This window comes from Enterococcus sp. DIV0174 (assembly GCF_050529065.1).
In the GTDB taxonomy this organism is placed as follows: Bacteria; Bacillota; Bacilli; order Lactobacillales; family Enterococcaceae; genus Enterococcus_B; species Enterococcus_B thailandicus.
In genome coordinates this window covers 2,363,674-2,421,344 of sequence record NZ_CP172881.1, presented here as the reverse complement: position 1 = coordinate 2,421,344, position 57,671 = coordinate 2,363,674, and the positions used below count along the sequence as shown (strand labels likewise).

The following is a 57,671-nucleotide window of genomic DNA, read 5'->3' as shown; positions in this document are numbered from 1 at the left end:
GTGAACAAACAGGAAGTGAAGTACTCCTAGGACAGCTGATTTCACCATTGACTAGAGAATTATTTCAGCAAGTTTTCACTTTTCAACAAGAACAGTTATCAGAATTGGATCATCTTAGAGAAAAAGAACTACATGATATGCTGATTTCACTAGGTATTACTGGAAGTTCACAAGTTTTTCAAAAGCGACAAGAGTATTATAATCAAGCTCAAAATTTATATAAGAAAAAAGGTCAAAAATTACTTATTAATCAAAAATTAAATAGTTGGAAAAGTTTACAAGAAAAAATTTATCAGAAACAAGCACAAGAAGATTTTTTTAGCCAACTTGTAATGCAAGAGCAGGCTGCAAAAAAAAAGCAAGATAAGTTGAGACAAGAATTATCAAAGAACAATGAAAAATTATTGCAACTAAATCAGCAAAAAATCAATTTTTCACTTTATGAAGAATGGCAAGAATTACAAGAAAATACACTTAATGAATTACCAAGTGAACAGTTGCTGACAGATTTGCAAGAGTTTTCTAGCAGGTATCAACAAATGAGTGAACGTTTGGAAGAACTAGAATCAACGTTAGAAAAACATAGCGGCATGGATCAGCAATCAGCACGATACTATTTTTTCTTAGAACAAGAAACAGAATTAAAAGCTCTTTTAAAGGAACAGACTCAAGTTGAGCAGTTAGTCAATGAATGGCAAAGACTTCAGGTAGAAACACGAGAAACAGAAGCAGAGTTAAAGATTTTAGAACAGCGCTGGGGTTGGCAAAGACAAAATCAGCCAGTAGAATTTCAGCAAAGCCCCGAATGGAAGACACTGTTTTCACAAAATAGACAATTTAAAGAAGAAGACCAACAATTGACAATTCGACTACAAATTGCAAAAGAACAACAGGAATTGATTGATGCAGAAATTAGCCAGTTAGAAGCGCGGTACCCTTTTCTTTTACAGAACCAGCAGATGGAGAAAAAAAAGCGGAATAGTATTCCTTATATGGTTGCTGGTGGAGTTTTCATCGTCCTAGGCTTGTTATTGCCTTTCCCTTGGAAAATAATCTCATTACTTGGTGGAGCAGGGCTTGTAGGAAGCTACTTTCTTAACAAAGAAAAAGATAGCAAAAGTAATTCATTAGAAGTCAAAGGAATGTGGCAAGAAAAACTGGGGCAATTGGATGTCGCTTCTGCACAAATCGCAGAAGTTGAAGAAAATAGGAAACAAAATCAACGAATGCAACAACAGCTTGATCAACAAGTACAGTATTTGGCTACTCAATGGTCCCTAAAGCAATTGAATACAGTGGAGCTGATGAAGGAGTATGGTCAAGAAGTTACGGATTATCAACGTCTTTGTGCTATTTATGAACGAAAGCAAAAAAGAGAAAGAGAGATTCAAGAGAAGTTACTATTCCTAGAGCAAAAATTTGATGTTGTTCAAGAATGGCTACCAGTTCAAGATAAACTCATTTCTGAAAAAATGGACCTACTGGCACAATTTGTTCAAGAAATGGAACAAATGAAATTTGCTCGTAGCTACCAGCAAAATACCTTACTCACGCAAGAAATTAATCAATTGAAGAAGAAACAAAAAGCGTGGCTACAAGAGTATACGCAACAACTTAATGAGGCACAGCTTGCTTATCCATCTGAGGTGCCACTATTTCTGCAAAAAGCCCACGAAACGATTCAAAAAAAAGAAAGACTTGCTGAGTTAAGTAAAATAGTAACACCATTATTTCCTGAAAAAATGACACGCGTATTTTTAGAACAAGAAATCATTCGTTTAGACCAATTGCAACGACAACGACAACTAGAAGAAAAAGCTGCAAGTGAACAACAACAACGCTTGAGCATTCAAGTTGAGGAATTACAAAAAGATGGTACACTTGATGAACTGTATCAAGAAGAAAGCCGTCAAAAGGCAGAATTAGAACACTTGATGGTGCAGTGGGGAGCATATGAAGTTGCCGGCACTTTTTTAGGCGATCTATCGACTGAAATGAGTGAGCGACAATTGCCACAGTTGTTAAAAGAGGCTACTTATTATTTTGGATTACTAACTGACGGCAAGTATCAAAGGATTTTATTAAAAGAAGACTTGCTGACGCTCACAGATGGAAAGACAGAGTTTCCTATTTATGAACTGTCTACAGGTACCAAAGATCAATTAATCATGGCAATGCGGTTTGCTTATCTTTCTTTGGAAGCAAATCGAGCACTTTGTCCAGTAATTATTGACGATGGATGGCTACATTATGATTCGCACAGAAAGTATTACTTAGCAAAACTTTTAGCAGAGTTTGGTAAAAAGTATCAGATAATTTGTTTTTCTTCTGACAAAGAAATGTTAAGCTATTATCAAGAGTTACAACAATCCGTGAAAAGGTTAGAAGGAGCATAAGATGAAAAAAATTCGTGAATTAGTCATTGATGAACAGTTTGAATTGTTCGTCTTAATAAAAAATGCTGATGTAAGAATGGCAAAAAACGGTAAAAAATTTATTGCGTTTACTTTCCAAGATACTTCTGGAACGATTGATGGAAAATATTGGGATGCTTCTGAGGAAGAAATCAGCAAATTTACTGCGGGAACTGTGGTATTTTTGAGTGGTAAAAGAGAAATGTATCAAGGAAATCCTCAAGTGAAAATTATCCATATGCGTTTAACAAAAATTGATGAACCTAGTGACCCTAGTCTTTATATGGAACGGGCGCCAATAAAAAAAGAAGTAATGGAAGAAGAAATCAATCAATTATTGTTTGAAATTACGAATGCACACTGGAATCGTATCGTACGGTATTTATTAAATAAATATCAAAAACAATTTTTTGAGTTTCCAGCAGCAAAAAGAAATCATCATGCGTTTGCTAGTGGTCTAGCTTATCATACATTAACGATGCTTCACTTAGGAAAAGCAATTGCAGATGAATATCCAGAAATCAATCGCGCATTACTATATGCTGGGATTATTTTACATGACTTGGGTAAAGTCATTGAGTTATCTGGTCCAATGTCAACAGAATACACGTTAGCTGGTAATTTGGTAGGGCATTTAGTCCTTGTAGATGAAGAAATTACTAAAGCTTGTATTGCATTGAAAATCAGTGAAGAAGATGAAGATGTTTTAGTGCTAAGACACATGGTGCTAGCACATCATGGGTTATTGGAATATGGTTCACCTGTGCGACCAAGAATCATGGAAGCTGAAATTTTACATCAAATTGATAATATTGATGCGTCAATGCAAATGATGTTGACTTCTATTCGTCAAACGGAACCTGGAAAATATACAGATCGAATTTTTGGTATGGATAACCGCAGTTTCTATGTACCAAAAGAGATTTAACTAGTTTGTTTAAACAATAAAAAAAGAAGTAAAGCGACTCAATTTCACGAGTCTGCTTTACTTCTTTTTTAATTACAAAATTTATTTTGAAGAGTCTGTAGTTACTGTTTCTGAGCTATCAGTTGCTTCAGTTGATTTTTCTGTAGATGAAGAGTCTGTTGATTTTTCAGAATCAGATGTTGCTTCTGAACCTGAAGAAGATGTTGTGAATGCGCTCAAGACACTTTCGAAAGCATCGTCTTTGATTTTCACATTAGCTTCTTTTAATACTTCACCGATAACTTTTGTTGTAAATGCGCTATCGTTCAATTTTGTTTGAGTGGCGATTTCTTTTAATTCATCTTTGTATTTATCCATGTCGTCGCCTTTAGAAGAAGTTTTAACCATTTTTACAACGTAGTAATCAGTTGCATAAGTGGAAGCATTTGTTGCAGAAATCACGTCAGAAATTTCTCCATCTTTTAATTTAAAAGCAGCTTCTTTCACTTCGTTAGGGACAGTTGTTGTTTCAGAATCAAATTTGATTTTGCCACCGTCATCTTTAGTTGTTGTATCAGTTGAGTTTTCTTTTGCTAATTTAGTGAAATCATCACCTTTGTCAGCTTTTTCTTTGACACTTTTTGCATCATCTTCACTTGAAAGTTTGATGATTTGTGCTTCAACTTCTGGATGGAAAGATTCCCAAGCAGTTTTTAAGTCATCTTTAGTGATATCAACATGTGCTTTCAGGCCAGCTTCAAGAGCTAGGTTGTTACGGATATAATCTTTGTAAGAATCTTCTGTGTAACCAGCAGCTTTCAATTGAGATTCAAAACCATCACCTAATGATTCTGCTTGTTTTTTGTATTCAGCATCAACTTTTTTATCAGTTACTTTGTCGCCATATTTGTTATTGAATACTTTGTAAATAATCATTCGTTGAACTAAAGTTTGGTTAGATGATTCCAATTTTGCTTCGTCATAAAAGTCAGAAACAGTGATTGTTCCACCTTTCATTGTAGCGATATCTTTGTTTGTACCATCAGAACAAGCAGCTAGCGTTAGGACAGCTAAGGCACTAGTCGCTGCTAAAATTATTTTTTTTCTTTTCATTTTAGTTTTGCACTCCTGTTTTTTTATATTTAGTTGTTCACATCTACAACTATACCATATTCTAATTCCTAAAAAAAAGCTTCTAGTGAATAGTTTCAAAGAAAATTCATGTTTTAATCACATTCATTACGAGAGTATAACAAAAAAACAGTTTAGAATGCATAATCGTTGTATTTTGACTCAATTAATGAAGATTTTCTTCAGGAAGTTCAGGTAAGTTTGCAGAAATTTTTTCTACTTGTTCTTGGATTTGAGCAATTCTTGGTTCTGCTTGAAATTTAAATTCCAGTACATCTTTTTGAATAGAGTCTTGAAACTCTGGAATAAGGGTAGATGCCGTTTCTTTTGTTTCAATCAATGCCTCTTTAAAGTGGCTGAGACTATTATTTAAATCCATCGTTAAATCAGCAGCTTCATCTAACTCGTCAATTAATTTTTGGCGGGTATCATTGCCACTTCTTGGGGCAAAAAGAAGTCCACCTACAGCACCTACAGCTGAACCAAATACGAGACCTTTAAGAAAGTTTTTAATCAATGTCGTTCACCTGCGCTTCAATGATTTCCTGAATAGCTGTCAATTCACTTGCTGAGTAATCTGCTTGATGATTACCAAAATGAATTGAAAAATCATCTGTTTTTGCGTAGCGTGGTACCAGATGGATATGCGAGTGAAATACTGACTGGTATGCCAACTCGCGATTGTTATTCAAAATATTTAAACCTTTCATATCAGGAAATGCCTTTTCTAGACCACGAGCAATTTTCGGCACACGTGAAAAGACAGCACCAGCTAGTTCTTGGTCGTAATCAAAAATATCAGAAACGTGGCGTTTGGGTACGACTAAGGTGTGGCCCTTTGTAGCTTGTGATAAGTCCAAAAACGCATACACTTTGTCATCCTCATAAATTTTATAGCTAGGAATTTCTTGGTTGATAATTTTGCAAAAAATACAGTTTTCCATTCGAGACATCCTTTCTGCTAAGAATATTTTGGCTAAGTTAACTTTACCATAAGTTCCGATGGTTGTAAGGAAAAAAACAAATTGTCGCCATTTTCTTCATGGTATAATAAAAGAGCGAGTAAACAAGATCATTGGAGGAAAAGAAATGAGTTTAACGATTGAACATGTGACGGGGGGATATGGACATCTTCCTGTTTTAAAAGATATAAGTTTTGAAGTACATTCAGGTGAAATGGTTGGCTTGATTGGCTTAAATGGTGCTGGTAAAAGTACCACGATCAAACATATCATTGGGTTGTTAGAAGCAACTAAAGGAAAAATTGAAATTGATGATCTAACATTAAAAAGTGATAGTGAAAATTATCGGAAACAAATTGGCTATATTCCAGAAACACCTTCATTATATGAAGAATTAACTTTACGTGAACATATTGAAGTGACTGCTATTGCTTATGATATTCCACTGGAAGTAGCGCTGAAACGAGCAGAAAAATTATTAGAGACGTTTCGCTTGGAAAAACGTTTAGACTGGTTTCCTGCTAATTTTTCAAAAGGAATGAAGCAAAAAGTCATGATTTTATGTGCTTTTTTGATTGAACCATCGCTATATATCATTGATGAACCTTTTTTAGGACTTGATCCTTTAGCAATCAATGCGTTGTTAGAATTGATGGTTGAAATGAAACAAAGTGGTTCTGCGATTTTGATGTCAACGCATATTTTGGCAACTGCTGAAAAATACTGTGATCGCTTTATTGTTTTACATAATGGTGAAGTTCGAGCACAAGGGACACTACAAGAGCTAAGGGAAGCATTCAATCTTCCGGATTCATCACTGGATGAGATTTATGTCGCATTAACGAAGGAGCAAGAAGCATGAATGATTTTTTTCGAAAACGTTTAGCTAGACACCAAAAAAAAATGCTAAAGTATATGCGCTATGTTTTCAATGATCATTTTGTGTTAGTTTGTCTTTTTTTGGTGGGAGGAATTGGCTTTTATTATTCCAGTTGGCTAAAGAATTTAACACCTTCTTTTGTATTTGGTGGACTGATTGTTTCAATTTTTTGGCTGCTTAGCTTAGCGGTAGGAAAAATTGCTACTTTTGCAGAGGCAGCAGATATTGTTTTTTTATTGCCGAAAGAAAAAGCAATGCGAGCGTACTTAAGTGAAGCGTTTCGCTATTCTTGTGTATTTCCATCAGTTGTTTTATTTTTAGCTAGTGGATTTGCAATGCCGTTAATAGTAGTGAGTACCGGTCAGCCATTTTCAATGTACCTAATCTATTTGGTCTTACTTATCAGCCTAAAAACGGGTCATCTACAAGTGAAACGGGCAGAACTTTTTCGATTTTCTAGTCAAGTGTTACGTTGGTTTAAAATGGGATGGTATGTTTCAGCTTTTGCCATTTTATTACTTACTTTTTATGCATCCATTTGGTTAGGTTTAGCTGGTTCCTTGATACAAGCAGGTATTTATTATTGGTATTTATGGCGAAAAAATGAAGTACAGCTTGATTGGGAAAAAATGATTCAAATGGAAGAAAGCCGCCTTCATCAAATTTATCAATTTATCAATTTATTTACCGATGTACCAGAAATTTCAGCAAAGGTAAAACGACGTCGTTACCTAGATCCGCTATTGAAGAAAATTAAAGGGGATCAAAGTAAAACATATCTTTACTTGTATGCTAGACGATTTGCCCGTGGTTCAGATTTTAGTGGACTATATTTGAGATTACTATTGATTGGCAGTTTACTGATCGTAGGGGTAACAGATTTAACATTTAGTCTGATTATTGGCGCATTATTCTTGTACTTGATTGGTTTCCAATTGCTACCATTGTATAGTCAATTTCGCTATATGGTGTTAGTTCAATTGTATCCTGTAAAAGAGGCGCAGAAAAAAACAGCTATTCAGCAATTATTGTTGGGAATATTAGTTTTAGCAGCTCTTATTTTTGGAGTAATTGCAGCGTTTGTTTTGTCTGGAATAGAACGCTGGATTCCTATTTTGGTTTATCTGATCTTTGTTTTTCTGTTCGTAAAAATGTACGTTCCTACACGTCTGAAAAAACTGGCAGAGTAAGAACTGTCCAAGACGAAATGAGACTGAGACAAAACTAAAAATCCAGTCATTTTTAACGCATCTTTTAATTTAAAAAACGCCTAAAATCAACGTTTTCAAAAACGAATTTTAGGCGTTTTTTCTATTTAAGCTAATTTTGTCTTAGCCCCTATTTTTCTTTTTTAGAAAAGTTGGTTTTTTGAATGAAAAAATGCTGAAAAAGAACGTATATGTGCTTGACGTTATGTGTCTGGGCGACTAGAATAATAATTACTGCAAATGAAAGAGTTTAAGAGGATGGGAGAAAGCATGATGGAGTTTCAGTTAGACCAAGAGTGGCGGTTACGGCCCATCAAAGGTGATACAGGAAAAACATACATAGGCATGCGTGATGAGGATAAGGTCTTCATCAAGCGTAATACGACCCCCATGCTTGCTGCGTTATCTCGAGAAGGAATTACTCCAAAACTTGTTTGGACTAAAAGAACAGGGAACGGAGATACATTAACAGCTCAAGAGTGGTTAGATGGTCGCTTATTGACTACCGCAGAAATTGGGCAAAGAAACGATGTTATTGATGTTTTATACCATTTACATCATTCTGAATCATTAAAAACAATGTTGAATCGAATAGGTGGTCGCGTTGTCACACCTGAGACGATGTTGAAGAAATACAACCAAGAACTCCCAGAAATACTAAAAAAAAATCAGTTTATCCAACTTGTGCATCAATTTTTGAGTCAACAGGTTCCTCATACAGATAAAAAAGATTTTGCTGTTGTTCATGGAGATGTGAACCATCGTAATTGGCTAGTCTGTAAAAATTATTTATATTTAGTTGATTGGGATTCAATCATGTTCGCTGACCCAGCAGTTGATATTGGAACGATTTTAGGAAATTATGTTCCACTTTCAAATTGGAATCAATGGTTGATTAGTTATGGTATTCGCCCAACGAATGAAGTTCTCGAGAAACTTCACTGGTACGCGGTGATGAATTTATTACAAGAAATTACTCGGTATTGCCTTCGAGGAGATGACCGACGAATGAATGAAGAAATTTTACAATTAAAACGAATTTTTAGTGGCTGAGGTTGAGCCCAAACTCTTTGGAGATTTGGCCAACCTTTTTTATTTGAGAAAGGAATTATGAATTATGCGTGTTAGAAATCGTCCTGGTGCAACAGAATTATTAGCGGCACACCCAGAGTTTGTTATTAGTGATCCAACTGAATGGAAAGGTCAATGGGCTGAACTCTTTGGTAACAATCATCCAATTCATATCGAAATTGGAATGGGAAAAGGTCAATTCATCAATGGAATGGCAAAGGCACATCCAGAAATCAATTACATTGGCGTGGAAATGCAAGTCAGTGTTATTTCTCTGGCATTAGATAAATTGATTGAAGAGCCGCTACCTAATTTGAAATTACTTCATGTTGATGGCTCAGCACTGACAGAGTATTTTGCGGACAGTGAAGTCGATCAGATTTATTTGAACTTTTCTGATCCATGGCCAAAAAAGCGTCATGAAAAACGTCGTTTGACTTTTAAAACCTTTTTAGCGGTGGATGAACAAATTTTACGACCAGCTGGTGAAATCCATTTCAAAACAGATAATCAAGGATTGTTTGAGTATTCCTTAGCAAGTTTTTCACAGTATGGTATGATTATCAAACAAGTCTGGCTTGATTTACATGAGAGTACATTTGAAGGAAATATTATGACAGAGTATGAAGAAAAATTTTCTTCTCGTGGCCAACGGATTTATCGAGTGGAAGCGCAATTTAAAGATAAAACAAAATAATTAAAAGGAGGTGTGACAAAAGTCTTGTCACACCTCCTTTTTTCGAATAAGGGATATTCCTAAATCAACTCTTCAAAATCATTCACAACAATCTAAAAATATGGAACGCTATTTTTGTCAGCTATGAGTGATTTTTCGGGGTTAAGTGCGTTGTGCCATAATATTCAGTTGTAATGTTCAAGAAGTAATTTCTTCCAAGTAAACTTAAATTACGCAAAAATTTGAGAAACAAGTTCTGGTATTTTTTTTTATTTACTAAGCGGATTATTTCTGCTACAGACATTTTTTGTTAGCATGGCGGAATAAGTTGGAATTTTGAAAAGGAAAAAAGTCCCATATCTGTGATTTTTAACTCAGGAATAACAGATAATGTTAAAAATGATAAGGTCAAAAAGGGATCGAAGAGCTGACTAGCACCAATTTGATGGGCAGCATTTGTTAAGCTAGTTAATTCTTGATTCACTTCTAAAAAAGGTTTTTGAGACATCAATCCGCCAATCTTAAGTGGTAAGCTTGCCAATTCCTGTTGATGATTGACAGCAATCATGCCACCACCTTTTTTGATTAGCTGTTCTATAGCAAAAAGCATATCTTCATCGTTTGTTCCGACGACAACAATATTATGAGAATCATGCGAAATCGTAGTTGCTAAGGCGCCCTCTTTTAGTTCGAAACCTTTGACGATACCCAGACCAATATTTCCAGTTTCTTTGTGTCGTTCAATAACAGCAATTTTCAGGTAATCTTTTTCAATAGAAGGAACAAAGACCCCAGATTGAACAGTGACTTCTGCAAGTAAATCATTGGTAATCAAGCTGTTAGGAATAATCTCGATGATATGGGCTTCATTTGAATTTAAAGGCAGGTTTAAAGAAGCTTTTGTTAGAGGTGCAACTGCCATGCTTGGTAAGTGCTCAATCAGAGAATTTTTTGGTTGTTCACTTGTTTCACTGATAAAGTTTCCATTGGTCACAAGTTGTTCACCATTATGAAATACTTCTCGAATTGGCAATGTTTCAAGGTTATCTGTTAAGAAAAAGTCGGCTTGATAACCTGGCGCAACAGCGCCAATCGTGGATAAACCGAAACATTCCGCTGCATTTAGTGTTGCCATTTGGATTGCTTGCAATGGGTCCATCCCTAATTCAATCACCTTTCGGACGATATAATCAATCGATCCTTCACTCACTAAATCATTAATTAACTTATCATCAGTAACAAAAAAGCAACGTCGAGAATTTTCTGGGGTAATGGCTGGAAAGAGAGCAGCTAAATCTTTTGCAACAGTCCCTTCACGAATCATCAAGTACATCCCTAAATCAAGTCTTTCTCTCGCTTCTTCAGCAGTCGTGGCTTCGTGGTCAGTCCGAATACCAGCAACAGGATAAACATTCAACGCATCACCAGTAATTCCAGCTGCGTGGCCATCAATTTTTTTGTGATGATCAAGCATTAATTGAAGTTTGTCTAAAATTTCTGTTTCAGCATTTGCGACTGCTTGATAGTTCATTACTTCAGCAAGGCCAAGAACTTCAGGCATTTCTAAGAAGGTCGCCAAGGTTTCGGCATCTAGGACAGCGCCATTTGTTTCAAAAGGTGTAACGGGAACACAAGAAGGGAGCATGAAAAAAATATTCATCGGTGCTTTTTTAGCATCTTCCAGCATGAATTTCAAGCCGGTACTGCCAGCAACGTTTCCAATCTCATGAGGATCTGTTACAACAGTTGTCACACCATGCAACACAGAAATTTTAGCAAATTCTTGTGGACAAAGCAGAGAGCTTTCAATATGAACATGCCCATCAATAAAACCTGGAACTAAGTACTGATGATTTGCATCGTAAGTTTGTTTCCCTTCATATTCGCCAATTCCAATGATTTTCCCGTCACTGATAGCAAGAGTACCTGACATAATTTTTCTGGTAAAGACATTGACGATTTTGGCATTCTTGATAACTAAATCTGCTGGTTGTTGTTTGCTCGCAACTAAAAGATGTTTTTTTAGCAATGATTCCAAGGTGGCGCCTCCTAAGATAAATTTTTAATAGTATAACACAAATTCGGATTTAGCCAACATTTTTTATGAAATTATCAAAATCTACGATAAAAAATTGATAAAAGCGTATGTTTTTATTGGAGGGGAGGATAATGGACATTAAAAAATTATCAGATAAAATCATTGCAGATGCCTACAAAAGAAGAATAGAAGATGTTTACATTTTGCCAAAAGCAGAAGATTATCAACTTTTTGAACGTAAAGGTAAAAACCGAACATTAAAGCAGAATTTTTCAAAAGAAATAGGCCAACAGTTGATTTCCAGATTCAAGTACTTAGGGCAAATGGATATTGGTGAAAAAAGAAAAGTACAATCTGGTGCACTGACTTATGGGAGCGAGCATTCAAGTGTCAATGAGAAAATTCGATTGAGGCTCTCGTCTGTTGGGGATTATCAGCACCGAGAAACCTTGGTGATTCGTTTGCTTTATCCACTTAGTGACCAGCATTTTCGCTGTTTTTCTACAGAAGATCTAGTAGCATTACACCGGTATACTAAGGAAAGAGGATTATATCTCTTTAGTGGTCCGGTCGGATCAGGAAAAACATCTTTAATGTATCGTTTAGCCCAAGAAAATGCAGAACAAATCATTACGGTGGAAGATCCTGTAGAGCTGGAAGAAGCGACATTTTTACAACTACAAGTCAATGAGAAAATTCACCAAAGCTATGAGGAACTGTTAAAACTTTCTTTGCGTCATCGACCAGATCTATTGATTGTTGGAGAGATAAGAGATGCGTTAACTGCCCAAATGACTTTACGTGCGGCATTGACTGGCCATCGGGTGTTTGCCACGATTCATGCTAGAGAGCTAGCAGGGATCCTGCCAAGAATCGAAGAATTGATGGGTTACCAGCAAGCATTAATAGACTGTTTAAAAGGGATTGTTTATCAAGAAATACTACCAGATAAAGAACAGTCTTCTGCTGTGTTATGGAGTTATCAGTTTTTTGAAAAAATACAGGAAGAACCAACTAAGCGAAGTGATAAAGAGGCTACCTTTCAAGTGGTGAAAGAAAAATGTTGGCAAACAAGTCATCTTCAGGCAGAAAGAAACGACTGGAGGTCATATCCATTTGAAGAAATTGAATAAAAAACAGCAACAACAGTTTATACAAATCATTGCTGATTTATTGAGCAATGGCTTCAGTTTGCAAGAAGCATTGCAGTTAGTAATTAAGTTGAAATTATTTCCGGTTGAACTACTAGAACAAGCTCAAAAAATAGTGATTTCTGGTGGATCATTTACGGAAATACTAGCTTACTGTGGATTTAATAAAACTTATCTTGTACAGGTGGAATTGGCTGAAGTTCACGGGAATTTAATAACTACATTGGAAAGCATAGCCGACCAATTTCAACGAATGGGTGCATTTCGCAAAGAGTTGCAAAAATTATTAAGCTATCCTGCATTGCTTTCGTTGTTTTTGATTGGCATCTTGTTTAGTATGCGTCAAATTGTCTTACCACAGTTGTTAATTTCAGAGATGGTTCCCCAAAATCATTGGGGAATTCAGTTGATCCAAACATTTCACTGGTACGTGTTCGGCATTTTGATGTTGCTAATTCTTTTATATGGAGCTATTCGATTTTTTGATCGGAAGGGAAATTCATTACGGCGGAGTCAGTGGCTTAGTCAGTTGAAAATTTTAGGTCCAGTTTATACGTTGTATCAATCTGCTTATTTTTCGTTGGAATTAGGGAAACTTTTTAATGAAGGTCTTGAGTTGAAACAAGTCGTTTTTTGTTTAAAAGAGACAAAAACAGGAAGCTTGATGCAACAGTTAGCTTTACAAATGGCAAATGAATTGGAAAAAGGAATTTCATTAGCAACTCAACTTGAAAAATACTCTTTTTTAACCGAAGAGTTCAGCACAATCGTTCAGCAAGGAGAGTTAAAGGGAAATTTAGGTAAAGAATTATTATTTTATAGTAATTACACACGACAACATTTTTTTGAACGGTTAAATCGATGGTTAAGTTGGATTCAACCCGTACTCTTTTTAGTGATTGCTTGTTTAATATTAATGATTTATGCAGCGGTTTTATTACCAATTTATGGAAATCTTGAGGAGGTTATTTCATGAGGATAGAAAATGTAAGTAAGAACGAGCAATTTAAGGTAAATCTATCGAGAAAGGCGAATGCGTTTACTTTGATTGAAATGCTGATAGTTTTGTTAATTATCAGTGTGTTGATTTTATTATTTGTACCCAATCTTTCAAAATACAAAAATCATGTGGATAAAGAAAGCCAAGCAGCAGTGGTTCAGTTAGTTGATACACAAAAAGAATTGTATGCTTTACAAAATGATGGAAAAGTCCCAACTATTGATGAGCTACTTGCAGAGGGCTATATCAAGCAAGAACACGCAGATGTCTACAATAAGAAATAAATACGCAGGGTTTACTTTAGTAGAATCATTAGTTGTTTTTCTAATTACGTTGTTCTTCGTAGCAGTTCCTATTTTTTCGTTTGATCATTTGCAAAAAGACATAGTGGTGCATCAATTTTTCAGTCAGTTTGAAAAACGAATTTATGCAACGCAAAAGATTGCGATTGTTAGTCAGCAAGCGACTCGAATGCATCTAACCGATAATCAACAAAAAATTTACTTTGGTGTACCTAAATACATCACGTTTGATTGGGCATATCTAAAAATACCAGAAAATTTAAAAATTCAACGTCATGGGACAGTGACTTTTGCTGGTCGAACGGGAAATAACAGTTCACTAAAAACTTATCAGTTTTACTGGCCGAAGAAAAAACAAACAATTACTTATCAATTCCAGTTAGGAAGTGGTCATTATACGAAAAAAATCGAATAAGTCTGGCTACATATTATTGGAAACAATGACAGCATTGGGTTTAACCTTAATCATCGTCTATGGCATCAGTGCACATCAGACCTTTTTGTTAGAGCAAGGACAAAAGAGTAATCGAGAAGTTCAACTTGCACGCATTATTTATGAAGAGGCACGAAATTACCGGCTGCATGAGGGAGCAAAATATATTACTCGAGAACAACCAATAAAAAGTAAGATTGTTTTTCAAGCAGAACAAGGTGCTATTCAAAAAGTCGGGATTGAAGTTAAGGGGAAGGTCGTATTGGAAATTGAAAAAAATTCAGAAGTATCCAAGCTTTACTCTGATTGAGTGTTTGATATCTTTTCTTGTTTTTAGTGGAGTGATACTAACAATTACCTTGATTATTCGACGCGCAGACCAGGTAGATCAGTATTTACAAAGGAAGGATCAAAAAGAATGGTTGATTTTTTTGACGCAATTTGAAAATGAAGTGGCGGGTAGCACATTACTGGATATACAAAGCAGACAATTTTGCTATGTGATAGAAAATAAAACGTATATTATTGAACAATATCAATCAGTTATTCGAAAAAGACAAGTTGCTGGCGGACATCAACCAATGCTCATGAATGTGAGCGAGTTTAGTTTTGAGGAGAAGGGCAATGAAGTCATACTGGAAGTTAAATTTGAAAACGGAGAACGAGGGTATGGCAAATGGACGAAGCCATGACCAACGAAAGAAAAACAGGGTTAAGGGAAACATTTTATTTTCTACTTTATTATTGTTTTTGCTTTGTGGCTTTTTATTAACAGCAGTGGTTGATAGCTATCGATTAACAATTGATTTTAATCAACGAACAAAGTTTTTTTACATAGCACAAACAATGAAGGAGCTTTGTCTATCAGAACTTTTACAAGCTGAAAATACAACACAGAGAGGTAAATATATCTATACTACAGGAGTAGTTGAATATGAGATTGAAAACGAAAAGATGAAATTTCAAATTACAGTTGATACATTTGACTTTTATTTTACAGAAACGATACAGAATGATACAGTTAGTAGTACAGAATGAAGGGATAATCATGAAAACGTCCTCTTTTCTGTTATATCACTGTTTTAGCTAAAGAATGTTTGCCGTTTCACAAACAAAAAAACTGTGAAAACGATTGAAATTTTTGTGATTGTCCGATAGAATTAAACAGGTGAAAAAATTGTTATAATATATCTAGAAATGAGGTGCACCATGTTACCAGAAAAAATGGAGCAAGGGTTTAATCAAAACCTTGAAGCAATTCAGCTGCTACAAAATGCATTGGGAACTTCCTTTTTAGAGGCTTATGTCGAGAATGCTGAAAATTTAAATGATGATTATCAAGTTCGGGTAGTTGATGGCGTGCCAACACCAGAAGTTGTCCAACAAATTGAGGCTCTTTATAAAGAGTTGCAAAAATTGTCTTTTGAACCAGAAGAGTGGCGCCGTCTGTCACAATTGCTTTTATTAAAAGGTGGTCAAACAGAACGACTGCAAGCAAATCATCAGCTAACACCAGATAGTATTGGTTATCTATTTGTTTTCTTGATTGAACAGTTGTTCACAAATAAAAAAGAAGCAGTCAAAATTTTAGATATTTCGGCTGGAATGGGTAACTTACTACTAACAGTTCTTTTAAATTTGAAGATTGCCAACTATCAAGTTGAAGGATTTGGTGTAGATATTGATGATACGTTGTTGTCCGTGGCTGCGTCGACAAGTGAATTGACAAAAGCAAACGTGCAGTACTTTCATCAAGATGGTTTACAGGATTTATTGGTTGACCCTGTGGATGTAGCTATTAGTGATTTACCAATTGGTTATTATCCAAACGATCAAAAAGCGAGTGAATTTTTGACAAGCGCAGATGAAGGTCATAGTTATGCACATCATTTATTGTTAGAACAATCAATGAAATATGTAAAACCAGATGGCTTTGGTTTGTTCTTGATTCCAAGTAACTTCTTAGAAACTGATCAAAGCGAAATGATCAAAAAATGGTTTAAAGAAGAAGGCTATCTTCAAGGGATGGTTCAGTTGCCAGATGAATTATTCCGCAAAAAAGAATCACAAAAAAGTATTTTAATTTTACAGAAAAAAGGTCCGCAAGCGAAACAAGTCAAAGAAGTATTGCTTGTTAAACTTGCTTCACTTAAAGAACCAGAAAAGGTGACAGAATTCTTTAAAGAATTTGAAGATTGGAAATCATCTGCTCTGTAATCATTCAAAATAGAAGGAGAGTACTATGTCTAAAACAATTGCAATCAATGCTGGAAGTTCAAGTTTAAAATGGCAATTATATCAAATGCCTGAAGAAACAGTTATCGCCAAAGGAATCGTTGAGCGTATCGGTTTAAGCGACTCTATTTTTACAATTAAATATGGTGACAATCAAAAGTTCGAACAAATTTTGGATATCGCTGACCATGACATAGCTGTTAGAATGTTATTGGATCAATTGATTGAATTAACAATCTTGAGTTCTTATGACGAGATCACAGGTGTTGGACACCGTGTCGTTCATGGTGGAGAAACTTATAGTGACTCTGTTGTTGTGACTGACGAAGTAATGGAACGAATTGCAGAATTGGCAGAATTTGCCCCATTACACAACCCAGCAAACTTGATGGGAATCAAGGCATTCAAAAAAATCTTGCCTGATATCATCAGTGTTGCAGTATTTGACACATCTTTCCATGCAACTATGCCAAAACATAACTACTTGTATAGTTTACCAACTTCTTACTATGAGGACTTTAAAGTAAGAAAATATGGTTTCCATGGTACAAGTCATCGATATGTTTCAGAACGTGCAGCTAGTCTATTAGATAAACCAATTGAAGACTTAAAAATCATTACTTGTCATTTGGGTAATGGCGTTTCTATTACCGCTGTTGATGGTGGAAAATCAGTAGATACATCAATGGGATTCACACCGCTAGCAGGAGTAACAATGGGGACTCGTTCAGGTGATTTAGATCCAGCTGTTTTACCATACTTAATGGGTAAATTAGATTTGACAATCGATGAAATGATTACAGTTTTAAACAAAGAATCTGGTTTATTAGGCTTAACAGGATTATCAAGTGACATGCGTGATCTAGAGAAAAATTACGAAAAAGATCATATCCGCTTAGCTTATGATATTTTTGTTGACCGTATTCGTAAATACATTGGTGGTTATGTAACTACTATGAATGGCGTTGATGCAATTGTCTTTACCGCTGGAATCGGTGAAAATGATGCACACGTACGTAGTGAGATCATTAAAGGAATGACTTGGTTTGGGTGTGAAGTGGATCCCGAATTGAATAGTATTCGTGGTGAAGAAGTTGAAATTTCAACACCAGAATCCAAAGTGAAAGTGTTAGTTATTCCAACGGATGAAGAACTAATGATTGCTCGCGACGTGGAACGTTTACGCGGATAATAAAATGTTGAAACAGAAGGGATGCTAAACTTAAATTAAGTTTAGCATCCTTTTTACATAATCTAGAGATGAAAATGAAGGATAAAAAAGGTATTAACTATCTACAGATCAGTTTCTGTCTGCCATCCAGCAATGTTGTTTTATAAAATTAAAAATAATAGAAGTAGCTAAGGAGTAAGAGAGTGAACTTATCGTATCCAATTTATGATTTGATTGAAGAGAAGATTAAAAAGTTAAAGACGCCAAGTGTTGTAGGAATTGATGGTAGTTATGCTTCAGGGAAAACGAACTTTACAGCACAATTAGCCACTCATCTTAGAAAGAACGGTTACGATATACAAGTCATTCATTACGATGACTTTCACAAGCCACTTCCATCGATTACATGGTCTCAAGAAAAAAATAGCGAAGTGGATGCCTTTTATCATGCTTTCAACAGCCAAAAACTTTTGGATGAACTTTTGATTCCTTTGAAGCAAGAAGGTGTTCTTAACAAGACAATCAAGGGTCTTGATTGGGTGTCAGCTACATATGCTAATGATCGGATGATTACTATTGGTGAGCGTACAATTGTGCTTTTAGAAGGCTCGCTTTTATTTAGAGAGAAGTTACTTTCATTTATTGATTATAAAATCTTTTTAGAGGTGTCAATGGAGGAGGTTATGCGACGAGGGAGAGAAAGGGATGTGCCTAAATTCGGTGAATGGATTATGGATAAATATCGTACGCGTTATATTCCGGTTTATCAACGACATCTTAACCAAAATCATGTAAGAGAAATTGCTGATTTAGTTATTGATAATAACGACTATAATCATCCTAGTATCAAGTAGTTCACTTACGATAAAAATTCTTAAACCAAAATAGACTTGCTTTGTGTAACTCATCTTGTGATAAATATTTTAAAAATGAAAAAAACCGCCAATCGTACACGACGATTGACGGTTTTTTTAGTTAGATTATTCCTTGTCATCATCTTTTGGTAATTGATTTTCTAAATCTGTACGTACCACAAGGACATCGCAATTTGCATTACGAATAACGTATTCAGAAACTGAACCGATGAATAAACGTTCTACAGCGTTTAGCCCAGTTGCACCTAATAAAATCAAATCAATATCATTGTCATCAGGAATCTCTTTGGCAATGATTGGTTTTGGTGAACCATATTCCACAACAGTTGAAACTTTTTCTAAACCAGCTTCTTTTGCGCTCTTTTCATAATCAGCTAGTGTTTGTTTAGCCATTTCTGTTGCTTGTTCAGCTAGCATTCCATCAAATGAAGAAACTGTCTGAAATGCACGAGTATCAATAACGTGTGCTAATAAAAGTTCTCCGTTATTACGTTTTGCAACATTGACCGCTTTTTTAAAAGCTAACTCAGCTTCGGCAGAGCCATCAACGGCGACCATGATTTTTTTATATTGTTGTAACATAAGTGTTCGCTCCCTTCAAAGATCAGTTCTTTTACTATCTTTATTGTAAAGCACTTTGCAATAAAAGAAAATTATTTTACTGCTTAGTAGCAGATATTTTTTTAGCAAATGAAATACTGAAGACAGTTGAAGCTAGAATAACTACGATTAGGAATAAGAAAGCGAGCATTCTCTGATTAAAAAAGACTACGAGTAAGCCTAAAGCACCAAGAAAGGCATAGACGACACCAGAAAACTGTAAAAAGGCTTGGTTTTTTTCGGATGGTTCAATTAAAGCAAAGAAAATAGATTGTTTTTTGAGTAAATAATAGCTAACAAATACCAATAGTATGGTTGCAATAGATATCAACACACGAATCATGAAACGTCCTCCAAAAAATCAGAATAAAAACAGAAAAAGCAATTTGCTAAAAGCAAATTGCTTCATTCTTAAACAAAGGGTAATCTCCGTTAATGCCGTTGTTTGTCCTGTAGTATTGATCCCGCAAATTCTAGCAGGTGGGTCCCACGGTCGAAGCTTCGAACTACCAAATGATAAGGCATGTTACCAGCAGTGACACAAGACAGGTCCCAAGATATCAATAAAAATGTTCGGTCAACACACAAAGAGGACAATTCGAACATCACAGATTTCCCATCTCTATAGTAGCATAGGAATTTAAAAAGAGCAACGGGAGCGCTCTTTAAAAAGTAACCGTTTTATTTTTAAGAAGAATGCTTTTTCCAATTTTGGATTCGCTCATATTGTTGCTTTAAGGCTTGTTCATATTTTCCAGTTTCTTTTGGCTGATAATAGGTTTCATTTTTTAATTTATCTGGTAGATACTGTTGATTGACCCAAGCGTTTTCAAAGTTGTGAGGATATTGGTAATCAAGTCCACGTTTCAATTCTTTCGCACCCTGATAATGACTATCTCGCAAATGGTCTGGTACTTCTCCGGCTTTTCCAGCTCGAATATCTGCAATGGCAGCATCTAATGCAGTATAAGCAGAATTGGATTTAGGGGAAAGACAAAGGTCAACTACGACATCTGCCAAAGGAATTCGTGCTTCGGGTAATCCTAAACGTTCTGCTGCAAGAACAGCATTAACAGTACGAGCTGCTGCTGCAGGATTTCCTAAGCCGATGTCCTCGTAGCCAATAACCATTAGACGTCGACAAATACTTGCAAGATCGCCGGCTTCCACTAAACGTGCCAAGTAATGAAGTGCTGCATCCACATCGCTTCCACGAATCGACTTTTGAAAAGCCGAGATGACATCGTAATGAGCATCGCCATTTTTATCATGAGTCAATGCTTTTCTTTGTACACATTCTTCAATGATTGCTAAGGTGAGGTGGATGCGTCCATCTTCCATTGGTTTGGTTGAACGAGCCGCTAGTTCAAGACCATTCAAAGCACTTCGTAAATCGCCGTTTGTTGCTCGTGATAAATGAAGTAAGGCATCCTCATCAAGTTGAATCGGTAGTTCTCCAAGCCCACGTTCTTTATCAAGTAAGGCTGTTTGAATGGCTGATTGAATATCTGTTTCATCTAAAGGTTTGACTTCAAAAATTTGTGTTCGACTCCGAATCGCAGGATTAATTGTGATATAAGGATTTTCGGTCGTAGCGCCAATTAAAATAATGCGTCCACTTTCAAGATGAGGCAAAAGAAAATCTTGTTTTGTCTTATCTAATCGATGGACTTCATCGAGTAACAGAATGACTGTGCCGCTCAGTTTGGCTTCTTCAGCCACAATTTGTAAATCTTTTTTTGAATCAGTTGCAGCATTCAGCATACGAAAAGCATAGTTTGTTGAACCAGCAATGGCACTAGCAATACTGGTCTTTCCAGTTCCAGGTGGTCCATATAAAATCATTGATGACAACATTCGCGCGTCAACTATTCGGCGAATGATTTTTCCTTCACCGACTAGTTGCTGTTGTCCAACGACTTCATCGATTGTGCGAGGGCGCATTCGATAAGCTAAAGGTTGTTGCATGAAGTGACCTCCCTTTCAATTTTTCGTTCGTTTATTATAGCATAGTTTGCAAAAAAACTGGGGGAAAGAACACAAAGGAAACGTTTTGTTTTCATAGCATCTAACGAAAATATTGTGTATGATAAAGTAGGTGAAAAAAATGACGGAAAAAAAGAAAATCGAAACTTTTTTTGAAAATAAAACAACACCGGAAATTGCGCAAAATTTATTGGGAATGTATTTAGAACATGTAACACCGATGGGCAAATTAGCTGGTTACATCGTTGATGCTGAAGCTTATCTTGGGCCAGAGGACCGAGCTGCGCACAGTTATGGCATGCGAGATACGCCAAGGGTGCGGTCGATGTATCAAAAAGCAGGAACAATCTATCTCTATACGATGCATACAAATCGGATTTTGAATATCATTACTCAACCTGAGGGAATCCCCCAAGGTGTGATGATTCGTGCAGTTCAGCCAGCAGCTATGATTGAACAGATGAGTCAAAATCGTGGAGGAAAAGAGGGGCCAGACATTAGCAACGGTCCAGGTAAGCTAGTGAAAGCTTTAGCCATCGGTCCAGAACTTTATGGACAATCAATTATGGATAGTGAAAGTACGCTGCGTTTGAATTTTGAGAAACGTAAAGAACCAAAACAAATTATTGCTTTGCCAAGAATTGGTATTCCGAATAAGGGTGAGTGGACGGATATGCCGTTACGCTACATTGTTTCGGGAAATCCATATATTTCTTTACAAAAAAAGAGCCTGATTGATCAAAACGATTGGGGATGGAGGAACGAAGATGAAAAAAAATAATTTACTGAGTTATTTGGATGAGTCCATTGAAAAAAACATTGATGCTTATGATGTTGCATTAGATTGGGATACAAAAAATCATACGATTGAGATAGTTGCTCGCTTGTTTGCAGAAAACAAAGCACATTTAGAAATCGACGATGCACAAGGTGTTGTGTCTGAAGAAGAAATTATTGAATTTGAGGATGGTATTTTATTATTTAACCCACAAAAATCTTCATTTGACGAAGAAGACTACTTAGCAGTAATTCCTTATGAAGGTAAAAAAGGGTTAGAAAAAGCAGTTGCAGATGCAATTATTGATTATTTACAGGATGTACTAGACCAGGGACAAAGTGATTTGTTGGACTTTTTAGATGCAGACGACGAAGATGCAATTTTTGAATTACACTGGGATAATCAACAACTAGCACAGTTAGTTGAACAGAAACAACAGGAACAAAATACAACAACTTATTTACCTTACCCTAGTTATTAAGGAGTCGATAGCGATGAAATGGAACGAAGTAAAAGTAGAAACAGCGAGTGAGGCAGTCGAAGCTGTTGCCAATATTTTAATGGAAGCAGGAGCAAGTGGTGTGGCTATCGAAGATGCGCTTGATGTTGAAAATTTTAAATCAGATCAGTATGGTGAAATTTTAGATAAAGCTGATTTTACCTCATTAACTGAGGGTGCGCTAGTCATGGCATATTTTCCAGAAACAATTTTCTTGCCAGAAATTCTACCTTTTATCAAAGACCGCGTGACACAATTGCCTGAATTTGGCCTGGCCATTGGGAAAAATATTGTAACGGTTAGTGAAGTAGAAGAAAGTAACTGGGCAACGGCTTGGAAAAAGTACTATCATCCTGTCCGTATTACGCGAATGTTGACTGTTGCTCCGAGCTGGGAAAATTATACGACACAAGATCCAATGGAAAAAATCATTACATTAGATCCAGGTATGGCTTTTGGAACAGGAACACATCCAACGACCTTGCTGACTTTGGAAGCATTGGAATCTGTTTTACGCGGTGGTGAGACGGTACTAGACGTTGGTACAGGCTCAGGCGTGTTAAGTATTGCTGCCAAATATTTAGGTGCAAAGGAAGTTTATGCGTACGATCTTGACGATGTAGCTGTTCGTTCAGCAAAGGAAAATATGGACATGAATGAAATTGCAAAAGATGTTCATGTTGCTGCCAATGATTTATTGAACGGAATCGAGATTGAGAGTGACGTAATTGTTGCTAATATTTTAGCTGATATTATTTTATTGATGATTCCTGATGCTTGGCGTTTATTAAAGCAAACAGGCACTCTGGTTGTCTCTGGAATTATTGAAGATAAAAAACAAATGGTTATTGATGCTATGGAGGCGCAAGGATTTGTAGTTGATCAAATTTTCCAACAAAAAGATTGGTATGCAATTATTTTGAAAAAACCTGAGGTGGACTAAATGCAACGTTATTTTTTGGAAGAACCATACCAGCAAAAAGACCGTTTTGTATTAGTTGGTGAGCCATATCATCATATAACTCGCGTTATGCGTATGACGCCAGAAAATCGTGTTTACTTAGCTTTTAGCGACCAAGTGGCAATCATCGCTGAAATTACTGCTATCACAGAAAATGAAGTTGAATTAAAAGAGGTAATGAAAGAACAAGGGCAAAAGGAATTACCAAGTATGATTACCATTGCAAGTGGTTATCCAAAAGGTGAAAAACTAGACTGGATTGTGCAAAAAGGAACGGAACTTGGAGCACACGCATTTCTTGGCTTTCCGGCAAAAACGTCGGTTGTTAAATGGGATGAAAAGAAGCGAAACAAACGACAACAACGTTTAGCAAAAATTGCTCAAGAAGCTGCCGAACAAGCACATCGCCAAGTAGTACCACAAGTAGAATTGTTGAGTACAGCCAGCGAATTTTATCAACAAATCTCTTCTTACGACAAGGTGTTAGTTGCCTACGAAGAGTCAGCTAAGCGAGGAGAATTAGCTAACTTAGCACAAGCCTTACAAAAATCGGGCTCAGGACTACGTATTTTGGCAATTTTTGGGCCAGAAGGTGGATTAACGACAGATGAAGTGGAAAAACTATCGGCAGAAGGTGCAGTTATTTGTGGCTTAGGCCCAAGGATTTTGCGAACGGAAACAGCGCCATTATATTTATTGAGTGCCGCGAGCTATCAATGGGAATTACTAGGTGAACAGGATGGAAAATAAAGCATCCATTCGCGTACGATTATTGGATCATCAAATGAGTGATGACTTGTTAAAAGAAACAGTGTACCGGTTAGTTGCAGGAGGCGCAACGGAAATCGTTGTTTTGCCTACTCAAATTGCACGAGTAAAGTATCTTTTAGCAGATTCAGCGATCCAAATTGGGAGTGTAATTGATTTTCCATTGGGAGCAAGTACAGTGGAGAAAAAAGTGTTTGAAGCCGCACATGCGTATCAAGCAGGAGCGGGGTTTCTCGAAGTTTGTGTGAACCTAGCAGATATTTTTGAACACCCAGTTCGAGTAAAAGAATTGCGCGAGTCGTTGTTTTCTCTAGCTTTAAGTAATGGGAAATTAAGCTTTTATTTAGACACACGTCAAGTAAAGGAACTGACACTGGTGAAATTTGAGCGTGCGATGAAACCATTAGGGTGGACACGTTTATCATTAGGAGAAGATTTGCCTTATCGAGAAGCTTTACGTCTAGCGGAAATTTTTAAATCGGATACGGCGACTAAGCTAGCATTAACAATTAACGTGCACCAGATTACATCACAAGAAAAGCAAAAATTAGTTGCGAATGGCCTTACAAGAATTGCCATAAGTCATTTGAACTTTTCTTAATAAATTTGAACATGATAGAATTGAAAAAATAAACGACAATTTGTATAATAGTAGCAATAACCGTTCAAGAGTCCGATAAAAAATAAAAGAGGTTGGGACAAATTAACTAGCTCCGATGGAATTGACAAAAGGCACCACAAATCATTTTTAGGTTTTTGTGTGATGATGCGTTGTTTTTTCGGAGTTATTTTTTAATACCATTCGTGGAAAAACGAATTCTTTATACCAGTTAACTGTAATTTAGAAATTGTGATTTCAGATACCTCTCCTGTTTTGCTATCGAAACGAAAGGGGGATCGGTTTGTATGTCAAAAGAAGAAATTTTAACAGGTCCTGGCGTTATTGCGCTTGTTAGCAAATATATGGGACCGGATCATGTTGCATTCGTGCAAAAAGCATGTGACTATGCAACAGCAGCACATGACGGACAATTTAGAAAATCTGGGGAGCCTTATATTATTCATCCGATCCAAGTTGCTGGAATCTTAGCTGAGTTAAAAATGGATCCACACACTGTAGCAACAGGATTTTTACATGATGTAGTTGAAGATACAGAAGTAACTTTGGATGATTTGCGAGAAGAATTTGGTGATGATGTAGCCATGCTGGTTGACGGCGTGACGAAATTGGGAAAAATCAAATATAAATCTCATGAAGAACAATTGGCAGAGAATCATCGTAAAATGTTGTTAGCAATGGCACAAGACTTACGTGTAATCATGGTGAAATTGGCAGACCGTCTTCATAATATGCGCACGCTAAAACACTTACGTGAAGACAAACAACGTCGAATCGCACAAGAAACACTAGAAATCTATGCACCATTAGCACACCGTTTGGGGATTAGCCGAATCAAATGGGAATTGGAAGATACCGCTCTACGTTATCTGAATCCAAAACAATATTACCGAATCGTTCATTTAATGCGATCAAAACGTGAAGAACGTGAGCAATACGTGAATGCTACGGTGGAAGATATTCGATTGGCAACAGAAGAACTAGGTATCTATGCAGAAATATATGGCCGTCCAAAGCATATCTATTCGATTTATCGAAAAATGAAAGACCAGAAAAAACAATTTAGTGAAATCTATGATTTACTGGCTATCCGAGTCATCGTTGATTCAATCAAAGATTGTTATGCAGTCTTAGGCGCGATCCATACGAAATGGAAACCAATGCCTGGGCGATTTAAAGATTATATTGCTATGCCAAAAGCTAACATGTATCAATCTTTGCATACGACAGTGATTGGTCCAGCGGGAAATCCTGTTGAAATTCAAATTCGCACGCAAGAAATGCATGAAATCGCGGAATTTGGGGTAGCAGCACACTGGGCTTATAAAGAAGGAAAAAATGATAAAGTAGAACCTGATGGAATGACGAAACAATTAAGCTGGTTCCATGAAATTATTGAATTGCAAGACGAAAGTTATGATGCATCTGACTTTATGGAAGGTGTCAAAGGAGATATTTTCAGCGATAAAGTGTATGTCTTTACGCCAAAAGGAGATGTAACTGAGCTTCCTAAAGGATCAGGACCACTAGATTTCTCTTACAGTATCCATACCGATATTGGAAACAAGACAACTGGTGCAAAAGTGAACGGGAAAATGGTTCAATTAGATTACAAATTGAAAAATGGCGATATCATTGAAATCTTAACTTCGCCTAATTCATTTGGCCCAAGCCGTGACTGGTTAAAAATTGTTGCAACAAGTAAAGCAAAAAATAAAATCAAACGTTTCTTTAAAGCACAAGATCGCGAAGAGAATATTGTCAAAGGCCATGAATCAGTTACCAAATGTATTTCTGATCTTGGTTTCTTACCAAAAGATATTTTGACCAAAGAAAAATTGCAAGAAGTATTGGATCGTTTTAATTACAATAACGAAGATGATATTTATGCTGCTGTAGGTTATGGTGAAATCAGTCCGTTAACGATGGCAAATCGATTAACTGAAAAAGAACGTCGTGAACAAAAAATCGAGCAACAAAAACAAGAAGCCAATGAATTGATGAACCAACCGAAAAAAGAACCAGAAAAAATGAAGGTTCGTCATGAAGGCGGCGTGGTGATTCAAGGCGTCGAAAACTTGCTTATTCGCATCAGTCGGTGTTGTAATCCAGTTCCAGGAGACAATATCGTTGGATATATTACAAAAGGTCGAGGAATTTCCATTCATCGTCGTGATTGTCCTAATGTTCAGCCAGATAAACCAAATGTTGCTGAACGGTTAATCGAGGTAGAATGGGAAGACACTTCAAATTCAAAAAAAGAATACGATGCTGACCTAGAAATTTATGGATACAATCGTTCAGGACTGTTAAATGATGTTTTACAAACAGTTAATTCGATGACAAAAAATCTTAATAGTGTGGAAGCTCGCACAAATAAAGATAAGATGGCAACAATTCATTTAACTGTAGGGATTCAGAACTTAACACACTTAAAAAGTATTGTAGATAAAATCAAGTCTGTTCCAGATGTCTATAGTGTACGTCGAATGAACGGATAAACGTGAAGAGAGGGAGAATTTGATGCGAGCAGTCATTCAACGAGTGAGTCGTGCGGCAGTTACAATTAATGGTCAAGAAATTGGTAAAATCAATCAAGGGCTATTAATTTTATTAGGTATTCATGAAACAGATACTCAAAACGATGTGGAGTATTTGGTCAAAAAAATCGCACAAATGCGTATTTTTGAAGATGAACAAGGAAAAATGAACACAAGTATTGAAGATATTGGTGGTCAAATACTAAGCATTTCACAATTTACGTTATTTGCAGATACTAAAAAAGGGAATCGACCAAGTTTTATTGCTGCTGCTCGTCCAGAAACAGCTATTCCATTGTATGAAGCATTTAATACTGGTTTGAAACAACGTGGTATTCCAGTTTCAACTGGGAAGTTTGGTGAAGATATGGATGTGTCTTTAGTGAATGACGGCCCCGTAACCATTTTAATCGACTCTAAAAATAAATAAAAAACCAGAGATAACGGTTCCCTTAACTACGAAAATAGTTTAGATGAAAATCGACATGGCAGGTAGATGCTATGTCGATTTTTGTTTTTCATTTGTACTTTGGGTTGGACAATACTCTTGTACAACCCAAAGTCGTTGATAAAGTTAGGAGTGAATGTATTTTTCTGAAACTTATTGGAACATCGAATGAAAAAAAGCCGGACGTTGTAAAGTTTCGCAATCAATCGGGTTACATCAAGTCCAGTTAAGAGGATTTACTTTTTCAACATAGAAATCAATCGCTGCGCCAAACTTACTTTCTTCACGAATTTCTTACACAGGAACTTGGACCTGAGTTTTGCGATACAGTGAGGACAATTTTTTGTGATTCCATGTTATATTGATGGAGAAATATGAAAAAGAGGAGGAGTAATGATGAAAAATTTATTAGCTGGAGGTTTTTTATTTATTGGCGGGGCAATACTTATGTTAGCAGGCGAATATGCTAATTGGGTTCCAATTGTCGGAAGCATTATTGCACTAGTCGGGTTCGGAACAGTAGTTTATTTTTTGTTTAGCAAAGATGGTAAGTACGACGGGAAATAAGGCATATTTTGTCAGTGTTGAATACAAAAAAGGTGCTGGTAGAAAAGGAAGTCTAAATAGAAAAAAAGCCTAAAATTCGTTTTTGAAAACGTTGGTTTTAGGCTTTCTTTAATTGGAAATGTGTTCAAAACGACTGGTTTTTTTAGGTTTATCCCAGTCTCTTAGCTAGTGAAGAAAAAAGAAATAAGATTGTCCTAATTAAAATTCGGCAAATAATTGATCTATCTTTTGATAGTCTTCATTTGTCAAATGAATGTCTAAAGCTTGAGCATTGATTGCAACTTGTTCTGGTTTCTTTGCACCCGGGATTACGACAGAGATAACCGGATTTTTCATATACCAAGCTAAGACTAATTGAGCGATGTTCGTTTGATAGTTCGCTGCAAGTGGTCTTAGCTGCTCAACCGTACGAATGATTTTTTCAAAGCGTTCGCCCTGAAAATTTGGCTGTTTTAATCGAAGGTCACCTTTGGAAAATGAAAGTGGTTGTCCAATCTGATATTTACCAGTCAACAAACCTGAAGCTAATGGGAAATAAGGAACAAAACTAATTTTATGTTGTTTGATGTAAGGAAAAAGTTCGGTCTCTGCTTTTCGTTGAATCAAGCTGTAATGGTCTTCGATGATATCCACATACCCTTCTTGATTCGCTTCTTTTAGTTGTGCTAAAGAAAAGTTTGAAACGCCGATTGCTCGAATTTTCCCTGCTTCTTTTAATTGATGCAAAGCAGCAATTGCTTCATTTTTTGGCGTTGTTTCATCTGGAAAATGAATATAAAAAATATCAATATAATTTGTTTGTAGTCTTTTCAATGCCTCTTCAACAGCCTGTGTCAAAAATTCGGGTGTATTATTGAATTTCCCAGAATTGTTGGGGTCATGAGCCGCCTTAGTTGCAATGATTACGCGTGAACGATCATATTCTTTTTCTTTTAAAACTTCACCAATTAGTTCTTCAGAACGTCCAAAACCATAGGCATAAGCCGTATCAAGAAGGTTGATTCCATTATCGAGTGCTGTTCGAATGATTTGTTTCCCAACTTCATCTTCTAAATGAGGAAATAAATTGTGACCGCCAACGGCATTTGCTCCTAAACCAAGTTGTTCTGCATATACTTGTGAATGTCCGATTCTTACTTCTGCCATGTTGCATTCCTCCCTTTGCTTTTAGTTTAAAACAAACAAAAAAAATGCAAAACTAAATCGTCTTTTGAAAAATGAAATGAGCATAGTCCAACTTTTAGGGCAAATATTCTTGACTTTAAGATGTGTTTTTAGTAAGTTGTAGGTAATATAGAAAATCACTGAAAGAGCGAGTAAGTTACCGATACTTTTAGAAAGAGAGAATCATCGAGGCTGAAAATGATTCAAGAGTTGGTTACCGAAAAGACACTCTGGAGATGGACGCGTGCAAAGCCGTCCCGCGTACGAGCGTTATTCGTGAGAGGAAAGAGAAATCTTTCAAAATTAGGTGGTACCGTGTATGACTTTCATTCACCCTTGTTCATTGTGAACAGGGGTGAATTTTTTTATTTTCACTTAGTTACATAAAAGAAAAGGAGAGAGATGTATGAACTTCCAAAGACCAAAAGGAACGAATGATATTTTACCCGGTGAATCAGAAAAATGGCAATTTATTGAAGAGACAGCACGCTTATTATTTAGAGATTATCAATACAATGAAATGCGCACGCCGATTTTTGAACATTATGAAGTTATCTCACGTAGTGTAGGAGATACGACAGATATCGTTTCAAAAGAAATGTATGATTTTTATGACAAAGGTGATCGTCATGTAACTTTACGTCCAGAAGGAACAGCGCCAATCGTTCGTTCGTTTGTAGAACACAAATTATTTGGACCAGAGTTTGCTAAACCTTACAAAACTTTTTATATGGGGCCAATGTTCCGCTATGAACGTCCACAAAAAGGCCGTTTGCGTCAATTTCACCAAATTGGTGTTGAGGCATTTGGTTCAGATAATCCAGCAACAGACGTTGAAAGTATGGCAATGGCGCTAGACTTCTTTAAACAGTTGGGTATCACACAAATTCGCTTGGTTATCAATTCTTTAGGAGATCAAGAAACACGCCAAGCTTATCGCCAAGCGTTGATTGACTACTTAGAACCAGTTGAAAATGAATTAAGTGAAGATTCAAAACGCCGTTTACACCAAAATCCTTTACGTGTCCTTGACAGTAAAGATAAACGAGACCGAAAATTTGTTGTGGATGCACCTTCGATTTTAGATTATTTAAGTGAATCAGCTAAGAAACATTTTGAAACAGTAACAACGATGTTAGATGCACTAGAAATTCCTTATGAGATTGATAGCAATATGGTTCGTGGTCTAGATTACTATACACATACTATCTTTGAAATTATGAGTGATGCGCCAAAAATGGGTGCCCAAGCGACGATTTGTGCGGGTGGTCGTTATGATCGCTTGGTAGAAGAACTTGGTGGACCAGAAACACCAGCATTTGGTTTTGCAATGGGAATCGAACGTATCTTGTTAACTATGGAGGCAGAAGAAGTAGTTATTCCAGCCTTAAATGAATTAGATGCTTACGTAGTTGGAATTGGTGAAGCCACAAATCTTGAAGCACTAAAAGTTGTTCAAGCAATTCGTAACTTTGGCTTCTCTGCAGATCGTGATGTTATGAATCGTAAAGCGAAAGCTCAGTTCAAGACAGCGGATAAAGCAAATGCCAAATTAGTGCTAGTGCTTGGGGAAGATGAATTAAATAACCAAACAATTAATGTGAAGTCAATGGCAGATCGTAAAGAAAAAAGCTTTTCATTACAAGAAATCTATCAACGATTTGATGAAGTGTATGATGAAATGACAACGACATTATTTGAGTAAGAAGGAGAGAGAACGATGGCAAAAAGGACAATTTATTGTGGACTTGTTTCCCAAGAACAATTAGATCAAACAGTTACACTGAAAGGGTGGGTACAAAAGCGTCGTGATTTAGGCGGATTGATTTTTATTGACTTACGTGACCGTGAAGGAATTGTACAAGTAGTCTTCAACCCAGAAATTTCAAAAGATGCTTGGTCAGTAGCTGATAAATGCCGAAGTGAATATGTGATTGAAGTTACTGGTATCGTCAAACGTCGTGGCGAAAATGCAGTCAATCCGAAAATGGCGACAGGTGAAGTCGAAATTATTGCCAATGAAATTACGATTTTAAACCAAGCGAAAACACCTCCGTTTTCAATTGAAGATGACCAAACAATCAGCGATGAAGTTCGCTTGAAATATCGCTATTTAGATTTACGTCGTCCAAAAATGACAAAGAATATCAAAATGCGTCACGAAACAACTAAAGCTATTCGTCGTTATTTGGATGACAATGATTTTCTAGACATTGAAACACCTTATTTAGGTAAATCAACACCTGAAGGCGCGCGTGACTATTTAGTTCCTTCTCGTGTTCATGCAGGTCATTTCTATGCGTTGCCTCAATCACCACAATTATTTAAGCAGTTATTGATGAATGCAGGATTTGATCGTTACTACCAAATCGTCCGTTGCTTCCGAGATGAAGACTTACGTGGCGACCGCCAACCGGAATTTACCCAAGTCGATATTGAAACAACATTTTTAACTTCTGAAGAAATTCAAACTTATACTGAAGGTTTGATTGCTAAAGTTATGAAAGACGTTCGTGGATTAGAGGTAACATTACCATTCCCAAGAATGACTTATGATGATGCGATGAGCCGTTACGGTAGTGACAAACCAGATACACGTTTTGAAATGGAATTGATTGACTTGAGTGAAACGGTGAAATCAATCGAATTCAAAGTCTTCCAAATGGCTTTAGAGAACGGTGGGGCAGTGAAAGCATTGAATGCGAAAGGTGCTGCTGGCAATTATTCTCGAAAAGATTTAGATCATTTAGGTCAATATGTTGGTCAATTTGGAGCAAAAGGACTTGCATGGTTAAAAGTGGAAGAAGATGGGTTAAAAGGACCAATCGCAAAATTCATGGGTGAAGCGGGAGAAGACATCATTCAAGCAACGGATGCACAAGTTGGCGATTTACTGTTATTCTGTGCAGATAAGGTAGAAGTTGTCGCAGCGTCATTAGGTGCGCTTCGTACACGCTTAGCCAAAGAATTGGGATTGATTGATGAAGCAAAATTCAACTTCTTATGGGTAACTGATTGGCCACAATTTGAATACTCAGAAGAAGAAGGTCGCTATGTGTCTGCGCACCATCCATTTACGATGCCAAAAGCCAAAGATGTTGACTTGTTGGGTACAGACCCAGCGAAAGTTTATGCTGAAGCTTACGACATTGTCTTAAATGGTTATGAACTTGGTGGTGGATCAATTCGGATTCACACTCGTGAGTTACAAGAAAAAGTTCTTGAAACACTTGGATTCACGAAAGAACAAATGGAAGAACAATTTGGTTTCTTATTAACTGCGTTGGACTACGGCTTCCCTCCACATGGCGGAATTGCTTTAGGATTAGATCGTTTTGCTATGCTACTTGCAGGTGAAGAAAATATTCGTGAAGTGATTGCTTTCCCTAAAAACGGAAAAGCAGCTGATGTCATGAGTGAAGCACCAAGCTTAGTTTCTCCACTTCAATTGGCAGAATTAAGTATTGATGTCACTGAAATTGAAGAATAAAAATCAGTTAAATTGTAAATGATTCTGAGAAGACGGTAAAAGTGTTAAGCTTTTGTCATCTTCTCTTTTTTTTTATAAGAAAAAACCTTATAATAGAGCCATAATTATGTAAAGCGAGGCTTTTTCATGAAAAAAACGTTCGAAAATTGGGCCTATCACGACTATACGACCAAACTTTCGGTATCTATTGTTTATGCATTAATTGCATCTATTGCGTTAAATCTTTTTTATCAACCAGGTCATATTTATTCAAGTGGAATTACTGGTCTGGCGCAAATTTTAACAACCTTATCCAAAACGTTGATTGGTTTTGAAGTACCAGTGTCAACAACTCTTTATCTATTGAACATTCCATTATTTTTCCTAGCCTGGTTTAAAATCGGTAAAAAATTTACAATTTTCACGTTTATCACGGTTACTTTGACCTCGCTATTTATTCACATCGTACCCGAAACCGTGTTATCAACAGATCCAATCATCTGTGCATTATTTGGTGGAGCAGTGATGGGAGCTGGGATTGGTTTAGTACTTAGAAATGGTCTGTCTTCTGGTGGATTAGATATTGTCAGTATCACAATACGAAAGAAAACTGGTAAATCCATTGGTTCTATTTCAATTTATTTCAATGCATTGATTGTGTTTGTTGCTGGAATTCTGTTTGGTTGGCAATATATGTTTTATAGCACGTTGTCGATTTTTGTTAGTGGGAAAGTGACAGATGTTTTTTACACGAAGCAGAAGAAAATGCAGGTTATGATTGTGACGAAACATCCTGAAAAAGTCGTGAATGAAATCCAAAAATGTATGCGTCGAGGAATCACGATTATCAATGAAGCAGAAGGTGCGTACAAACATGACAAACAAACAGTCTTGATGACAATCGTGACACGTTACGAACTTCCGCTATTAAGAGAAGCAATGAAAGCCTCTGACCCGGATGCTTTCGTAAGTATTGCAGAGAATGTTCAAATTCTAGGACGTTTTTATGAAGATGGCGTCTAATCAGAAAATAAAAAATAAGAGGATAAAACGACTGTTCGTTTTATCCTCTTTTTGTATCTGCTTATTGATGACTTCAAAAAAATAACTTATCTCGTTAACTTTTGACTGGAAGTGAAAAAAGTTGCTACGTTATTTCTTTTGAAAATTTCTTAAACTCGATGAAATCATTGTTCTTTTGCCAAATTTTATGGGATGATAGAAAAGATGGCAAGAAGTTTAAATAAGTCTTGCTATTTTCTTATAATGAACGTATATTACAAATGAAAAAAGTTTATGAAAAGTTGGAAGATTGAATGGAAAAACAAAAAAGATTGAAAAAAAGTCGCTATATCACAGGCTTTGATGGTATTCGTTCTTTAGCCGTAATGGGCGTTATTCTCTATCATTTGTTACCAAGAGTAATGACAGGTGGTTATTTGGGCGTACCGATATTTTTTGTGGTATCTGGTTATTTGATTACCGATTTATTGCGACAAGAATGGGAACAAAATGGAAAAATAAATATTTGGCAGTTTTATGTTCGAAGGATGAAGCGACTTTATCCGGGCTTAGTCTTTTTATTAGTTACTGCTTCAGCGTATATTACTTTGTTTCAGCGAGGTTTGTTAAATAACTTGCGAGGCACGGTTATCAGTAGTTTGTTTTATGTGAATAACTGGTGGCAAATCAATAATGGGCTATCTTATTTTGATCGGTTTGCCAACGAATCACCGTTTACTCACATTTGGTCTTTGGCAGTTGAAGGACAAAATTATCTGTTTTGGCCAATTATCTTTGTCTTACTGATGACTTTAGTTCGAAAGAAAAAATGGATTTTTTACACCGTATTGGGAATGTCGGGAATTTCAGCTATCCTGATGATGATTTTGTATTCACCTGGCGCAGATCCAACTCGTGTTTATTATGGAACAGATACACGACTATTTTCGATTTGGCTCGGCTGTGCGTTGGCTTTTGTTTGGCCAAGCACACGATTGAAAAAAGAGATACCTAAACAAGCGAAGAAGACATTGAATATCGCTGGATTGATTTCGTTTGTCTTATTGGTTTCAGCATTCTTTTTCTTCAATGACCATATGGACTTTGTTTATTACGGTGGGATGTTGTTAGTTAGCTTGTTGTGTGTGGTGTTAGTTGCGGTGACAGCTCATCCTGGCGCAAGCTGGAATAGGTGGTTAACGAACCCAATCTTTACTTGGGTTGGTAAGCGAAGTTATGGCATCTATCTTTACCAATTTCCTGTGATGATTTTTTATGAGGCAAAAGTTTCTAATATTGGCGACCACGTCTTGATGCACACGTTAATTGAAGTAACTTTGATTCTGTTGATTAGTGAATTGTCTTATCGCTATATTGAACGACCATTGGCACGTTTTGATTATAGCAAAACATTTTCAGTTGTTAAGGGCTGGTTCCAAAAACCAATTCTTAGTCTTGAAAAGCCGTGGCTAGTTCCAGGTTTACTAGTTGTCATCATTGCATTAGTTGGCTTTACGATTGCGCCAAAGAATGCTGTGACAGCGGATCAACAACAGTTACAAGAAAAAATTGCTGCGAATAAAAAATTAGCAGAAAAAAGTAAAGAAGAAAATGGCAAAGCTTCTGGAACACTTGATCAGAGTGTTTTGGATAAATATGATTTGACTAAGGCACAAGGAAAGAAAGCACAAAAACTGGAACTGACAGCTTTTGGCGATTCGGTTATGCTTGATGCAGCCACAGACTTAAAAGAAATTTATCCTAAAGTAGTTGTGGACGGTGACGTCGGACGCCAGCTTTATACGAGCGAACCTTATCTTGAAGAACTGAAAAAACAAGAGCTCTTGAAAGATACCGTGTTGGTTGGTTTAGGAACGAATGGTGCATTTTCAGAAACGCAATTTGATAGTGTGATGGACACGATAGGTGATCGCAAAGTTTACTGGGTAAATGTTCGAGTACCAACTAAACGCTGGCAAAATGATGTAAATGATATGCTAGCTAAAATGGCGAAAAAATATGATAATATGACCCTGATTGATTGGTATGACTACAGCAAAGATCACGATGAATGGTTCTACGACGATCAAGTTCATCCAAACCCTGAAGGAATGATCCATTATGCGCACTTTGTTAGCCAAGCGTTATTAGGTGGCAAAAGTTCAAGCAGTGAGTCAACGAAAGATTCAGAAGTAACTGACGAGGCAACGAATCAGGACAATGAAGATTTAACTAATGGCGTAACTTCATCCTCAATGGCAAATACATCAGAAGATTTAGATACAGCACAATAAGAAAAAGACTTGAGATGAAGGTTCATCTCAAGTCTTTTTTTGTTCTAAATAGGAATAAGAAGAAGTTTTTCCCATTACACCTTAGGGAAGATCAACGGAAAGATGCGTGTCTAAATAAAGTTCTTTTTGTTTTCGAGTTAATTTTTTAAAGGCAGACTCTGCTTTGGTTGCTTCACTTCTAGTTTCAAAACATTCTGCATGAATCATTTGTAAAGGGCGACGCTTACGTAAGCGAGTGTACTTGGCGCCTGTACCGTTGTTATGCTCGGCAAGTCTTCGCTCAAGGTTGGTTGTATATCCACCATAAAAAGTGTCGTCCTTACAAGCGAGAACATAAAAATAATGCTTAGTCTCCATAAAGCATACCACGTAATTCTGGCGTATACTGACCATCTTCATCATAAGTGATAAGTGGTGAAGAAACCTTAAACCCGTCTAATTTTCCTTCTTTGATACCTTCAATCAATAAAATATTGGCATCTTTTCCAGCTTTTGGGTAGACAAAGCGAATGCGTTTTGGAATGATTTGGTGTTCACGCATGACATCTAAAATTTCTAAAAAGCGTTCAGGTCGATGAACCATTGCAAAGCGCCCGTTTGTCTTTAAAAGTTTACTAGAGATTTGGATAACGTCATTGAGTGTTGTATAAATCTCATGTCTCGCAATGGCTAAGTGTTCATTTGGATTTTTTTTGTTTGTGGGCAATCCTTTGAAGTAGGGTGGATTACAGACAACAAGATCACAAGAATTATGACGAACAACTGCTAAACTATTTTTTAAATCGGTGGTATGAACAGTGACTTGGTCTTCTAAATGGTTAAGCGCAACGCTTCTTTTCGCCATATCGGCTAAGCGAGGCTGTAGTTCAATCAAATCAATCTGTGCATTCGTTTTTCTACTTAAAAATAAACCGACTGCACCGTTTCCAGCACATAGGTCAACGATTTGTCCTCTTTTCGGCACACGCGCAAAATTTGCGAGTAAAACAGCATCAAGTGAAAAGGAAAAAACTTGCGCACTTTGGATAATTTTAATATCTTCTGCGTATAATTGGTCAATTCGTTCGTCTTCGTGAAGCATGGGTTTCCCTCCAAAGTGAATAAAATAATCGTTTGTATTATACTATGTTTGTTAAAAAGAACCAAGTTTGCTTGCCAAGGAAGATTTTTTTAGGCATACTATCTATGTTCAGCAAAGAGAAAGGAAGAGTCTATGTTTTATCGATTTATGCGCGGGGTTGTTCGAGTTGTCTTAGCGATAGTCAACGGCAATGCCCATTATGAAAATAAAGAATTGTTGCCTAAAGACGAGAATTACATATTAGTTGCGCCACATCGCACTTGGTGGGATCCATTGTACCTGGCTGTTGGGGCAGCACCAAAGAAATTTAGCTTTATGGCAAAAGAAGAGTTGTTCAAAAATTCGATTTTACGATTTATTTTGACACATGCGAATGCTTTTCCGGTCAAACGCGATAAACCAGGACCAAGCGCAATCAAAACACCTGTAAAAATATTGAAATCAACAGACTTGGGTCTAATCATGTTTCCAAGTGGTACGCGCCATGCGACAGAGTTGAAAGGTGGGATGGCGTTGATTGCTAAAATGGCAAAAGTGAAAATCGTTCCGGCTGTTTACCAAGGACCATTGACATTGGGGGATCTGTTTAAGCGCAAACGTGTAACGGTTCGGTTTGGAGAACCAATTGACTTATCTGACATTAAGAAAATGGATAAGGAAGGTTTGGAAGAAGTCGAACGTCGAACACAAGGTGCGTTTGATCAATTAGACAAAGAAGTAAATCCTGATTTTAAATATGAAATAAAATAAATGAGAAGCTACGAGAAAATCAATTTTGATTTTTTCGTAGTTTTTTGTTTCGTCTCTGTTTTTTTATGGATATAGGAGATGTGAAACATTTCTGTTACGACCTTCTGGGAAGTGTTATAATCATTAGAAGGACATTTTTTTGAGGTGAGTATATGCGTTTCTTGCACACAGCCGATTGGCATATTGGAAAAAAATTACAAGGCTATGATTTGCTTGAAGAACAAAAGCAAGTTATTTCAGATATTTTGAATGTAGCAAAAGAGGAACAAGTTGATGCAATCATCATCGCAGGTGATTTGTATGATCGAAGCGTGCCAGCGACGGAAGCAGTCGAGTTGTTTAATCAGTTGATGATTGATTGGAATTTAGAAGAAAAATTTCCGATTTTCGCAATTTCTGGCAATCACGATAGTAGCATTCGATTGTCGACAGGGACACCTTGGTTTAGTCAATCTGATTTTTTCTTGCGCACTCAGTTTGCTGAAGCGTTTCAACCGATTACGTTTGGTGACACACAGTTCTTTTTGTTACCTTACTTTGAACCAATTGCTGCTCGTTTATATTTTGAAGACGATGAAATTCGTACGATTCAACAAGCAATGACTTTAGTCGTTGAAAAAATGCAGACGCTATTTGAACCAAATAAAAAACAAGTATTAGTCAGTCACTTTTTTGTAACGGGAAGCTCAAAATCTGATTCAGAAACAAAGATTGAAGTCGGTGGTTTAGATGCAGTGTCTGGCGACTTGCTGAAAGATTTTGACTATGTTGCATTGGGTCATTTGCATAATCAAGCGGCTTTACACCAAGAAAATGCACGCTACAGTGGCTCACCGTTGAAGTTTTCTTTATCAGAAATCAATCAGAAAAAAGGTGTCTGGATAGTTGATTTGAATGATCGTTTACAATTGACTTTCCGTGAATTGACACCTCTTCATGATATTCAAGAACTACAAGCAAATTTTAAAGAACTATTGAGCCCAGCTTTTTACCAAACAGTTAATCGGGAAAATTACACACAAATCTACTTAACAGACCGAACAATCATCCCCAATATGATGAATCAGTTGCGGAAAATATATCCAAGAATCTTAGGCGTGGAACGAGTAAACGGCCGTCTGGATACAATAACGACAAAACAGTCGGTAGAAATGAAAGATCCGAAATCAATGGCGACAACTTTCTTTAAAGAAATAACGGATGAACCACTGACAGATCATCAAGAAAAGTGGCTCACAGAAACTCTACAAGAACTAATGGAAATGGAATGATCAGTGATGAAACCACAAAAATTACGATTAAAAAACTTTGGTCCCTTTATTGATGAAACCATTGATTTTTCGCTTTTGACTGAAGCACCACTATTTTTGATTAGCGGTAAAACAGGTGCAGGCAAGACGACAATCTTTGATGGGATGACCTATGCTTTGTTTGGAGAAACTTCAGGGCGACTGCGCTCGGGAAAAGAGATGCGTTCATTATTTGCGACACCGGCAGAAGAAACCAGTGTCACTTTTTCGTTTGAACATCAGAAGCTAACTTATGAAGTCACGCGCAAACCTGAGCAAGTGCTGGCTAAGTTAAAAGGCGACGGAAATCGTAAGCAATCAGCGAAAGTTTCCTTAACAATTTTTAACGAATCAGGAAAAGAAGTGCGTCAATTAACGAAACGCGGGGAAGTCGACGAGCTGATTAAAGAACTCTTGCACTTAGATGCTAAGCAATTTTCACAAATCGTACTATTGCCGCAAGGGGAATTTCGTAATTTTTTGATTTCATCTAGTAGCGAAAAGGAAGTAGTACTCCGTAATTTATTTGGTACGCAGATTTTCCAACAGTTCAATGAAATTTTAAAAGAAAAAGCCAAGAAACAACAAAAAACGCTTGATTACTTAGAACAAGAATTATTGCTTTTACAAAAACGTTTTGTTTCTCTAGAAGAACGAGATTTTTCTGATCTGAGCTTTGAAGAAGTGATGCAGTGTTGGACAAAAGAACAGCAAGTGTTAGCAGAGAAAATCCAACTCGTTCAACAACAGTTGAAAAAAGAGCAAGTTGTTCAAGGAAAGCTAGAAAAAGAGTATTACCAAATCCAATCGGTACAAAAACAAAGAGCAGAAAAGCAAACGTTACTCGAAAAAATGGGGAATTTGCTTGAAATGCAAGACGAAATAACAGAAAAAAAACAATGGATTCGTTATTATGAGTTTGGACAACGTTTGCTTGATCCTGTATCACATAACAAAGAATACGAAAATGAACGGAAATTGCTTCTTGAAGATGAATTAAAGCAGAAAGAGCTGTTGGACGAGTTACAAGAAGAACTCACGCAGTGGAAAGAAAAAGTCGAAGAACGGCGAAACTTGCAAAAAGCAATTGAACGGTTAAATGATGACTATCAAGAAAAGAAAACATTGCTTCCTCGTGTCAAAGAATACACCGAACAAGGCAAATCACTTCGATTGATCGATGAAGAACTAGCCGTCGCTACACAACAGTTAAAGGACTTTCAACAGCAACAAGGGGTATTGAATATACGCCAACAAGAAATAACGCAACTACTAGCAACACAAGAAGAACTAGCAAAGCAACAGCTTGCATTCGCAAACTTGCAGCAACAAAAAAGAGAATGGGAAAGTGCACAACAAGTGACACAAAAACTTGACCAACAAAAAACAAAGAGCCAGAAACAACTAGCTCAGTTAAGTAGTGAAGCCACAGAAATTCAAGAGAAACGAAAAAAACATCAAGTGAAGATTGCCCAACTTAAAAGTCAGTGGGCGAAACAGCAGATTGCTCGATTGCAATTATTACTTTTGCCAGGGGAACCTTGTCCTGTCTGCGGTTCAGTAGAACATCCTCTAGAAAATACCAGTCATGAAGTACCTGAACAACAAGTTGTGCAACAGCTAGAAAAAGAGCTAGCAGATGCGGAAGCCTATGCAGAATCGTTAAACCAATGTCATGGTCAAAATGAAGCGTACGTAGCAAAACTTGAACAACAATTGGCAAAAGAAGAAAAAGAGTTAGCTGATTCATTGATAAAAGTAACAACTTGTGAACAAGCATTGAGTGAATCATTACAAGATTTTCCTTTGGCCGAGTATGCATCAAACATAACGATTACCAGTGAACAAATATCAGATTTGTTCAGTAAGATTGAACAAAAAATAATTCAAGAAGAGCAAACGTTGACAAAAGCCAAGATTGAGCAAGTAGCCCTGCAAGCAAAACTTGAAAAAAATCGCCAAGCAGTTGAAGATCAACAAAAAATTCAGACAGATTTATTGGCGAAACACCAGCACAGTATTGGTCAAATGGAAACATTGAAGAAACAATTAGCAACAGTTGAAATTGATACACTGGAAGAAGTTGTCCAGCAGCTGGCTCAACAGATAGAAGAGCAAAGTAAACAATTAGCTCAAGAAAAAGCAGTCGGAGATAAACTCAATCAATCCATTGAGTTAACGAAAGCGCAACTTAGTCAAGTAACAGAACAATTAGCAAAATTGGCTGTCAAACAAATGAAAACAGAAGCAAAAATTCAGGATTTGTTAGCCGAACAAGAGTATTTTAATTCAGCAGATGAAGGAGTGTCTTTTGCTCAGCAACAAGTTGAATATGAGGAGTACAAAACGATTGTCGCAACATATCAAGAAGACCAATTGATTACGAAGGCGAAACTAGCACAACTAGAGTCGGTGGATTTGTCAGTTGAAGTGCCAGGGGATACCCATTTAGCTGAACAGATTGCGCAAGGAAAGCAAGTAATTGAAGAACAGCAAACGGCACTTTATAAAATCCAAGAGCAACAAGAAAATAATCAAGCGATTGTGACGGAATTTGCAGCACTTTATCAAACAAGTCAAAAGCAACTGGATGAGTTGGCACAGCTACAACAGCTTTCGCAAACAATCAATGGGGAAAACGTGAAAAAAATCAGTTTAGAAAGATATGTACTTCAAGTGTACTTACAAGAAGTACTCCAAGTTGCCAATACTCATTTACAACGTCTAACGAAAAATCGGTATCAGTTTGAGTTAGCCGATTCAGTTGGGAGCTATCGTGGCAAAACTGGATTGGAAATCAACGTGTATGATGACGAAGCTGGGATGACGCGAAGTGCGCACACCTTGTCTGGAGGAGAAAGTTTCATTGCTGCTCTCTCGTTAGCATTAGCATTAGCAGAAGTCATCCAGGCACAGTCAGGTGGAATTACTGTTGAGGCGTTATTTATCGATGAAGGTTTTGGCTCATTAGATGAGGAAGCACTAGAAATGGCAATGGAAGCTTTGGAAACGATTGAAAGCGAAGGAAGGATGATAGGAATCATCAGTCACGTCAGAGAACTAAAAGAACGAGTGTTACAACAAATAAGAATTGATGCAAAAGGTAGTGGACAAAGTACCGTTCGCTATCATCTTGGATAAAGGGAGATTGATAACGATGAAATGGAGTATTCCGGAAAAAGTGATTGAACGCGGACGCAAATACTTGCAAGAAGGTCGAGTGTTATCGGTTGTTCCTGATCAAGAAAATATCGTATGGCATGCTGAAGTATTAGGTAGCGAATTGTACATGGTCGATTTAGATGGCACAGCAAAGGAAGTTGATTATTGCCAATGTCCTTATTGGGAAGAGCATCATTATTGTAAGCATACGGTGGCTGTTGAATTATATCTACGTTCGAAAAATGTTTCCCGAGTGATGAGAAAAGACCAGCCAATGCTTGAACCAGTTCGAACAGTTAGTGAAGGTGAGATTTTAAGCAAAGGGTTTGCGCGTTTACAAACGAAACAAACAACGCGTGCAATCCAGCCGTTAATTGTTGAGTATCAAGTTGAAGCGATTGAAACAAATCAATACCATCCAGAATTATCACTACTAGCAGTTTCTTTGAGAATCGGCTACTTAAAAGCACCTAAGAAAACCTATATTGTCAAAAATATTTATGATTTTTTGCAAGCTTATACCGAAAATGAAGCTTACACCGTAAATAAACAATATCAATTTGAATTGAATAAACGCGCGTTTCAAGGAGAAGATCAAACGATTTTGAGCTTATTCGCTGGAACGGCACAAACACAACAACTACTGGGTGTCAGCGGTCTACAAGTCAAAGGAAAATTAGATAAGCGATATTTGATGTTACCCGTAGAGCAAGCAAAATATTTGTTGGAGCAGATGAATCAAACAACCCGTTTACAAGTGATAATTGATCAACAAACGTATCAGGGAATTGAATTTTCAGATCAAGAAAAGCCACTGCATTTTAAAGTAGTTAAAGAAGAAGATGCGTATCTATTACGTGCTGAAAATACATTTGATTTATTTTTTACTCACTATCAATGGGGAATGATGCAAGGAACGTTCTATTCCTTAACGAAACAACAGCAAACCATCTATCTTACCTGGCAACAACTAATGAAGCGTTTTGAAACACCTCAAGTCAGATTTGAAAAACAACAACTTTCTTCACTTTTTAAAGAACTGTTGCCTCTGTTAACCCAAATTGCAGAAGTGGAAGTGACAGAAGAGGTGGAATCGGAAGTTGCAGATATTCCTGTTGAATTCGTGTTTTTCTTCCGGAAATCCAAAGGGAAAATTCAAGCGCGAATTGATTTTATTTATGAAGATGTCATTTATTCAACTGATGAGAAGCATGAAGTACAATCAGACTCATCTCGTGAAATTTTACGAGATCAAGCACAAGAACAACGAGTGATTGACTTATTCAAGATGTATCACTATCAAGAAAATGAAACAGGTTATGAGCGGGTGTTGCCTGCGGGGGAAGAATTATACGCATTTTTCAGAACAGAATTAGCTGTTTTTCGCCAGTTCGGTGAAGTACGAATTGGAAAAAAATTACGTGAATTGTATTTAGATGCTCAAAAGCACCAACCGCAAATCGAAGTGACTGAAACAGGTTCATGGTTAGATATCCGGTTTGATGTCACAGGAATCCAGGAAAAAGAGATCGATCATGTGCTACAAAGTTTGTTGCGCAATGATGCGTTCTACACGTTGGAAAATGGACAAGTTTTATCTTTTGACTCAGAAGAATTTCAACAAACAAGTGAGGTTTTGCGTCAGTTAAGAGAATCAATTCGTTCGGAAGCAGGAACAATCCATGTACCTAAAAATCAAGGCCTGATTGTTCAAAGCCAATTATCAGGAAGTCGAACAACCTTTAGCGATTCTTTCAAAAAAATGGTACAAGATCTGATCCAACCAGAAAACTATGAAGTGGCGTTACCTGAGGGACTGAATGCGAAATTGCGCGATTATCAAAGACAAGGGTTCCAGTGGTTAAAAATGCTCGGTCATTATCAATTTGGTGGAATTTTAGCTGATGAGATGGGGTTAGGTAAGACGCTACAAACAATCGCTTTTTTACTTTCAGAAAAAGAAGAAAAGAATGGGTTATCTGCACTGATTGTTGCTCCTGCAAGTCTGATTTATAATTGGCAAGCAGAAATCAGAAAATTTGCGCCTTCTTTAAGTGTTCAAGTGATAAATGGAAATAAAAAAGAGCGGGAAACACTTCTTAAAAATGACGTTGATATTCGCGTAACTTCTTATGCAAGTTTGCGACAAGACGTTGCTGATTATCAAGAAATGTCGATTCAATATTTGGTTTTAGATGAGGCACAAATGGTAAAAAATAGTAGTACGAAAACGGCGCAAGCCTTGAGAGAACTACAAGTTCCACAACGATTTGCACTGAGCGGAACACCAATTGAAAATAATTTAGAAGAACTATGGTCATTATTTGCGACAATCATGCCTGGTTTCTTTCCAAATCGAACGAAATTCAGAGAACTTTCGACAGAAGAGATTGCACAAATGATTCGTCCGTTTGTCTTGAGAAGAGATAAGCAAACGGTGCTTCAAGATTTGCCAGAAAAAACGGAAATGAATTTATATTCTGCTTTAACAGAAGAACAAAAAACGGTTTATCTTGCTTATTTGCGCCAAATGCGTGAAGAAGTAGCTTCAATGGATGCAGAAGCATTTAAGAAAAATCGGATTGGAATTTTAGCTGGCTTAACACGCTTACGCCAAATTTGTTGTGATCCACGCTTGTTTATTGATGATTATCAAGGTGGGTCAGGAAAATTAGAACAAGTGAAAGATATGTTAGTAGCTGCCAAAGAAAACAACCGACGTGTATTACTCTTCTCTCAATTTACTGGGATGTTGAGCATCTTGGAAGAAGAGCTGGCAGAGCTAGGAATGACAACTTTCTATTTACGTGGAAGTACAAAACCACAAGATCGTTTAACAATGGTTGATGCTTTCAATGACGGTGAGCGAGATGTCTTTTTGATTTCATTGAAAGCTGGTGGGACCGGACTAAATCTGACAGGAGCAGACACCGTTATCTTGTACGATTTGTGGTGGAATCCCGCAATCGAAGAACAAGCAGCCGGACGGGCACACCGCATTGGTCAGAAAAACGTGGTGGAAGTTTGGCGAATGATTGCTGAAGGAACGATTGAAGAACGAATGAACTCTTTACAAAAAGAAAAACGAGAATTGTTCCAAAAAGTAATTCAAGGAAACGAAGAACAATTGACGAAGCTAACGGAAGACGATATTCGCATGATTTTAAGTGTGGGTGAATTGGAAGAGTAGGACTCAAAAAAAGTGCGGATTTAATCCGTTTTTTGAGAAAAAATTTGCCTAATTTTTTGCTAACAAAAATACTCAGGACAAACTACTTGTCCTGAGTATTTTTAACTTGATTAAGCAAAGACAGATTCCATTGTTTCAAGTAATTGATCGAATGAACTAATTTCGATGTCCGAAACAGGTGTTGTATCAATCGTTCTTCCACGATGATTAAACCAAAGAGAATGCCAATCTGCACGATGCGCGCCAAGAACGTCATTGTCATAGTTGTCACCAACGTAGAGTGTTTCTGCTGGTTCCATTGAAAATGTTGCGGCTGCTAATTGGAAAATTTCTTTTTCAGGTTTTTGAAAGCCAGTTGCTTGAGAAACAATCATATTTTTAGTTGGAATCCAATTTGCTAATTGTAGTTGGCTTAATTTTTTTGATTGGTGATCTGTTGGACCGTTCGTGATAATACCCATAGGTACGTGTTTTTCTTTTAGAAAGTCGAGTGTTTTGCGAACCTCATCATGTAGACAAATATTGTTTAGTTCGTCTTCATATACTTTTTGGAAAAACAAACCATCTTCTTCAGTAATATGTGGATAGTCTAAATCTTTTAGCGACTGGCTAATCCGATGTGCCCGCATATATTCTAATGTCCATTCCCCAGCCATCACTTTTGGGAAGTTTTCATCACTATGATGACGGAAACGAATATATAATGGATGCATATCTTCATCTGAAACCAGCGGAACCACTTTATTCACCGCATTTTTAAATGGTTGTTGTTGGTCATACATTGTATCGTCAACATCAAATACAACAGCTTTAATCAAATCTTACACGCCTTTCGATTTTCATTTGTTTTTTCACAAATCCTTCATCATTGTATCAGAAAAAAATCTCGATAAACGTTGATAATAAAGGTTTTTATTACTGTATTTTCTAGTTGTTGTTGTAGCAACGTTTTTAAATTTCAGTTTTTTTCACCAAAAATGATATAAAAAAAGAAAAAGATGACCAGAACAATCAATTAAGCTTTTTTGAGATTTTTTTGAGAGATAATTTTTCTTTTAAATCTAAAGAAATTGTTTAGAAATCAAATTTTGATACAGTAGCAAAATTTTGCAGGAAACTTTAAATAACACTATCTTTATTTTTAATTTAGAATAATTTTAATTACTTGTTTTTTATGTTAACAGTGTTGTTATTTAGTACAGATGAAATAGGCGTTATGTTAAACTTTTTTTATCGACTGTTGAATAGGCTTAATTGATTTCGTAGGAATAAAAAACATATTTGATCTAATGTATCCGATTTCTTTTTGCTTTAGTGATTTTAAAATAGTACAGTTTTTCAGGCTGTTTAATTTTGCAATAAAATTGCAAAATGATTGGAGTTTTCTCATTTTTAAATGTGTATCAAAATGAAAAACCTTGCTTTAACTGTAAAAAAACCTTAGATAACATTCATTTTTGAAAAAAAATATAAAAAAAAAGGTAGCTATTTAATTTGCGATTAGGTATAATAGAAACAGATGGAAGATGAAATGAGTCTTCTGTTACAAAAATGTGATGATTTTCACGAAAAGGAGTGGTGCACGTTGTTAACACTATATACTTCCCCAAGTTGTACATCCTGTAGAAAGGCTCGTGCGTGGCTGCAAGAGCATCAAATCCCATTTGTTGAGCGTAATATTTTCTCTGAACCGTTGAATAGCGCTGAATTAAAAGCTATTTTACAAATGACAGAAGATGGTACAGAAGAAATTATTTCAACGCGATCAAAGGTATTTCAAAAGTTGAATATGGATTTAGATGAGCTACCATTGCCAGAGCTACTAGACTTAGTTCAAAAAAACCCTGGATTGCTTCGTCGTCCAATTATGATTGACGACAAACGTTTGCAAGTTGGCTTCAATGAAGATGAAATTCGCCGTTTCTTACCACGCGATGTTCGCCAATTAGAGTTACGTCAGGCCCAGTTAATGGCTGGATTATAAAAGATTATCAAACTTGGAAGACTGTCTGTAGATGGTCTTCCAAGTTTTTTGTTATAATAAAAAATTTGGCTGATATTTTTAGTTCAAGGATTATGGTTATTTATTTGTGATTAGATAAGAAATCATTACACAATTATAAAAAATAGCGTAGGGTGATTGTTTCAGTAGCTGTTTCAATAAAGAAAAATTTTTTAACTTTCTATTGGTAAAGTAAGGTTTTTCTTTACATTTAACTGGTTTTCGCTACAATGAAGCTATATTAACCGTTGCGGCAAAGTGAGGTGTTGCGAAATGGAAATGGAACATATCAATGAAAATACCATCCGCGTATTGATTGGTCATGAAGATTTAGAAGAACGAGGTGTTTCTTTTTTAGATTTGTTGGGTAATCACAAGGAGATAGAGAATTTCTTCTATAGTATTTTAGAAGAAGTCGATATCGAAGAAGAATTTCGTGGAAGCGAAGCTGTGACTTTCCAAGTTTTGCCAAAGGGTGATGGGCTAGAATTATTTATTAGTAAGAATTTGCCTGATGAAGAAATGATTCAAGCACATGATGGTCCGATTGACTCAGATGATGTTAGTGAGTTCTTGCGCCAACAAATGATGGATGATTATGATGAACCCAAAGATGCGGAAGATGAGCCTGTAAAAGCAGATGAGAGTCGTGCGATTTTTGTGTTTGATGATTTTGAACAAATGATTCAGTTGGCTCAAGATGTGCGATTAGAGTCTGCTTGGACAGATTTATATTTGTTTGACGAAAAGTATTATTTATCGGTACATTTTTGGCTCGAAAATCTTAACCAAGCAGATGTAGAAAATCAAATTGCGAGAATTCTTGAATTTTCTAAGAAGAGTGATCGAACTGCAGACGCGTTGAGTGAGCATGGAAAATGTTTAATGGAACGAAATGCGATTGAACGCACTAGATTTTATTTCAACTAAATATTGTCATTGGAAAAGCCATTGTTGATTGCATATCAACAATGGCTTTTTTTTGCAAAAAAAAAATCATTGAAAATCGCGTAACTTTTTTTGAGAAACAAAAAAGGGAGAGTACAATGTTGTGTGCAATCAATCAATATGGAAAAAGATTCATTGCTAGTCAAGCTGTGAAACAAGAAATTTATTTTTGTCCAGGCTGTCGGTTGCCGGTGATTTTAAAACAAGGAAAGCAAGTTCGTGCACATTTTGCACATAAGAAAAGTAGTGTATGTCAAGTTTTTAGCGAAGCAGAATCAGAGGAGCATGTATTCCTGAAAGAAGTCTTCTATCAATGGTTAAAAAAATTCGCTGAACAAGTAGAAATAGAACCTTATTTGTCTGAATTAGCCCAAAGACCAGATTTACTTAGCGGAAATTTTGCATTTGAGATCCAATGTTCACCATTAGCTTATTCACGATTTATTGAACGGACAACGAATTATCAGCGTAAGCAGTTCACCGTTTGGTGGATTCTTAGCAGTAGTTTGATTAACAAAAAGTTGTTAGCAGGCCCCAAATTATCACAATTAGTGAAAGGTGCTTGCCGCTATGACGAGCAACGTCATGTTCATTTTTGGGCGGTGGATAGACACACAGGAAAGTTGTATCTTTATCATGAGTTGACGTTGTCTGTCGCTCAGGAAATCAGTTATCGGGTAATGGAGTGGTCATTTTATACTTGTTCTTTAACTAAGATTCTGACCAATCAGTTGGTTAGTGACACACAAATCGTTGCTAGTCGAGCTAAAAAAGAAATTTATCAGGAACTTAATCGGCAATTGCGCCGGAAACAAGATGCTCTTTTGCAAGTTCAAGAGTTTTGTTATATGAGAGGAAAGCATCTTCTCTATCTTTCCTCATGGATCTATCAGCAAAGTGCATTTTTCTTTTTCTTTGGGACAAACGTGCTTGTGTATCGAGTGCTATTTGAGGAAACGTTGCAGGAAAAACGACTGCTTCATTATCTTTGCTGGCGTGAAAAGCTTGAAGACGTGGCCCCAGAGTGGTTGTTTCCGTTGATTTCGAAAGAACAAACGTGTTGGCGATTTTTTGAAGAGTGTTGTGACCTATGGAAAAAGAAAGTGGATAACTAAAAAGTTAAAAAACTTTTGTTAGAATATTTAGACGAATTTAAGCAAGAAGCTTTTGTCTGAGAAAATTTGTGATAAGATGAAGAAAGATTAAGAAAAAGGAGTCGATTTCATGAGTGAAACAACCCAATTACCGAATCGCGAAGAACTATCTGAAAATTTAACTTGGGACTTGACGAAAATTTTTGCAAATGATCAAGAATTTGACGAAAAATATCAAGAACTATCTGAGGAACTGACACAGGCAGAAAAGTATAAGGGAACGCTAGCTAACGGCGCAACCGCATTTTTGAATGCGCTTGAGTTTGTTTTAGATGTTTATCGTAAAATTGAAGTGTTGTACGTTTACGCTCATTTGAAGAATGATCAAGATACTGCAAACACGACATATCAAGCTTTGCATTCACGTGCGGGTAGCTTAATGGCAAAAGTGGGTGAATCAGTTTCTTGGTTGGAACCAGAAGTTCTCCAATTATCAGATGAAACGATTTGGAGTTACTTTGAAGAAGAGCCAAAATTAGAAATCTATCGCCATTTTGTTCAGCAAATGGTAGATAATCGTGCGCACGTCTTATCGGCTGATCAAGAAGCACTTTTAGCTGGTGCTGGAGAAATTTTTGGTGCATCAAGTAGTACATTTTCCGTATTGAATAATGCTGATTTAGTTTTTCCAACTATCACAGGAGAAAATGGCGAAAAAATCCAACTTTCTCATGGGGTCTATGGTCAGTTGTTAGAAAGTACAGACCGTTCTGTACGTGAAGCGGCATTTAAAGGACTATATGAAGTATATGAACAATTTAGAAATACTTTTGCTTCGACTTTGAGTGCACACATCAAAGGGTACAATTTTAAAGCGAAAGCACGTCATTATCATTCTGCTCGTGAAGCTTCTTTAAGCAACAACCATGTGCCTGAAAGTGTATATGATACATTGGTTGAAGTAGTGAATAAGCATTTGCCATTATTACATCGTTATATGGAATTGCGTAAACGTTTATTAAATGTTGAAGAACTACACATGTATGATTTGTATACTCCGGTATTAGGGGAAGCGCCAATCAAGTTTTCTTATGAGGATGCAAGAGCAAAAGCCTTAGAAGCTTTACAGCCAATGGGTGAAGAGTACATGGCAGTTGTTGAAGAAGCATTTGCTGATCGTTGGATCGATGTGGTTGAAAACAAAGGGAAACGCAGCGGAGCGTATTCTTCAGGAAGCTATGATACGAAACCATACATTTTGTTGAATTGGCATGATACACTAGATCAATTATTTACCTTAGTTCATGAAATGGGTCATAGCGTGCATAGTTTCTTTACTCGTTCAAACCAACCTTATGTTTATGGAGATTATTCAATTTTCTTGGCAGAGATTGCTTCGACAACAAATGAAAATATTTTGACTGAGTATTTGTTGGAAACAGAAACAGATCCTCGTGTGCGTGCATACGTGTTAAATCATTATTTGGATGGTTTCAAAGGAACAATTTTCCGTCAAACACAATTTGCTGAATTTGAACATTTTATGTATGTTGAAGACGCAAAAGGTGTGCCATTAACAAGTGAATATTTAAGTGAAAGTTATGGAAAATTAAATGCAAAATATTACGGACCAGCAGTAGAAGAAGATCCAGAAATCAAATATGAATGGTCACGGATTCCACATTTCTATTATAATTACTATGTTTTCCAATATGCGACAGGATTTTCTGCAGCGTCTGCATTAGCGAAGAAAATCTGGGCGAAAGAACCAGATGCGTTAGGTAACTACCTAGCTTATTTGAAAGCAGGAAACAGCGATTATCCAGTGGAAGTAATGAAAAAAGCAGGTGTTGATATGACGCAAGCAGCTTATATTGAAGATGCAATGGCGATGTTTGAAAAACGTTTAGATGAATTAGAAGCATTGATTGGTGAGTTATAAAAATCAAGCGAGCAAAGAATGTTTCTAGTGAGAAAGCAAATCTTTCGTGTGCAGAAATAGGAAAGAGTTTATAAAGCTGAATAAAGAGTCTCGACTTTTGTCGAGGCTCTTTATTTTTAGTGAAATAAAAAACATCCAAAACAGAATATTCAATCTGTCTTGGATGTTAAATAGATCTCATTTGTTTTGAATCAAAGTTAATTTGAAAGTAAAGATAAGTGGCTTGCGCCAGTTGTAAATTTTGAACCAGTTGTATGTAATTGTTGACCAGTAAAAATTTGATAGGATTCATCAGTTACTTTACAAAGTTCTTGAATACGGTGAGCAGTATTTGTCCCTTCGACTAAAACGCCGAAATCACAATCATATGCGTAGTTATAAACAACCGCGGAAGGATGTTTGGTAATCCCCATCTCTCGAGCGATTTTCTGATCAGAGAAAAAAGCTTCTTTTACAAATTCAGATTGACGGTCTTCTTTGAACATTGCTAAATCTCCACCAATAGACGTAAAAAGTTCCTCAGATAAAGCTTGTGAATAAGGAATATCTTTACAGCCTACAGCTTCTTGCAATTTAATCAAAAATTGACGTCCTTTTTTCTTTCCTTGAAACTGTGCAGCTTTACAATCAAGTGATGCAGAGTAGATTGTTGAAAATAAATTGTTACGTTCTTCTAAATCTTGACGATCAATGCCTCGTGTTTGCATGACATCCCCGATTGTCTGCAAGTTAACTAAAGGTAAAAAACGAAATTGAACTTTTTTGTTTTTTAGATTTGTCGTCCCATATTCTTCTTCGATGAACTGTAACAGCTGCCGTTCCATATTAAAACAGTATTTCCCCAAAGGGTTCACGAAAAGATAAATTTCGATCATATGAATCTCCCCCAAAAATAGATTCTATATAATTAGTGAATACTTTCATCCACAGACTATAACTTAACAGAAAAGGCGCAAAAAATGAACTCATGCGCCTTGTGAAAATGAAAGAAATCTAATTTTTTGCCTCAATCATTCGATGGATTTTATTTTTCGCCGGACGATAAGGAAGGTTGAAAGAACTTAGAAACTGCAAAAAATCAGCGCTTGTAGTAGTCGTGTCCTGTACTTCGAGCTCTAATTCATAGTCATGTAAATTCTGTGCCCAACTTTGATCGATAGCTAAGAGGCCTTCCTTTATGTGAAACTCTGCACGTTTAGTCGTTAACTCTCCAGTTTTGATGAGTTGAGAGGAGTGAATGCCAAGATCAATTAACTTTTCAAAGACGTGACCTGTGATTGGTAGCACATTTGATTGGAGGATGTCGTCAGCACAAGCTTTGGTTAGTGTATCAGTTGTTTCTAAAAGTCCAGATGTTGTTGGCGTTTTTAATGTGTATTCTGCCAAGTCCTCATATCTTCGGATGCGTAGTCCACAATTTTTTGCTTTTAATTGAAAATCAGGTGTGTCAAAGTAACTGTTTGTTTGCGTTTTAAAATCGGTTGCTGTCAATTGATAATGGGTAATCAATTGTTGATATTCTGATTGAGAAAGCATTGTTTTGAATTCAATCTCTAAATTTTCTGCCATGTTATTCGCCCCTTTTTCTTTATTTTGCCTAAATTTTCTTTTCTGGTCAATGAAAGGGTGAACGATTACGGAAACTCTTGGTTGTATGGTAAAATAGGCAATGAATGTCAGTGCAAAGTAGAGGTATGAGTTATGGAACGAGATTGGGAAACATTTTTAGCACCATATGAACAAACTGTATCAGAATTGAAAGTTAAGTTACGTGGGATTCGTAAACAATTCCGTGAACAAAATCAACATGTGCCAATTGAATTTGTAACTGGTCGTGTGAAACCAGTCGATAGCATTGTAACAAAATCTCAGTTACGACATATTCCAATGGGACGGTTAGAAGAAGAAATGTCCGATATTGCTGGGTTACGTATTATGTGCCAGTTTGTCGAAGATATCCACCAAGTTGTGGAAGTGATTCGTAAGCGTAAAGACATGAAGGTAATTCAAGAAAGAGACTACATTACGAATAAAAAAGCGAGTGGGTATCGTTCCTATCATTTAGTAATCGAATATCCTGTTCAGTTGATTAGCGGCGAAAAGAAAATATTAGCTGAAATCCAAATTCGAACATTAGCGATGAATTTTTGGGCAACAATTGAACATTCGCTAAATTATAAATACCAAGGCGTCTTTCCAGAAGAAATGAGTGAACGATTGCAACGTGCCGCAGAAGCTGCCTATCAATTAGACGAAGAAATGTCTAATATTCGTGAAGAAATTCAAGAGGCACAGCGCCTATTTTCTCATGGTCGAGGAAAATCAGATGATGTTTATTATCGAACATTGCTGGATAAAGAAGATGAGAAGCAAGGAGGCAACGAATGAAAGTAGCCATTGTTCATAATAATGAAGCAAAAACATTAGAAGTTACCGAACGGTTGGTTGCTCTTTTAACGCAAGCTGGTATCAAAATCAATGAAAAAAATCCAGAATTGGTGATTTCGGTTGGAGGGGATGGAACGTTACTTTCGGCTTTTCATCGGTTTAATCATCGGTTGAATGAAGTTCGCTTTTTAGGTGTGCATACTGGGCATCTTGGTTTTTATACAGACTGGCGCGATTACGAACTAGAAGAGTTAGTCGATAGTTTATTGACGACGCGCGAACAAAGTGTTAGTTATCCGTTACTCGATGTGCGAATTAGTTACACAAATGATCAACCAGATAAACATTTTTTTGCATTGAATGAATCAACAATCAAACGTGCGAACCGGACGATGGTTGCTGATGTGTATATCAAAGATGAATTGTTTGAAAGTTTTCGTGGTGATGGATTGGCGGTTTCAACGCCGACTGGTTCTACTGCGTACAATAAAAGTATTGGTGGAGCAGTTATCCATCCTAGTATTAATGCCTTTCAATTAACAGAAATTGCCTCTTTGAATAATCGTGTTTTTCGGACGTTAGGTTCCCCCATTGTAATTGGGCAAGATGAGTGGGTTGAAATCAAGTTAGAAAATACAGAAGATTATTTGGTGACAGTTGATCAATTGGACGTGGCAAAGGGACACATTCATTCAATTTATTACCGAATTGCGAAAGAACGCATCCATTTTGCTTCTTATAGACATATGCATTTTTGGCATCGCGTGAAGGATGCCTTTATTGGTGAGGGATAGTATGCAGTTTACATGGGTTTATCAAAAGGAGCATCCGCAACAAGTAAAATATTTCTTGAAAGAACAAGGGATTTCTAAAGGTTTATTAGCAAAAATAAAATTCCAAGGCGGCGAAATCAAAGTCAATGACCAAGTTGAAAATGTCTTGTTTTCTCTGACAGACAATGATAAGGTAACCATTGTGATTCCTGCTGAAGGAGAGCATGAAACGGTTCTTTTAGATGAGACACCAATCGACATTGTTTTTGAAGATGAACATGTTTTGGTAGTCAATAAACCAGCGGGTGTTTCTTCGATTCCGGCACAATACCATCCTAATGGTACGATGGCGAATCGGGTCAAAGCGTATTACAAAAAACAAGCGTATGAAAACCAAGTGATCCACGTAGTAACCAGATTGGATCGAGATACATCTGGATTGATGCTATTTGCCAAACATGGTTTTGCTCATGCCAAGTTGGATACGCAACTTCGAGAAAAGAAATTTACGAAGAAATATCAAGCATTAGTTAGCGGAAAAATGAATGAATTACAAACGCATGGGCGCATTGAATTGCCAATTGCGAGGGACTATACTTCGTTACTGAAACGAACGATTTCCCCAGAAGGTCGAGCTGCGGAAACAGAGTATTGGCTTGATCAAGCTTTTTCAGATGCAGCGTTAGTTGATATTCAACTTCATACAGGGCGTACGCATCAAATTAGGGTTCATTTTGCTGCAATAGGTTGTCCTTTGTTAGGCGATGATATGTATGAGGGACGCATGGATTTGGGTATCCAAAGACAGGCGCTCCATTGTTATGATTTACGCTTTTATCATCCTTTTACTCAAGAATTATTAGAATTTAAGCAGCCACTAGCAGAAGATATGGCGGCAGTGATCAAACGTTTTAAAGATTAAGGTGAGGTGAGATTGGTTTGGACGAAAATCAAGAATTAGAGGAAAGATTTGCCCAGTTGGCTCAGGATTTGAAGACAAATAATATTCAAGAATTTAGAAATGATTTCTTGGAGATGCATATTTATGAGCAGGGGCAGTTCTACCAGTCACTCCCTGAAGATGATCGTCAATTGATCTATACGTATCTTTCGCCAAAAGAATTAGCCGATATGTTCGACGTGATTGAAGAAGATAATGAACATATGAAGGAATATTTGGCAGAGATGCGACCAAGCTATGCCGCGGATATGTTGGCAGAAATGTATACCGATAATGCGGTCGATTTGTTAAATACGTTAGATAAAAAACAAATAGCTAAATACTTAAGTTTGATGTCCACTGAAGATGCCAGTGAAATCAAAGAATTGTTACACTATGAAGATGAAACAGCCGGCGCTATCATGACAACGGAATTTGTTTCAATCGTTGCAAATCAAACCGTTCGTTCAGCGATGTATGTATTGAAAAATGAGGCAGATGTGGCTGAAACGATTTACTACATTTATGTGGTCAATCAAGAAGGAAAACTAGTTGGTGTTATTTCTTTGCGCGATTTGATTGTCAACGATGACGATACAATGATCGCTGACTTAATGAGTGAACGAATTATTTCAGTGCATGTGGGTGATGACCAAGAAGACGTGGCGCAAACATTTCGGGACTATGACTTTCTAGCATTACCAGTTACTGACTATGATGATCATTTGTTAGGAATCGTAACGGTTGATGATATCATTGACGTTATTGATGATGAAGCAGCAAGTGACTACTCTGGTTTGGCTGGGGTCAATGTAGAAGAAGTCAATGAAAATCCAATCAAGGCTGCATCCAGGCGACTACCGTGGCTGATTACGCTATTGTTTTTAGGAATGTCAACAGCATCATTGATTAGTCATTACGAAGACCTTGTGAGTGAAGCGAGTATTTTAGCGGTGTTTATTTCACTAATTACGGGGACAGCTGGGAATGCGGGTACGCAATCATTGGCGGTTGCCGTGCGACGATTGGCTATCTCGGATGAAAAAGAAAATAGTTTTACACGATTGATTCTAGCGGAAGTTTTCACAGGTTTAGTTACTGGAGCTGTGACAGGTCTAACTATTTTCTTGATTGTTGGTTTTTGGAAGAATAATTTTATTTTAGGTTTTGTTATTGGTATGGCAATGTTATTTGCGATTACAGTTGCTAACCTAGCGGGAAGTTTGATTCCAATGTTGATGGATCGTTTGGGATTTGATCCGGCAGTTGCGAGTGGGCCTTTTATTACCACTTTAAGTGATTTGACAAGTGTGTTGATTTATTTTAATATTGCTTCTTTGTTTATGGGGTATTTTATGTAAGGTTGTGGCTCAAAATGCTCAGCTTCAAGCAATAAGACATTCTTTCTAAAAATAGCTTCTCATATTTTTATGAAAGATTGGCTTATGCCGAAGAAGCTGTTTTGAGAACACCGTGGATGAGGCTGTGGCTCAAAGCGTTCAGCTTCAACAAATTAGCGAGCAATTATTTATATAATCAAAAGGGAGTGTGACCTAATCAGGCCACACTCCCTTTTTGTGGTTAATCCAGTGGAATAATTTTTGTTCCATGTACTTCAGTGACACCTAATTCTTTTGCAACTTGTTCTGCATTTTTATCAGATACACCACCACCAGGTAAAATAATCAAACGATTATTTGCATAAGCAATTAATTTTTTCAAATGTGCAAAGTTATCTTCAATTGGTGTACCAGCTGTGCCACCATGGGTTAAAATTCGTTCAACGCCGTGTTCAACTAGCCAATCAATCGCTGCAAATTGACGCTCTTCGGGGATACTGTCAAATGCCATGTGGAAAGTAATCTGTAGACCTTCTGCTGTTTCGATCAACAACTCTAAAGCCTCTTCATCCAGCCAACCGGAAGGAGTCAGGCAGCCAATAACAACACCATCTGTTCCTAAT

General features: G+C 36.8%; 54 protein-coding genes and 1 other RNA gene (2 of these 55 only partly in view). 40 read left to right on the top strand and 15 right to left on the bottom strand.

Annotated features, from left to right (window positions below):
- Both IGJ93_RS11565 and IGJ93_RS11560 read left to right on the top strand, forming a co-directional pair.
- Nucleotides 1-2,396: the 3' portion of an ATP-binding protein gene (locus IGJ93_RS11565; RefSeq protein ID WP_284590649.1), read on the top strand. The gene continues 298 nt to the left of window position 1, outside the view; only the last 2,396 of its 2,694 coding nucleotides appear in the window; the start codon falls outside the window, past its left edge; it ends in the stop codon at nt 2,394-2,396.
- 1 nt (nt 2,397) lies between these two features.
- On the top strand, nt 2,398-3,342 hold the full coding sequence (locus tag IGJ93_RS11560) for a 3'-5' exoribonuclease YhaM family protein (protein ID WP_067483098.1): 945 nt from the start codon (nt 2,398-2,400) through the stop codon (nt 3,340-3,342).
- Between the two features lie 81 nt (nt 3,343-3,423).
- Here IGJ93_RS11560 and IGJ93_RS11555 read toward each other — a convergent pair whose 3' ends face one another.
- From IGJ93_RS11555 to IGJ93_RS11545, 3 genes are all read right to left on the bottom strand, one after another.
- Nucleotides 3,424-4,434 carry a peptidylprolyl isomerase gene (locus IGJ93_RS11555; RefSeq protein ID WP_430596952.1) on the bottom strand — a complete coding sequence of 337 codons (1,011 nt, stop codon included), beginning with the start codon at nt 4,432-4,434 and terminating at the stop codon, nt 3,424-3,426.
- A gap of 184 nt (nt 4,435-4,618) precedes the next feature.
- Nucleotides 4,619-4,969, bottom strand: a complete 351-nt coding sequence (locus IGJ93_RS11550; RefSeq protein ID WP_071868900.1) for a YtxH domain-containing protein — start codon at nt 4,967-4,969, stop codon at nt 4,619-4,621.
- Nucleotides 4,962-5,396, bottom strand: coding sequence for an HIT family protein (locus IGJ93_RS11545; RefSeq protein ID WP_067483092.1), 435 nt, complete (start codon nt 5,394-5,396; stop codon nt 4,962-4,964). Before IGJ93_RS11545 ends, IGJ93_RS11550 begins: the two co-directional genes overlap by 8 nt.
- Nucleotides 5,397-5,541: 145 nt before the next feature.
- Here IGJ93_RS11545 and IGJ93_RS11540 point away from each other — a divergent pair, with 145 nt between their 5' ends.
- From IGJ93_RS11540 to trmB, 4 genes are all read left to right on the top strand, one after another.
- Nucleotides 5,542-6,276: an ABC transporter ATP-binding protein gene (locus IGJ93_RS11540; RefSeq protein ID WP_067483090.1), complete on the top strand. Its 735-nt coding sequence runs from the start codon at nt 5,542-5,544 to the stop codon at nt 6,274-6,276.
- Nucleotides 6,273-7,484, top strand: coding sequence for an ABC transporter permease (locus IGJ93_RS11535; RefSeq protein WP_067483088.1), 1,212 nt, complete (start codon nt 6,273-6,275; stop codon nt 7,482-7,484). The genes IGJ93_RS11540 and IGJ93_RS11535 overlap by 4 nt, the downstream gene beginning before the upstream one ends.
- Nucleotides 7,485-7,772: 288 nt before the next feature.
- A complete protein-coding gene (locus IGJ93_RS11530; protein WP_172843754.1) occupies nt 7,773-8,555 on the top strand; it encodes a phosphotransferase family protein in 783 nt (260 codons plus the stop codon).
- A gap of 64 nt (nt 8,556-8,619) precedes the next feature.
- Nucleotides 8,620-9,270: a tRNA (guanosine(46)-N7)-methyltransferase TrmB gene (gene trmB, locus IGJ93_RS11525; protein ID WP_067483086.1), complete on the top strand. Its 651-nt coding sequence runs from the start codon at nt 8,620-8,622 to the stop codon at nt 9,268-9,270.
- A 289-nt stretch (nt 9,271-9,559) separates the two neighbouring features.
- Here trmB and ade read toward each other — a convergent pair whose 3' ends face one another.
- Nucleotides 9,560-11,287: an adenine deaminase gene (ade, locus tag IGJ93_RS11520; RefSeq protein WP_311798257.1), complete on the bottom strand. Its 1,728-nt coding sequence runs from the start codon at nt 11,285-11,287 to the stop codon at nt 9,560-9,562.
- A gap of 131 nt (nt 11,288-11,418) precedes the next feature.
- Here ade and comGA point away from each other — a divergent pair, with 131 nt between their 5' ends.
- The 10 genes from comGA to IGJ93_RS11470 all read left to right on the top strand — a co-directional run bounded on the left by comGA (nt 11,419) and on the right by IGJ93_RS11470 (nt 18,433).
- Nucleotides 11,419-12,420 (top strand): competence type IV pilus ATPase ComGA, encoded by a 1,002-nt coding sequence (comGA, locus tag IGJ93_RS11515; RefSeq protein ID WP_285701371.1) that lies wholly within the window; start codon nt 11,419-11,421, stop codon nt 12,418-12,420.
- Complete coding sequence (gene comGB, locus IGJ93_RS11510; protein WP_370629938.1) at nt 12,365-13,414, top strand: competence type IV pilus assembly protein ComGB; 1,050 nt, start codon at nt 12,365-12,367, stop codon at nt 13,412-13,414. The genes comGA and comGB overlap by 56 nt, the downstream gene beginning before the upstream one ends.
- Entirely contained in the window at nt 13,411-13,722 is a 312-nt protein-coding gene (gene comGC / locus IGJ93_RS11505; protein WP_071868905.1) for a competence type IV pilus major pilin ComGC, read from the top strand. The genes comGB and comGC overlap by 4 nt, the downstream gene beginning before the upstream one ends.
- The gene (gene comGD, locus IGJ93_RS11500; RefSeq protein WP_218657968.1) at nt 13,703-14,155 is read left to right on the top strand and encodes a competence type IV pilus minor pilin ComGD; all 453 of its coding nucleotides are present in this window, start codon (nt 13,703-13,705) and stop codon (nt 14,153-14,155) included. The genes comGC and comGD overlap by 20 nt, the downstream gene beginning before the upstream one ends.
- 25 nt (nt 14,156-14,180) lie before the next feature.
- Entirely contained in the window at nt 14,181-14,483 is a 303-nt protein-coding gene (locus IGJ93_RS11495) for a hypothetical protein (RefSeq protein WP_067483077.1), read from the top strand.
- A 31-nt stretch (nt 14,484-14,514) separates the two neighbouring features.
- Nucleotides 14,515-14,865 (top strand): competence type IV pilus minor pilin ComGF, encoded by a 351-nt coding sequence (gene comGF, locus IGJ93_RS11490; RefSeq protein WP_258173288.1) that lies wholly within the window; start codon nt 14,515-14,517, stop codon nt 14,863-14,865.
- Complete coding sequence (gene comGG, locus IGJ93_RS11485; RefSeq protein WP_067483073.1) at nt 14,843-15,211, top strand: competence type IV pilus minor pilin ComGG; 369 nt, start codon at nt 14,843-14,845, stop codon at nt 15,209-15,211. Before comGF ends, comGG begins: the two co-directional genes overlap by 23 nt.
- Nucleotides 15,212-15,382: 171 nt before the next feature.
- Nucleotides 15,383-16,390 (top strand): class I SAM-dependent methyltransferase, encoded by a 1,008-nt coding sequence (locus tag IGJ93_RS11480; protein WP_067483071.1) that lies wholly within the window; start codon nt 15,383-15,385, stop codon nt 16,388-16,390.
- 25 nt (nt 16,391-16,415) lie between these two features.
- Nucleotides 16,416-17,600 carry an acetate/propionate family kinase gene (locus IGJ93_RS11475; protein ID WP_067483069.1) on the top strand — a complete coding sequence of 395 codons (1,185 nt, stop codon included), beginning with the start codon at nt 16,416-16,418 and terminating at the stop codon, nt 17,598-17,600.
- Nucleotides 17,601-17,782: 182 nt separating this feature from the next.
- The gene (locus tag IGJ93_RS11470; RefSeq protein WP_075491248.1) at nt 17,783-18,433 is read left to right on the top strand and encodes a uridine kinase family protein; all 651 of its coding nucleotides are present in this window, start codon (nt 17,783-17,785) and stop codon (nt 18,431-18,433) included.
- A 126-nt stretch (nt 18,434-18,559) separates the two neighbouring features.
- Here the strand turns inward: IGJ93_RS11470 and IGJ93_RS11465 are convergent, their stop codons facing one another.
- The 4 genes from IGJ93_RS11465 to IGJ93_RS11450 all read right to left on the bottom strand — a co-directional run bounded on the left by IGJ93_RS11465 (nt 18,560) and on the right by IGJ93_RS11450 (nt 21,022).
- On the bottom strand, nt 18,560-19,036 hold the full coding sequence (locus IGJ93_RS11465) for a universal stress protein (protein ID WP_067483065.1): 477 nt from the start codon (nt 19,034-19,036) through the stop codon (nt 18,560-18,562).
- Between the two features lie 76 nt (nt 19,037-19,112).
- A complete protein-coding gene (locus IGJ93_RS11460) occupies nt 19,113-19,397 on the bottom strand; it encodes a hypothetical protein (protein WP_067483063.1) in 285 nt (94 codons plus the stop codon).
- Nucleotides 19,398-19,476: 79 nt separating this feature from the next.
- Nucleotides 19,477-19,671: non-coding RNA, 6S RNA (ssrS, locus tag IGJ93_RS11455), on the bottom strand.
- 70 nt (nt 19,672-19,741) lie between these two features.
- Nucleotides 19,742-21,022: a replication-associated recombination protein A gene (locus IGJ93_RS11450; protein WP_430596951.1), complete on the bottom strand. Its 1,281-nt coding sequence runs from the start codon at nt 21,020-21,022 to the stop codon at nt 19,742-19,744.
- Between the two features lie 139 nt (nt 21,023-21,161).
- Here IGJ93_RS11450 and IGJ93_RS11445 point away from each other — a divergent pair, with 139 nt between their 5' ends.
- The 8 genes from IGJ93_RS11445 (at nt 21,162) to IGJ93_RS11410 (ending at nt 28,220) form a co-directional block, all read left to right on the top strand.
- Complete coding sequence (locus IGJ93_RS11445; protein ID WP_430596950.1) at nt 21,162-21,821, top strand: DNA-3-methyladenine glycosylase; 660 nt, start codon at nt 21,162-21,164, stop codon at nt 21,819-21,821.
- Nucleotides 21,808-22,299, top strand: coding sequence for a DUF3013 family protein (locus IGJ93_RS11440; RefSeq protein WP_430596949.1), 492 nt, complete (start codon nt 21,808-21,810; stop codon nt 22,297-22,299). The genes IGJ93_RS11445 and IGJ93_RS11440 overlap by 14 nt, the downstream gene beginning before the upstream one ends.
- A gap of 13 nt (nt 22,300-22,312) precedes the next feature.
- Nucleotides 22,313-23,260 carry a 50S ribosomal protein L11 methyltransferase gene (prmA, locus tag IGJ93_RS11435; protein ID WP_067483055.1) on the top strand — a complete coding sequence of 316 codons (948 nt, stop codon included), beginning with the start codon at nt 22,313-22,315 and terminating at the stop codon, nt 23,258-23,260.
- Nucleotides 23,261-24,028 (top strand): 16S rRNA (uracil(1498)-N(3))-methyltransferase, encoded by a 768-nt coding sequence (locus IGJ93_RS11430; RefSeq protein ID WP_430596948.1) that lies wholly within the window; start codon nt 23,261-23,263, stop codon nt 24,026-24,028. It begins immediately after the preceding gene.
- A complete protein-coding gene (locus tag IGJ93_RS11425; protein WP_071868913.1) occupies nt 24,018-24,647 on the top strand; it encodes a hypothetical protein in 630 nt (209 codons plus the stop codon). Before IGJ93_RS11430 ends, IGJ93_RS11425 begins: the two co-directional genes overlap by 11 nt.
- 305 nt (nt 24,648-24,952) lie before the next feature.
- Nucleotides 24,953-27,166 carry a RelA/SpoT family protein gene (locus IGJ93_RS11420; protein ID WP_067483049.1) on the top strand — a complete coding sequence of 738 codons (2,214 nt, stop codon included), beginning with the start codon at nt 24,953-24,955 and terminating at the stop codon, nt 27,164-27,166.
- 22 nt (nt 27,167-27,188) lie between these two features.
- On the top strand, nt 27,189-27,635 hold the full coding sequence (gene dtd, locus IGJ93_RS11415; protein ID WP_270608591.1) for a D-aminoacyl-tRNA deacylase: 447 nt from the start codon (nt 27,189-27,191) through the stop codon (nt 27,633-27,635).
- Between the two features lie 414 nt (nt 27,636-28,049).
- Nucleotides 28,050-28,220, top strand: a complete 171-nt coding sequence (locus IGJ93_RS11410) for a hypothetical protein (protein WP_169819333.1) — start codon at nt 28,050-28,052, stop codon at nt 28,218-28,220.
- Between the two features lie 198 nt (nt 28,221-28,418).
- Here the strand turns inward: IGJ93_RS11410 and IGJ93_RS11405 are convergent, their stop codons facing one another.
- Nucleotides 28,419-29,366 carry an aldo/keto reductase gene (locus IGJ93_RS11405; protein ID WP_067483045.1) on the bottom strand — a complete coding sequence of 316 codons (948 nt, stop codon included), beginning with the start codon at nt 29,364-29,366 and terminating at the stop codon, nt 28,419-28,421.
- A 424-nt stretch (nt 29,367-29,790) separates the two neighbouring features.
- Here IGJ93_RS11405 and hisS point away from each other — a divergent pair, with 424 nt between their 5' ends.
- The 4 genes from hisS to IGJ93_RS11385 all read left to right on the top strand — a co-directional run bounded on the left by hisS (nt 29,791) and on the right by IGJ93_RS11385 (nt 36,149).
- Nucleotides 29,791-31,089: a histidine--tRNA ligase gene (hisS, locus tag IGJ93_RS11400; protein ID WP_071868916.1), complete on the top strand. Its 1,299-nt coding sequence runs from the start codon at nt 29,791-29,793 to the stop codon at nt 31,087-31,089.
- A 15-nt stretch (nt 31,090-31,104) separates the two neighbouring features.
- Nucleotides 31,105-32,874 carry an aspartate--tRNA ligase gene (aspS, locus tag IGJ93_RS11395; RefSeq protein ID WP_071868917.1) on the top strand — a complete coding sequence of 590 codons (1,770 nt, stop codon included), beginning with the start codon at nt 31,105-31,107 and terminating at the stop codon, nt 32,872-32,874.
- A gap of 126 nt (nt 32,875-33,000) precedes the next feature.
- A complete protein-coding gene (locus IGJ93_RS11390) occupies nt 33,001-33,876 on the top strand; it encodes a YitT family protein (RefSeq protein WP_067483039.1) in 876 nt (291 codons plus the stop codon).
- 293 nt (nt 33,877-34,169) lie between these two features.
- A complete protein-coding gene (locus tag IGJ93_RS11385; protein WP_086270667.1) occupies nt 34,170-36,149 on the top strand; it encodes an acyltransferase family protein in 1,980 nt (659 codons plus the stop codon).
- Between the two features lie 81 nt (nt 36,150-36,230).
- On the opposite strand, the gene IGJ93_RS11380 is transcribed toward IGJ93_RS11385, so the two are convergent.
- Complete coding sequence (locus IGJ93_RS11380) at nt 36,231-36,506, bottom strand: GIY-YIG nuclease family protein (RefSeq protein WP_075491245.1); 276 nt, start codon at nt 36,504-36,506, stop codon at nt 36,231-36,233.
- Entirely contained in the window at nt 36,496-37,230 is a 735-nt protein-coding gene (locus IGJ93_RS11375) for a tRNA1(Val) (adenine(37)-N6)-methyltransferase (RefSeq protein WP_075491244.1), read from the bottom strand. The genes IGJ93_RS11380 and IGJ93_RS11375 overlap by 11 nt, the downstream gene beginning before the upstream one ends.
- Nucleotides 37,231-37,362: 132 nt before the next feature.
- On the opposite strand from IGJ93_RS11375, the gene IGJ93_RS11370 reads away from it, so the two are divergent.
- The 4 genes from IGJ93_RS11370 to IGJ93_RS11355 all read left to right on the top strand — a co-directional run bounded on the left by IGJ93_RS11370 (nt 37,363) and on the right by IGJ93_RS11355 (nt 45,621).
- Nucleotides 37,363-37,980, top strand: a complete 618-nt coding sequence (locus IGJ93_RS11370; protein WP_067483031.1) for a lysophospholipid acyltransferase family protein — start codon at nt 37,363-37,365, stop codon at nt 37,978-37,980.
- Nucleotides 37,981-38,132: 152 nt separating this feature from the next.
- A complete protein-coding gene (locus tag IGJ93_RS11365; RefSeq protein WP_067483029.1) occupies nt 38,133-39,251 on the top strand; it encodes an exonuclease SbcCD subunit D in 1,119 nt (372 codons plus the stop codon).
- Between the two features lie 6 nt (nt 39,252-39,257).
- The gene (locus tag IGJ93_RS11360) at nt 39,258-42,410 is read left to right on the top strand and encodes an AAA family ATPase (protein ID WP_430596947.1); all 3,153 of its coding nucleotides are present in this window, start codon (nt 39,258-39,260) and stop codon (nt 42,408-42,410) included.
- A gap of 16 nt (nt 42,411-42,426) precedes the next feature.
- A complete protein-coding gene (locus IGJ93_RS11355) occupies nt 42,427-45,621 on the top strand; it encodes a DEAD/DEAH box helicase (protein ID WP_270345732.1) in 3,195 nt (1,064 codons plus the stop codon).
- Nucleotides 45,622-45,731: 110 nt separating this feature from the next.
- Here the strand turns inward: IGJ93_RS11355 and IGJ93_RS11350 are convergent, their stop codons facing one another.
- Nucleotides 45,732-46,439, bottom strand: coding sequence for an HAD family hydrolase (locus IGJ93_RS11350; protein WP_067483023.1), 708 nt, complete (start codon nt 46,437-46,439; stop codon nt 45,732-45,734).
- 767 nt (nt 46,440-47,206) lie between these two features.
- Here IGJ93_RS11350 and spxA point away from each other — a divergent pair.
- From spxA to pepF, 4 genes are all read left to right on the top strand, one after another.
- On the top strand, nt 47,207-47,605 hold the full coding sequence (spxA, locus tag IGJ93_RS11345; protein ID WP_067483021.1) for a transcriptional regulator SpxA: 399 nt from the start codon (nt 47,207-47,209) through the stop codon (nt 47,603-47,605).
- 291 nt (nt 47,606-47,896) lie between these two features.
- The gene (locus IGJ93_RS11340; protein ID WP_071868922.1) at nt 47,897-48,553 is read left to right on the top strand and encodes an adaptor protein MecA; all 657 of its coding nucleotides are present in this window, start codon (nt 47,897-47,899) and stop codon (nt 48,551-48,553) included.
- 116 nt (nt 48,554-48,669) lie between these two features.
- A complete protein-coding gene (locus IGJ93_RS11335; protein ID WP_179189242.1) occupies nt 48,670-49,686 on the top strand; it encodes a competence protein CoiA in 1,017 nt (338 codons plus the stop codon).
- A 109-nt stretch (nt 49,687-49,795) separates the two neighbouring features.
- Nucleotides 49,796-51,607, top strand: a complete 1,812-nt coding sequence (gene pepF, locus IGJ93_RS11330) for an oligoendopeptidase F (RefSeq protein WP_218657961.1) — start codon at nt 49,796-49,798, stop codon at nt 51,605-51,607.
- Nucleotides 51,608-51,804: 197 nt separating this feature from the next.
- On the opposite strand, the gene IGJ93_RS11325 is transcribed toward pepF, so the two are convergent.
- Both IGJ93_RS11325 and IGJ93_RS11320 read right to left on the bottom strand, forming a co-directional pair.
- The gene (locus IGJ93_RS11325) at nt 51,805-52,482 is read right to left on the bottom strand and encodes a ClpXP adapter SpxH family protein (RefSeq protein WP_218657960.1); all 678 of its coding nucleotides are present in this window, start codon (nt 52,480-52,482) and stop codon (nt 51,805-51,807) included.
- Nucleotides 52,483-52,600: 118 nt separating this feature from the next.
- Nucleotides 52,601-53,176, bottom strand: a complete 576-nt coding sequence (locus IGJ93_RS11320) for a CYTH domain-containing protein (protein ID WP_071868926.1) — start codon at nt 53,174-53,176, stop codon at nt 52,601-52,603.
- A gap of 132 nt (nt 53,177-53,308) precedes the next feature.
- On the opposite strand from IGJ93_RS11320, the gene IGJ93_RS11315 reads away from it, so the two are divergent.
- Genes IGJ93_RS11315 through mgtE form a run of 4 tightly spaced genes read left to right on the top strand, consistent with a single transcriptional unit; the run spans nt 53,309 to nt 57,069 of the window.
- Nucleotides 53,309-53,995, top strand: coding sequence for a GTP pyrophosphokinase (locus IGJ93_RS11315; RefSeq protein ID WP_285701353.1), 687 nt, complete (start codon nt 53,309-53,311; stop codon nt 53,993-53,995).
- Nucleotides 53,992-54,789 (top strand): NAD kinase, encoded by a 798-nt coding sequence (locus IGJ93_RS11310; protein ID WP_071868927.1) that lies wholly within the window; start codon nt 53,992-53,994, stop codon nt 54,787-54,789. Before IGJ93_RS11315 ends, IGJ93_RS11310 begins: the two co-directional genes overlap by 4 nt.
- A 1-nt stretch (nt 54,790) precedes the next feature.
- Entirely contained in the window at nt 54,791-55,690 is a 900-nt protein-coding gene (locus IGJ93_RS11305; protein ID WP_067483005.1) for an RluA family pseudouridine synthase, read from the top strand.
- A gap of 17 nt (nt 55,691-55,707) precedes the next feature.
- Nucleotides 55,708-57,069 carry a magnesium transporter gene (gene mgtE, locus IGJ93_RS11300; RefSeq protein ID WP_071868928.1) on the top strand — a complete coding sequence of 454 codons (1,362 nt, stop codon included), beginning with the start codon at nt 55,708-55,710 and terminating at the stop codon, nt 57,067-57,069.
- Between the two features lie 220 nt (nt 57,070-57,289).
- Here the strand turns inward: mgtE and IGJ93_RS11295 are convergent, their stop codons facing one another.
- Nucleotides 57,290-57,671: the 3' portion of a copper homeostasis protein CutC gene (locus tag IGJ93_RS11295; RefSeq protein WP_075491286.1), read on the bottom strand. 257 nt of this gene lie beyond the right edge of the window; only the last 382 of its 639 coding nucleotides appear in the window; the start codon falls outside the window, past its right edge; it ends in the stop codon at nt 57,290-57,292.

Coding starts and splice junctions, on each gene's coding strand:
- IGJ93_RS11560 (WP_067483098.1), top strand. CDS start 2,398: ATGAAAAAAATTCGTGAATTAGTCATTGATGAACAGTTTGAATTGTTC.
- IGJ93_RS11555 (WP_430596952.1), bottom strand. CDS start 4,434: ATGAAAAGAAAAAAAATAATTTTAGCAGCGACTAGTGCCTTAGCTGTC.
- IGJ93_RS11545 (WP_067483092.1), bottom strand. CDS start 5,396: ATGGAAAACTGTATTTTTTGCAAAATTATCAACCAAGAAATTCCTAGC.
- IGJ93_RS11540 (WP_067483090.1), top strand. CDS start 5,542: ATGAGTTTAACGATTGAACATGTGACGGGGGGATATGGACATCTTCCT.
- IGJ93_RS11535 (WP_067483088.1), top strand. CDS start 6,273: ATGAATGATTTTTTTCGAAAACGTTTAGCTAGACACCAAAAAAAAATG.
- IGJ93_RS11530 (WP_172843754.1), top strand. CDS start 7,773: ATGATGGAGTTTCAGTTAGACCAAGAGTGGCGGTTACGGCCCATCAAA.
- trmB (WP_067483086.1), top strand. CDS start 8,620: ATGCGTGTTAGAAATCGTCCTGGTGCAACAGAATTATTAGCGGCACAC.
- comGA (WP_285701371.1), top strand. CDS start 11,419: ATGGACATTAAAAAATTATCAGATAAAATCATTGCAGATGCCTACAAA.
- comGC (WP_071868905.1), top strand. CDS start 13,411: ATGAGGATAGAAAATGTAAGTAAGAACGAGCAATTTAAGGTAAATCTA.
- comGD (WP_218657968.1), top strand. CDS start 13,703: ATGTCTACAATAAGAAATAAATACGCAGGGTTTACTTTAGTAGAATCA.
- IGJ93_RS11495 (WP_067483077.1), top strand. CDS start 14,181: ATGACAGCATTGGGTTTAACCTTAATCATCGTCTATGGCATCAGTGCA.
- comGG (WP_067483073.1), top strand. CDS start 14,843: ATGGCAAATGGACGAAGCCATGACCAACGAAAGAAAAACAGGGTTAAG.
- IGJ93_RS11480 (WP_067483071.1), top strand. CDS start 15,383: ATGTTACCAGAAAAAATGGAGCAAGGGTTTAATCAAAACCTTGAAGCA.
- IGJ93_RS11475 (WP_067483069.1), top strand. CDS start 16,416: ATGTCTAAAACAATTGCAATCAATGCTGGAAGTTCAAGTTTAAAATGG.
- IGJ93_RS11465 (WP_067483065.1), bottom strand. CDS start 19,036: ATGTTACAACAATATAAAAAAATCATGGTCGCCGTTGATGGCTCTGCC.
- IGJ93_RS11460 (WP_067483063.1), bottom strand. CDS start 19,397: ATGATTCGTGTGTTGATATCTATTGCAACCATACTATTGGTATTTGTT.
- IGJ93_RS11450 (WP_430596951.1), bottom strand. CDS start 21,022: ATGCAACAACCTTTAGCTTATCGAATGCGCCCTCGCACAATCGATGAA.
- IGJ93_RS11445 (WP_430596950.1), top strand. CDS start 21,162: ATGACGGAAAAAAAGAAAATCGAAACTTTTTTTGAAAATAAAACAACA.
- IGJ93_RS11440 (WP_430596949.1), top strand. CDS start 21,808: ATGAAAAAAAATAATTTACTGAGTTATTTGGATGAGTCCATTGAAAAA.
- prmA (WP_067483055.1), top strand. CDS start 22,313: ATGAAATGGAACGAAGTAAAAGTAGAAACAGCGAGTGAGGCAGTCGAA.
- IGJ93_RS11430 (WP_430596948.1), top strand. CDS start 23,261: ATGCAACGTTATTTTTTGGAAGAACCATACCAGCAAAAAGACCGTTTT.
- IGJ93_RS11425 (WP_071868913.1), top strand. CDS start 24,018: ATGGAAAATAAAGCATCCATTCGCGTACGATTATTGGATCATCAAATG.
- IGJ93_RS11420 (WP_067483049.1), top strand. CDS start 24,953: ATGTCAAAAGAAGAAATTTTAACAGGTCCTGGCGTTATTGCGCTTGTT.
- dtd (WP_270608591.1), top strand. CDS start 27,189: ATGCGAGCAGTCATTCAACGAGTGAGTCGTGCGGCAGTTACAATTAAT.
- IGJ93_RS11410 (WP_169819333.1), top strand. CDS start 28,050: ATGAAAAATTTATTAGCTGGAGGTTTTTTATTTATTGGCGGGGCAATA.
- IGJ93_RS11405 (WP_067483045.1), bottom strand. CDS start 29,366: ATGGCAGAAGTAAGAATCGGACATTCACAAGTATATGCAGAACAACTT.
- hisS (WP_071868916.1), top strand. CDS start 29,791: ATGAACTTCCAAAGACCAAAAGGAACGAATGATATTTTACCCGGTGAA.
- aspS (WP_071868917.1), top strand. CDS start 31,105: ATGGCAAAAAGGACAATTTATTGTGGACTTGTTTCCCAAGAACAATTA.
- IGJ93_RS11390 (WP_067483039.1), top strand. CDS start 33,001: ATGAAAAAAACGTTCGAAAATTGGGCCTATCACGACTATACGACCAAA.
- IGJ93_RS11385 (WP_086270667.1), top strand. CDS start 34,170: ATGGAAAAACAAAAAAGATTGAAAAAAAGTCGCTATATCACAGGCTTT.
- IGJ93_RS11380 (WP_075491245.1), bottom strand. CDS start 36,506: ATGGAGACTAAGCATTATTTTTATGTTCTCGCTTGTAAGGACGACACT.
- IGJ93_RS11375 (WP_075491244.1), bottom strand. CDS start 37,230: ATGCTTCACGAAGACGAACGAATTGACCAATTATACGCAGAAGATATT.
- IGJ93_RS11370 (WP_067483031.1), top strand. CDS start 37,363: ATGTTTTATCGATTTATGCGCGGGGTTGTTCGAGTTGTCTTAGCGATA.
- IGJ93_RS11365 (WP_067483029.1), top strand. CDS start 38,133: ATGCGTTTCTTGCACACAGCCGATTGGCATATTGGAAAAAAATTACAA.
- IGJ93_RS11360 (WP_430596947.1), top strand. CDS start 39,258: ATGAAACCACAAAAATTACGATTAAAAAACTTTGGTCCCTTTATTGAT.
- IGJ93_RS11355 (WP_270345732.1), top strand. CDS start 42,427: ATGAAATGGAGTATTCCGGAAAAAGTGATTGAACGCGGACGCAAATAC.
- IGJ93_RS11340 (WP_071868922.1), top strand. CDS start 47,897: ATGGAAATGGAACATATCAATGAAAATACCATCCGCGTATTGATTGGT.
- IGJ93_RS11335 (WP_179189242.1), top strand. CDS start 48,670: ATGTTGTGTGCAATCAATCAATATGGAAAAAGATTCATTGCTAGTCAA.
- pepF (WP_218657961.1), top strand. CDS start 49,796: ATGAGTGAAACAACCCAATTACCGAATCGCGAAGAACTATCTGAAAAT.
- IGJ93_RS11325 (WP_218657960.1), bottom strand. CDS start 52,482: ATGATCGAAATTTATCTTTTCGTGAACCCTTTGGGGAAATACTGTTTT.
- IGJ93_RS11320 (WP_071868926.1), bottom strand. CDS start 53,176: ATGGCAGAAAATTTAGAGATTGAATTCAAAACAATGCTTTCTCAATCA.
- IGJ93_RS11315 (WP_285701353.1), top strand. CDS start 53,309: ATGGAACGAGATTGGGAAACATTTTTAGCACCATATGAACAAACTGTA.
- IGJ93_RS11310 (WP_071868927.1), top strand. CDS start 53,992: ATGAAAGTAGCCATTGTTCATAATAATGAAGCAAAAACATTAGAAGTT.
- IGJ93_RS11305 (WP_067483005.1), top strand. CDS start 54,791: ATGCAGTTTACATGGGTTTATCAAAAGGAGCATCCGCAACAAGTAAAA.